The 57,671-nt window shown below is 71.0% G+C and carries 47 protein-coding genes and 4 pseudogenes (1 of these 51 running past the window's edge); 20 read left to right on the forward strand and 31 right to left on the reverse strand.

Going from position 1 to position 57,671, the window contains the following annotated elements; genetic code table 11:
- Positions 1 to 127: 127 nt before the first annotated feature.
- Positions 128 to 271, reverse strand: a complete 144-nt coding sequence (locus JHAT_RS34705) for a hypothetical protein (protein WP_171991004.1) — start codon at positions 269 to 271, stop codon at positions 128 to 130.
- A gap of 233 nt (positions 272 to 504) precedes the next feature.
- Here JHAT_RS34705 and JHAT_RS22305 point away from each other — a divergent pair, with 233 nt between their 5' ends.
- Both JHAT_RS22305 and JHAT_RS22310 read left to right on the forward strand, forming a co-directional pair.
- On the forward strand, positions 505 to 1,362 hold the full coding sequence (locus JHAT_RS22305) for a caspase family protein (protein ID WP_077800026.1): 858 nt from the start codon (positions 505 to 507) through the stop codon (positions 1,360 to 1,362).
- A 572-nt stretch (positions 1,363 to 1,934) separates the two neighbouring features.
- Positions 1,935 to 2,282: a DUF1036 domain-containing protein gene (locus JHAT_RS22310; protein WP_077800027.1), complete on the forward strand. Its 348-nt coding sequence runs from the start codon at positions 1,935 to 1,937 to the stop codon at positions 2,280 to 2,282.
- Between the two features lie 453 nt (positions 2,283 to 2,735).
- Here JHAT_RS22310 and JHAT_RS22315 read toward each other — a convergent pair whose 3' ends face one another.
- The 4 genes from JHAT_RS22315 to JHAT_RS22330 form a co-directional block, all read right to left on the reverse strand.
- Positions 2,736 to 3,812, reverse strand: a complete 1,077-nt coding sequence (locus tag JHAT_RS22315; RefSeq protein ID WP_077800028.1) for an NAD(P)/FAD-dependent oxidoreductase — start codon at positions 3,810 to 3,812, stop codon at positions 2,736 to 2,738.
- 60 nt (positions 3,813 to 3,872) lie between these two features.
- Positions 3,873 to 5,489 carry a LodA/GoxA family CTQ-dependent oxidase gene (locus JHAT_RS22320; RefSeq protein ID WP_077800029.1) on the reverse strand — a complete coding sequence of 539 codons (1,617 nt, stop codon included), beginning with the start codon at positions 5,487 to 5,489 and terminating at the stop codon, positions 3,873 to 3,875.
- A 95-nt stretch (positions 5,490 to 5,584) separates the two neighbouring features.
- Complete coding sequence (locus tag JHAT_RS22325; RefSeq protein ID WP_107481989.1) at positions 5,585 to 6,331, reverse strand: hypothetical protein; 747 nt, start codon at positions 6,329 to 6,331, stop codon at positions 5,585 to 5,587.
- Positions 6,332 to 6,996: 665 nt separating this feature from the next.
- A complete protein-coding gene (locus tag JHAT_RS22330) occupies positions 6,997 to 7,827 on the reverse strand; it encodes an alpha/beta fold hydrolase (protein ID WP_077800031.1) in 831 nt (276 codons plus the stop codon).
- Positions 7,828 to 8,079: 252 nt separating this feature from the next.
- On the opposite strand from JHAT_RS22330, the pseudogene JHAT_RS35405 reads away from it, so the two are divergent.
- Positions 8,080 to 8,310 (forward strand): annotated as a pseudogene (locus JHAT_RS35405) (hypothetical protein); the annotation flags it as partial.
- Positions 8,311 to 8,387: 77 nt separating this feature from the next.
- On the opposite strand, the gene JHAT_RS22340 reads toward JHAT_RS35405, so the two are convergent.
- Positions 8,388 to 8,960 carry a GH25 family lysozyme gene (locus JHAT_RS22340; RefSeq protein ID WP_077800032.1) on the reverse strand — a complete coding sequence of 191 codons (573 nt, stop codon included), beginning with the start codon at positions 8,958 to 8,960 and terminating at the stop codon, positions 8,388 to 8,390.
- Positions 8,957 to 9,115 (reverse strand): hypothetical protein, encoded by a 159-nt coding sequence (locus JHAT_RS34710; protein ID WP_171991005.1) that lies wholly within the window; start codon positions 9,113 to 9,115, stop codon positions 8,957 to 8,959. Before JHAT_RS34710 ends, JHAT_RS22340 begins: the two co-directional genes overlap by 4 nt.
- A gap of 938 nt (positions 9,116 to 10,053) precedes the next feature.
- On the opposite strand from JHAT_RS34710, the gene JHAT_RS22345 reads away from it, so the two are divergent.
- From JHAT_RS22345 to JHAT_RS22360, 4 genes are all read left to right on the forward strand, one after another.
- A complete protein-coding gene (locus JHAT_RS22345) occupies positions 10,054 to 11,250 on the forward strand; it encodes a M4 family metallopeptidase (RefSeq protein WP_077800033.1) in 1,197 nt (398 codons plus the stop codon).
- A gap of 68 nt (positions 11,251 to 11,318) precedes the next feature.
- On the forward strand, positions 11,319 to 11,615 hold the full coding sequence (locus JHAT_RS22350) for a protealysin inhibitor emfourin (protein ID WP_253195571.1): 297 nt from the start codon (positions 11,319 to 11,321) through the stop codon (positions 11,613 to 11,615).
- Positions 11,616 to 11,720: 105 nt separating this feature from the next.
- The gene (locus JHAT_RS22355; protein WP_077800035.1) at positions 11,721 to 12,680 is read left to right on the forward strand and encodes an endonuclease/exonuclease/phosphatase family protein; all 960 of its coding nucleotides are present in this window, start codon (positions 11,721 to 11,723) and stop codon (positions 12,678 to 12,680) included.
- Between the two features lie 73 nt (positions 12,681 to 12,753).
- Positions 12,754 to 13,761, forward strand: a complete 1,008-nt coding sequence (locus JHAT_RS22360; protein ID WP_077800069.1) for a DUF2278 family protein — start codon at positions 12,754 to 12,756, stop codon at positions 13,759 to 13,761.
- A 388-nt stretch (positions 13,762 to 14,149) separates the two neighbouring features.
- Here JHAT_RS22360 and JHAT_RS22370 read toward each other — a convergent pair.
- Positions 14,150 to 14,541, reverse strand: a pseudogene (locus JHAT_RS22370) (hypothetical protein); the annotation flags it as partial.
- Between the two features lie 101 nt (positions 14,542 to 14,642).
- Positions 14,643 to 15,359, reverse strand: coding sequence for a hypothetical protein (locus JHAT_RS22375; RefSeq protein WP_077800036.1), 717 nt, complete (start codon positions 15,357 to 15,359; stop codon positions 14,643 to 14,645).
- Between the two features lie 215 nt (positions 15,360 to 15,574).
- Here JHAT_RS22375 and JHAT_RS22380 point away from each other — a divergent pair, with 215 nt between their 5' ends.
- The gene (locus JHAT_RS22380) at positions 15,575 to 16,498 is read left to right on the forward strand and encodes an immunity 49 family protein (protein WP_171991006.1); all 924 of its coding nucleotides are present in this window, start codon (positions 15,575 to 15,577) and stop codon (positions 16,496 to 16,498) included.
- A gap of 368 nt (positions 16,499 to 16,866) precedes the next feature.
- Here JHAT_RS22380 and JHAT_RS22385 read toward each other — a convergent pair whose 3' ends face one another.
- The 7 genes from JHAT_RS22385 to JHAT_RS22420 form a co-directional block, all read right to left on the reverse strand.
- Entirely contained in the window at positions 16,867 to 20,958 is a 4,092-nt protein-coding gene (locus tag JHAT_RS22385; RefSeq protein WP_077800037.1) for a hypothetical protein, read from the reverse strand.
- A gap of 324 nt (positions 20,959 to 21,282) precedes the next feature.
- The gene (locus JHAT_RS22390; protein ID WP_077800038.1) at positions 21,283 to 21,816 is read right to left on the reverse strand and encodes a TetR/AcrR family transcriptional regulator; all 534 of its coding nucleotides are present in this window, start codon (positions 21,814 to 21,816) and stop codon (positions 21,283 to 21,285) included.
- A 22-nt stretch (positions 21,817 to 21,838) separates the two neighbouring features.
- Positions 21,839 to 22,675 carry an alpha/beta fold hydrolase gene (locus JHAT_RS22395; protein WP_077800039.1) on the reverse strand — a complete coding sequence of 279 codons (837 nt, stop codon included), beginning with the start codon at positions 22,673 to 22,675 and terminating at the stop codon, positions 21,839 to 21,841.
- Positions 22,676 to 23,130: 455 nt separating this feature from the next.
- Positions 23,131 to 23,589, reverse strand: coding sequence for a MaoC family dehydratase (locus tag JHAT_RS22405; protein ID WP_077800040.1), 459 nt, complete (start codon positions 23,587 to 23,589; stop codon positions 23,131 to 23,133).
- Between the two features lie 32 nt (positions 23,590 to 23,621).
- Positions 23,622 to 24,968, reverse strand: coding sequence for an MFS transporter (locus tag JHAT_RS22410; RefSeq protein WP_077800041.1), 1,347 nt, complete (start codon positions 24,966 to 24,968; stop codon positions 23,622 to 23,624).
- 133 nt (positions 24,969 to 25,101) lie between these two features.
- Positions 25,102 to 26,328: an acetyl-CoA C-acetyltransferase gene (locus JHAT_RS22415; protein WP_077800042.1), complete on the reverse strand. Its 1,227-nt coding sequence runs from the start codon at positions 26,326 to 26,328 to the stop codon at positions 25,102 to 25,104.
- Between the two features lie 104 nt (positions 26,329 to 26,432).
- Positions 26,433 to 27,335, reverse strand: coding sequence for a LysR family transcriptional regulator (locus tag JHAT_RS22420; RefSeq protein ID WP_077800043.1), 903 nt, complete (start codon positions 27,333 to 27,335; stop codon positions 26,433 to 26,435).
- 153 nt (positions 27,336 to 27,488) lie between these two features.
- Here JHAT_RS22420 and JHAT_RS22425 point away from each other — a divergent pair, with 153 nt between their 5' ends.
- From JHAT_RS22425 to JHAT_RS22435, 3 genes are all read left to right on the forward strand, one after another.
- The gene (locus JHAT_RS22425; protein ID WP_077800071.1) at positions 27,489 to 28,406 is read left to right on the forward strand and encodes a CoA transferase subunit A; all 918 of its coding nucleotides are present in this window, start codon (positions 27,489 to 27,491) and stop codon (positions 28,404 to 28,406) included.
- Between the two features lie 26 nt (positions 28,407 to 28,432).
- Entirely contained in the window at positions 28,433 to 29,209 is a 777-nt protein-coding gene (locus JHAT_RS22430; protein ID WP_107481990.1) for a CoA-transferase subunit beta, read from the forward strand.
- Positions 29,210 to 29,315: 106 nt separating this feature from the next.
- Entirely contained in the window at positions 29,316 to 30,857 is a 1,542-nt protein-coding gene (locus JHAT_RS22435; RefSeq protein WP_077800045.1) for a 3-hydroxyacyl-CoA dehydrogenase, read from the forward strand.
- 205 nt (positions 30,858 to 31,062) lie between these two features.
- On the opposite strand, the gene JHAT_RS22445 is transcribed toward JHAT_RS22435, so the two are convergent.
- Positions 31,063 to 31,593, reverse strand: a complete 531-nt coding sequence (locus JHAT_RS22445) for an NUDIX domain-containing protein (RefSeq protein WP_143660477.1) — start codon at positions 31,591 to 31,593, stop codon at positions 31,063 to 31,065.
- A gap of 61 nt (positions 31,594 to 31,654) precedes the next feature.
- Entirely contained in the window at positions 31,655 to 32,377 is a 723-nt protein-coding gene (locus tag JHAT_RS22450) for a hypothetical protein (protein WP_077800048.1), read from the reverse strand.
- A gap of 566 nt (positions 32,378 to 32,943) precedes the next feature.
- On the opposite strand from JHAT_RS22450, the gene JHAT_RS22455 reads away from it, so the two are divergent.
- Together JHAT_RS22455 and JHAT_RS22460 are read left to right on the forward strand one after the other, a co-directional pair.
- On the forward strand, positions 32,944 to 33,414 hold the full coding sequence (locus tag JHAT_RS22455; protein WP_077800049.1) for a hypothetical protein: 471 nt from the start codon (positions 32,944 to 32,946) through the stop codon (positions 33,412 to 33,414).
- Complete coding sequence (locus JHAT_RS22460; protein WP_077800050.1) at positions 33,414 to 36,209, forward strand: TIR domain-containing protein; 2,796 nt, start codon at positions 33,414 to 33,416, stop codon at positions 36,207 to 36,209. The genes JHAT_RS22455 and JHAT_RS22460 overlap by 1 nt, the downstream gene beginning before the upstream one ends.
- 341 nt (positions 36,210 to 36,550) lie before the next feature.
- On the opposite strand, the gene JHAT_RS22465 is transcribed toward JHAT_RS22460, so the two are convergent.
- The gene (locus JHAT_RS22465; protein WP_077800051.1) at positions 36,551 to 37,090 is read right to left on the reverse strand and encodes a GNAT family N-acetyltransferase; all 540 of its coding nucleotides are present in this window, start codon (positions 37,088 to 37,090) and stop codon (positions 36,551 to 36,553) included.
- Between the two features lie 81 nt (positions 37,091 to 37,171).
- Positions 37,172 to 37,303: pseudogene (locus JHAT_RS35985) on the reverse strand (IS110 family transposase); the annotation flags it as partial.
- Positions 37,304 to 37,362: 59 nt separating this feature from the next.
- On the opposite strand from JHAT_RS35985, the pseudogene JHAT_RS35410 reads away from it, so the two are divergent.
- A pseudogene (locus JHAT_RS35410) lies at positions 37,363 to 37,500 on the forward strand (AraC family transcriptional regulator); the annotation flags it as partial.
- 105 nt (positions 37,501 to 37,605) lie between these two features.
- Here JHAT_RS35410 and JHAT_RS22470 read toward each other — a convergent pair.
- The gene (locus JHAT_RS22470) at positions 37,606 to 39,111 is read right to left on the reverse strand and encodes a SulP family inorganic anion transporter (protein WP_077800072.1); all 1,506 of its coding nucleotides are present in this window, start codon (positions 39,109 to 39,111) and stop codon (positions 37,606 to 37,608) included.
- A 404-nt stretch (positions 39,112 to 39,515) separates the two neighbouring features.
- Between JHAT_RS22470 and JHAT_RS22475 the strand changes: the two genes are divergently transcribed.
- The gene (locus JHAT_RS22475; protein WP_171991007.1) at positions 39,516 to 39,935 is read left to right on the forward strand and encodes a MerR family transcriptional regulator; all 420 of its coding nucleotides are present in this window, start codon (positions 39,516 to 39,518) and stop codon (positions 39,933 to 39,935) included.
- Between the two features lie 159 nt (positions 39,936 to 40,094).
- Positions 40,095 to 41,414, forward strand: coding sequence for a hypothetical protein (locus JHAT_RS22480; RefSeq protein ID WP_077800074.1), 1,320 nt, complete (start codon positions 40,095 to 40,097; stop codon positions 41,412 to 41,414).
- A gap of 358 nt (positions 41,415 to 41,772) precedes the next feature.
- Here the strand turns inward: JHAT_RS22480 and JHAT_RS22485 are convergent, their stop codons facing one another.
- The 4 genes from JHAT_RS22485 to JHAT_RS22505 all read right to left on the reverse strand — a co-directional run bounded on the left by JHAT_RS22485 (position 41,773) and on the right by JHAT_RS22505 (position 47,490).
- Positions 41,773 to 42,513 (reverse strand): hypothetical protein, encoded by a 741-nt coding sequence (locus tag JHAT_RS22485; protein WP_253195572.1) that lies wholly within the window; start codon positions 42,511 to 42,513, stop codon positions 41,773 to 41,775.
- Positions 42,514 to 42,638: 125 nt separating this feature from the next.
- On the reverse strand, positions 42,639 to 43,439 hold the full coding sequence (locus tag JHAT_RS22490) for a MerR family transcriptional regulator (protein ID WP_077800053.1): 801 nt from the start codon (positions 43,437 to 43,439) through the stop codon (positions 42,639 to 42,641).
- Positions 43,440 to 43,995: 556 nt separating this feature from the next.
- Complete coding sequence (locus tag JHAT_RS22500) at positions 43,996 to 45,192, reverse strand: glycoside hydrolase family 64 protein (protein WP_077800054.1); 1,197 nt, start codon at positions 45,190 to 45,192, stop codon at positions 43,996 to 43,998.
- 180 nt (positions 45,193 to 45,372) lie between these two features.
- Positions 45,373 to 47,490 carry an FUSC family protein gene (locus tag JHAT_RS22505; RefSeq protein ID WP_077800055.1) on the reverse strand — a complete coding sequence of 706 codons (2,118 nt, stop codon included), beginning with the start codon at positions 47,488 to 47,490 and terminating at the stop codon, positions 45,373 to 45,375.
- A 970-nt stretch (positions 47,491 to 48,460) separates the two neighbouring features.
- On the opposite strand from JHAT_RS22505, the gene JHAT_RS22510 reads away from it, so the two are divergent.
- Together JHAT_RS22510 and JHAT_RS22515 are read left to right on the forward strand one after the other, a co-directional pair.
- Positions 48,461 to 49,591 (forward strand): class I SAM-dependent methyltransferase, encoded by a 1,131-nt coding sequence (locus JHAT_RS22510; protein ID WP_077800056.1) that lies wholly within the window; start codon positions 48,461 to 48,463, stop codon positions 49,589 to 49,591.
- 113 nt (positions 49,592 to 49,704) lie between these two features.
- Positions 49,705 to 50,130: an HIT family protein gene (locus tag JHAT_RS22515; RefSeq protein ID WP_077800057.1), complete on the forward strand. Its 426-nt coding sequence runs from the start codon at positions 49,705 to 49,707 to the stop codon at positions 50,128 to 50,130.
- 20 nt (positions 50,131 to 50,150) lie between these two features.
- Here the strand turns inward: JHAT_RS22515 and JHAT_RS22520 are convergent, their stop codons facing one another.
- A complete protein-coding gene (locus JHAT_RS22520; protein WP_253195573.1) occupies positions 50,151 to 50,660 on the reverse strand; it encodes a MarR family winged helix-turn-helix transcriptional regulator in 510 nt (169 codons plus the stop codon).
- Positions 50,661 to 50,751: 91 nt separating this feature from the next.
- On the opposite strand from JHAT_RS22520, the gene JHAT_RS22525 reads away from it, so the two are divergent.
- Positions 50,752 to 51,204, forward strand: a complete 453-nt coding sequence (locus JHAT_RS22525; protein ID WP_077800058.1) for an SgcJ/EcaC family oxidoreductase — start codon at positions 50,752 to 50,754, stop codon at positions 51,202 to 51,204.
- 207 nt (positions 51,205 to 51,411) lie between these two features.
- Here JHAT_RS22525 and JHAT_RS35770 read toward each other — a convergent pair whose 3' ends face one another.
- From JHAT_RS35770 to JHAT_RS22540, 3 genes are all read right to left on the reverse strand, one after another.
- Positions 51,412 to 51,546: a hypothetical protein gene (locus JHAT_RS35770; protein ID WP_290439811.1), complete on the reverse strand. Its 135-nt coding sequence runs from the start codon at positions 51,544 to 51,546 to the stop codon at positions 51,412 to 51,414.
- A gap of 368 nt (positions 51,547 to 51,914) precedes the next feature.
- Positions 51,915 to 52,850: an ADP-ribosylglycohydrolase family protein gene (locus JHAT_RS22535; protein ID WP_077800059.1), complete on the reverse strand. Its 936-nt coding sequence runs from the start codon at positions 52,848 to 52,850 to the stop codon at positions 51,915 to 51,917.
- 356 nt (positions 52,851 to 53,206) lie between these two features.
- Complete coding sequence (locus tag JHAT_RS22540; RefSeq protein WP_077800060.1) at positions 53,207 to 53,986, reverse strand: HAD family phosphatase; 780 nt, start codon at positions 53,984 to 53,986, stop codon at positions 53,207 to 53,209.
- A 532-nt stretch (positions 53,987 to 54,518) separates the two neighbouring features.
- Here JHAT_RS22540 and JHAT_RS22545 point away from each other — a divergent pair.
- Positions 54,519 to 55,154 (forward strand): ScbR family autoregulator-binding transcription factor, encoded by a 636-nt coding sequence (locus JHAT_RS22545; RefSeq protein WP_077800061.1) that lies wholly within the window; start codon positions 54,519 to 54,521, stop codon positions 55,152 to 55,154.
- Between the two features lie 196 nt (positions 55,155 to 55,350).
- Here the strand turns inward: JHAT_RS22545 and JHAT_RS22550 are convergent, their stop codons facing one another.
- Together JHAT_RS22550 and JHAT_RS22555 are read right to left on the reverse strand one after the other, a co-directional pair.
- Entirely contained in the window at positions 55,351 to 56,955 is a 1,605-nt protein-coding gene (locus JHAT_RS22550) for a glycoside hydrolase family 13 protein (protein ID WP_077800062.1), read from the reverse strand.
- A gap of 112 nt (positions 56,956 to 57,067) precedes the next feature.
- Positions 57,068 to 57,671 carry the 3' portion of a carbohydrate ABC transporter permease gene (locus JHAT_RS22555; protein ID WP_077800063.1) on the reverse strand. Its footprint extends 272 nt past the window's final position, so 604 of the gene's 876 nt are visible here — the last part of the coding sequence; its start codon lies off the right edge, out of view; the stop codon is at positions 57,068 to 57,070.

A 57,671-nucleotide genomic window follows, 5' to 3' on the forward strand; every position in this document is an offset into this window, starting at 1 on the left:
GTCTGCCCTGCCGACTCGACCCGTCACCTTGACCGCCAGATGCCCTCGCGTCCGGAAGCGATCGACGTAGTACCGGCGTAGCCTGGTAGGGGCACATCATCAGCCTCGGACCATCTCGTGTTCTGCTTCAGGGCCGGTGCCGGGCGAGGCGGCGGGGGCACGGCAGCACCACCGTCCCGATGACCGGGTCGCTGGGCACGGGCGGCGGCACGACCGGGTCGGGGAACCGCTCGTCGTGGCCCTTGCGGTTCGCCGAGGATGCATGGCTCATGGTTTCGTTACCTGATGCCGGATCAGGCGAAGGCACCATACCTCTCTCGCTACCGCACGGCGCGATCCGCATGGGTCAAATTAACCCGAATGACCCAATCGTTCCGCCCGTCCCCACTCAGTTGCTTAGTCTCAAGATCGGGAGATCAGGCATGAGCGGCCCTTCACACCAGACGGCGTTGCCGGGACCTGCGCTGCCTCATGTCCCCCTCCATGGCAAGGAAGGAAGCCCTCATGGCTCGCGGCATCTCACTCCACATCGGGCTCAACCGCGTCGACCCCAATGAATACAACGGTTGGGACGGCAAGCTCATTGCCTGCGAGAACGACGCGCGCGACATGGACCACCTCGCCGGCAAGGCCGGGATCCAGGATCGTACGACGCTGCTTACCGCGGACGCCACGGTCGACAACGTCACTCAGGCACTGCGCGAGGCCGCACAGACACTCACGACTGGCGACCTGTTCTTCTTCACCTACTCGGGCCACGGCGGACAGATCCCCGACCTCAACGGCCCCGAGGACGAGCCGGACCGGCTCGACGAGACCATGTGTCTCTACGACCGGGAGTACATCGACGACGAGCTCTACCAGGAGTTCGAGGGATTCGCCGAGGGCGTCCGGATCTTCTGCCTCCTTGACTGTTGCCACAGTGGCTCCGGCATCAAGGCAGTGCGTGAAGTCCTCACCTCGGAAGCTCTCGAGGGTCAGTTCCAGACGGCCAGCCCCGACGACATCGAGACGACGTCCCGGATCATGCCTCTGGACAAGCAGCACGAGGTGTACGAACGGGACAAGGAGCGCTATGACGCGATCCAGCGCAAGCTGAATGCCAAGGACAACCGTGACCTCGGCGCAACAGCCCTGCTCATTTCGGCCTGTCAGGACAACCAGCTCGCAGCCGACGGTCTGCGCAACGGCCTGTTCACCGCAACGTTGCTCCAGGTCTGGAACGGCGGCGAGTTCACGGGCGGGTACAAGGCGTTCCACCGCGAGATCCTCAAGCAGATGCCGGCCAACCAAAGCCCGAACTTCTTCGTGACCGGCCGGGCCAACGACCTGTTCATCCGGCAGCGGCCCCTCACGGTCTGACGGAGTCGGCGTGGCTCCGTTTCACGGTGCTCGTGTTTCTCACGTGGGCGAAGCCGTGCTCGACCGGGACGCGTGCAGCAGCCAGGATGCGGGCGGCTTCCTTCTGTCCGACCGGGCGAGCCTGGTCGTCGGCGCGCCGGCGATGGCCGTCGGCCGCGGCCGGCTCCGGTCCGGCTGCATCGCGCACGCCGACCGCGGGTCGACCGGCTACGACAACTGCCCCGACGTCGTCGAGCTGGGCGGCAGCAGGCTTCTTCACCTGATCGGGGCCTGCTTCGAGGCCCCATATGGGGCACCTACCCGCCCGCTGCGGTACGCCTCATCTTCTTCCGGGGACTCCTCCTCCGCACCTGACCGACGGAGACAGGAGATCCCATGTCGCAGGAGGCTACCGAGGCGGTCGATCCGAAGACCGATGCGGACGAAGAGGCACTGGAGCGTGCCATCGCAGCGGGCCGGGCCGGCGCTCGCCCCGGCGGGACGGACGATGCGAACCCCCAAAACGCTCCGACCCGGTCCGATGGAAGCTCGGCTGCCCGCAGGCAGCCGAGCGGTGAGTAGGAGGGCGCGCCGTGGCGCTGAGGTTCAAGAACAACTACTCGCGCGAAATCTGGACGATGGTCGAGCGGTACCAGCCCAACTGCTCGCCCGGCAGCAACTGGCGGAAGGAGGGCTGGTGGAGGATCGGCCCCGGGGACACCACCGTCGTCTACGGCGGTGACGCGAAGGCCGTCAACCCGATCTGGTACTGCTACGCCTACGCGGGCGACGGCACCGAATGGCGGGACAAATTCCAGGAGACGGTCCCGCACACTGTCTTCGAGTGGTGCTCGAACGTTTCGGACGCGAACTCGCGGACGATCCTCATGCTGGAGTTCACCGTGACCACCCCGAACTTCACGTTCAACTTCAACCCGTAGCCGGCAGGCCCGGGCGACCGGCCGATCCGGGCCTGCCGGCCCCGCTCCGGCGGGGCCGGCGGACAGTCCGGTCGGGCTTCCCGTCCGGGGTGCCGTGCGGGCGAAGGAAGCGGAGGCACTGCGGGACGACGATGACACCCATGCCCCCGTTCGTTCCTGAGCTGCAGTCATCAGCTTGCCGACTTCGCCTGCGACGCCCGCCGCGCACACGACGACGTAGGCCCGCGGGGCCCGAAGGCCGCGCCCGGTCCTGCCCGCTCGACCGGGCACGGTGACGTCCGGTTTCGTCGGCGGGCGGTGTCCGCGCGAGCGACACGGCTCCCGCGCACGGTCTCGGCCACCGACATCCGCGTGGGAGCCCGGGGCGGCGCACCACGGGCCCGGCGCGTCCGAAAGCGCTTCAGGCGCCGGAGGATCCCCGGCGGCCGGAGACATGGTTCGCCCCAGAGGGCTTCAGCGCCGTCGGCGCCAGAACGGAGTGTCCCAGCGTTGTTCGCGTCGGTACTGGGCGGCCTGTGCGGCGAGATACTCGGCGTGTACGGCTGCGATGCGCCGGGCGTAGGCGTCCAGAGCGCCGGTCTCGCCGCCCCGGTCAGCCAGAACGGCCCGTGCCGCGGCCAGGCCGGTGGCCAGCGCGGTGACGATCCCTCGAGCGGCCAGCGGGTCGGTCGCGGTGGCGGCGTCGCCGACGGCTGCCCAGCCCGGTCCGGCCGCCGGCCTTGTGCAGGAGGAACCGGCGGCCAGCACTCGTAGCTTCCGGGGTGGCCCCTCCCAACGGGCGGTGCGGTCCCGGACGTGACCGGCGAGCCGTACTCGAGCCCACCACTCGTCCGGTTCGAGCAGACGAAGGTCGACGACGAGGTCGGTATCGGTCACGGCCATCACGATCCGCTCACCACCGAGCAGGGGGGCGGTGTACCACCAGCCCCAGGGGGTGGACTCCACCAGCGAGGTCCGTTCCGGCTCCGCTGCCCCCGTCGTCGGCGGCCCCAACAGCCCGACGACCGCGACCAGACGGTCGGAGCGGATCAGCGTCGCTCCGACCCGGCGGGCCAGCCTCGCCGTCCGACCGGTGGCGTCGACGAGATGGTCGGCCAGCAGCACGCTGCCGTCCCCCATGACGACCTGCCAATGGTCCCGCTCCCGTTGGGCACTGCGGACGCGCCCGGCACGCAGGCGGGCACCACCGGCCCGGGCCGTCTGCAGGAGGGTGGCGTCGAACCGGGCTCGTTCCAGGTGCCAGCCATCACCGTACGGTCCGAACGCATACCCCGCGACACTGAGCGCATCCTCGCCCCAAGCGGCCAGGTTGCCATGGCTGGGAGCGTGCCCGTCGGCGGCGATGCGGTCGAGTACGCCCAGTCGTTCCAGCAGCGGGCGGGCAGCGGGAGCAAGGTTCTCCCCGACCTTCCAGGCGGGTTCGATCGCCGGTGCGACGATGACGACCCGCGCCCCGGCCCGGGCGAGGCTCAGCGCGGCCGCGCACCCGGCGGGACCGCCACCGGCTACCAGAACGTCGCAGCGCCGCATCCTCGTACCGCCCGTTCGTCTCGCTGCTGCTCGACCGCGCTGCTCCGGTCTCCGCCCGGCCTACTCCGGGTCCGGAGCGGTCCGTTCTGTCTCGACCATGATCGTGCGGCCGTCCGGGCCGGTCCGGGCGACGACGAATCCGAGAGTGCTCCACTTCTCGACCATCTCGTCGGTGTCGCCGACTCCGCGGTCCCACTCCTTGAACGCCCCGGTCGCGCCCTGGACCAGCACGTCGTGCTCCGGCTCGGGAAGGACTTCGTCGGGGCGGGACGCCGGCCACCAGTGGGTGTGACACGCGTGGAAGTCGGCTTGCCAGGGCACGGCCATGTACTTGGTGACATCACCGGCGAGCAGGTCTTCGCGCAACCGGAAGGGTGCGGCCCAGGTGGCCGGGTTGTCAGCGATGTACGTCATCTCGATGCCCGGGAAGAACCCTCCGCCGCTGCAGGCCTCCAGCGCAGCCCGTACCAGGGCGTGCGGCTGGTCCCCGGGTGCGAGGTCCTCCAGCGGGACCGCGGGCGCGGGCGTGCCCGGCCAGTCGGGCAGGAAGTCGCCGACGGCCCAGCGCCGCATCCGTTCGTACTGGCCCGGCAGGAGTGTCAGCCAGGTGTACGGCTGCTCGGGATCCCGGTCGCCGGCGTCGCCGGCGAGGATGGGCATGAACCCGTCGTTGGCCTGGCCGACGTCCAGAAGTCCGGGCTTCGGCGTACGCAAGCGGCCGAAGACGGCCTGACGGTGCGCGGCGTCGGCGTCGGCGTTCGAGGCCAGCTTGGCGAGGCGGGCAGGGGCGAGGAAGTTCCGCCCGGCGCCGTGCCCTGTGCGCGCGACCGTGTTGACCCATGCGTATCCGACCGGTCGGGCGAGCAACGGGTAGATGTCCCGGGTGAAGGAGACCTCCGGTGGTACGGGCAGTCTGCCCACCGCGCGGGCGGCCTCCACGGCGACGTCGTACAGCGTGACCAGACTTGTCGTGTGGGGTGCGTAATCGGGAGGGGCCGCCACGACCCAGGCGGGGGTCACCGGTACCGGGCGACCCTGCGGGCCCAGGCGCACGGTTGCGCCGACCGGACCGTCGGAAATGTCGTCGTACCAGAAGTCGTTGTTGGCGAAGTGGCTGATCGGGTGGGCTGCCTTGACCGAGGCGGACTTCCCGAAGCCGCCGAGGACGAGCAGTCGGCCGGCCTCGTCGGTGCGCAGTTCACCCAGCGGAACCGGGGTGTCCAGGAAGGTTCCGGTGTCGAACCGGGCACCGGTGCCGTCCTGGGACGGACCGGTCACGCTGCGGGGGCCGGGCCGGACGACCAGTCGTGCGCGGGCGGAGGGGTCATTCGGGTCGATGTGCTGGTTACGGCGGTTGGCGTTCGCCGCGGACTCCTGGAAGCGCCCTGCGAACTTGAACCACTCGCCCTTGGCGTTGGCCAGCTCGACGGTCCAGGTGATGTCCGCGTCGGTCGAGGTGAGCTCGCCCAGGACGGTGCCTGTCCGGTCATAGGCGTACAGGCGGAACCGGGCGGCCTGGCGTTTCATCCGCCCGGCGGTGTCCCTGAAGCCGCCCTCGGGCCGTGGCGGCAGACCGGGGGCTTCCGGACCGATGAAGAAACCGTCGGGGCTGTCCCCCAGCCTGGTGATGCCGACCGTGGGATGGATTTCGCAGTGGAAGATGTCGTCGAGGTTCACGTCCGCTCCCGGTGGGAGGACCGGAGGTCAGCAGGCGGTACGGGCCGTCCGCCGAGGACGGTGACCAGCCGTGGATCCCACTGACCGTACGGGAATCAGTGGGAGTGCATGTCGGTGGCCAGATCTCCTTCTTCTTCATAGAACTCCCGCCCCACCAGGAGCCGCAGATCGACGTCGTCCGGTCCGCCGTCCAGGAATTTCGCGGTCACCTGGTCGCTCTCGTGGAGTCTGTCGTCCGGGCGGTCGGCCCTTCCGGAGATCTCCAACCGTGGGCCCTTCCGCAGGATGTCATCGGTGAGCACGGCGTCGGCTCCCCCCGGGACGTGCCGGACCGCAATGTGCTGATCGAAGTCCGGGGGCTTGGTGATCCGATGCGCGAAGAAAAGCTCGTCCCCCTTCCCGAAGGCCAGGTAGTTGAGGGCTTCGGGCCGGGAGGCGTGGTGATCAAAGCGCCGGAAATGGACGACGCGTTGCACTTCGACGGTCACCGGGTCGATAATTTCAGTGCCGCCCCGTTCGAAATGGCCTCGGAACAGTGTCCCGGTGAACGAGGTGAGTTCGGGGCGTTGCCCCTCCGGGGCGACGAGGTCAGAGATGCGAAACGGTTCAGGGGCCAGCGTGTAGACGGCAGTCCCCGTCCTTCGGCGGTCATCGACATAGCGCTGCCGCGCATCGCCTGTCTCGCTCCGCAGAACAACTTCGAGAAGATACTGGACAGCGTGGGGTTCCATGAACATGGGCATGTGGGACAGATAGACCGTCTCCTCCCCCACCACCACCATTCCGTGGGTGGCTTTCGGCTCGACGCTCGACACCAAGATCGCCTCCGTTGCGAAACTCATCCATGGTTTCCAGTGATCGCGTTTCCCCCGGCACGCCCCGGACTTGATGCAACCCTGAAGACTTTCATTCCGGATCAGCAGACGCATACTGGAGTGATTCACACGCCGCTCTGGCAGTCGTCCAGAAGGGCCGATACGACAGCGGGCGTGAACCCGGGAACCTGCCCATGGACAACTACTTCTCGGTGTCATCCGGGAGTTGGGCCCGACCGGGGAATCGTCGACAGGACCGGGCCTGAAAGGATTGATGAGCAAAATATCCTTTCACATACCCCCGCCTGCCGTTCACCTGAGCCGATGTGATCACTCACGCACCGCTCTCGATGCAGGCCTCTCAAGAACATGGTGAGCCAGCGACGTAGCCGCTGCAACCGGGGGAAAGCCCAGGCCGACCGATGCCCTCGTTCCGTCCGTGTGGTCGGTGACATGCGAACGAGGGCCTGGTCAGGGTGGTTTGGCCGGTGCGGGTGCATGGAAGAACGGCCTCCTGGCAAACCCGGCAAGAGCGCCGGAGACCACCACCATCGGGCCCGCACCGACCGTTGCACGTCCCACCCCCTCGGCCAATTCTTCCGCACAGCGACAGCGGATTTCCGCAATACGATGTCCGCTGTCGGATGCGATGAGGGGCCCGGACAGGTGGAAGCACCGGCGTGGCGCGGCCGCTAGGACTTCACGAATGCCAGGAGGTCGGGGTTGAGGACCTCCGGGTGCGTCGCGAGCATCCCGTGGGGCAGACCCTCGTACGACTTCAGGGTGCTGTCGCGCAGCAGCTCGGCGGACAGCGGCGCCGAGTCCGAGTAGGGCACGACCTGGTCGTCCGTCCCGTGTGCGACGAGGACCGGTACGTCGATCTGCTTCAGGTCGTCGGTGAAGTCGGTCTCGGAGAACGCGGCGATGCACTCGTAGTGGGCGTTGGCCGCACCCGTCATCCCCTGTCGCCACCAGTTGTCGATCAGGCCCTGGGACACCTTCGCACCGTCCCGGTTGAACCCGTAGAAGGGGCCGGACGGTACGTCGATGTAGAACTGCGACCGGTTGGCGGCGAGAGCCGCGCGGAACTCGTCGAAGACCTCCCTGGGCGTACCACCGGGGTTGGTGTCGGACTTGATCATCACCGGTGGGACCGCCCCGACGAGCACGGCCTTCGCGACCCGTCCGGGCTTGGCGCGGGCCACGTAGCGGGCGGCCTCGCCGCCACCGGTCGAGTGCCCGATGTGCACGGCGCCCTCGAGGCCGAGGGCGTCGGTCACCGCCGCGACGTCGGCGGCGTAGGTGTCCATGTCGTGGCCCGTGGAGGGCTGGCCGGACCGGCCGTGCCCGCGCCGGTCGTGGGCGATGACGCGATAGCCGTGGGACAGGAAGAACAGCATCTGGTTGTCCCAGTCGTCGGCGGTCAGCGGCCACCCGTGGTGGAAGACGATCGGCCTGCCGTCCCGCGGTCCCCAGTCCTTGTAGAAGATGTTCGTGCCGTCGGAGGTCGTGACTGTGCCCATCGTTGGGTGATCCTTCCGCTTGACTCGGCGAAGCGGCCGGGTGCCGGGAGTCGCTCAAGCGCTGGGCGCGAGCGAGTGGACCCACGGTCCCGGACAGAGCGACGCGGCCGCGTACCTCGGCCGGCCGCACACGACGAGCCTACGCCGGTGTCCGTCGCGGTTCCTGTCCACGAGCTGCCACCCCGGCGTCCGCCACGGGTGGCATCGAGAGCGCCCGCGCATCAGTACGGACCACTGCGCCCCGGCGAGTAGGAGGACACCGACGCCTGGTTCCTCACGACCTGGGACGTCATGAACGGGCTGTGGGTCGCGGAGCGGCTCATTCGCATCCGGTTCCCCCTTCCCGTGCACGACGCGGCACGTGCGTACTTCCTCGACCTCAACGGGGCGGTGGGGGAAGGCTTGCCCGACGGCGAGAGTGTGCGGGGCCCCCTGGAGGACAACCGGCCGGCGTTTCTGGACGCGGCCCGCGCGGTCATGGGGTGGCGCGACTCCCCGGATGGTGCCTCATGCCGTCCTGCCGCGTCGCACAGGTCGAAGCCGGGCTCCGGGGCCGTCGTCTACGCGGGAGCGAGTTGCTTGGTGGCCCACGCCTTCAGTGCGGCCTTGTCCTCGAACCGGCCCACCGAGGTGTCGATGGGTTTCGACGTGTACTGGTGGAAGAGCCAGTCCGCCTGAATGTGGGGCTTCCCCGCGCCGACGCCGTACTCGGCGATCCACAGGCCGTCCCCGCAGTACGAGGTCGTGTCCCGAGTCTTCCAGTACGAAGTCGAGCAGTACAGGATCACCCGGTGGTCGGGGCGGAGCCGCTTGACCGCCTTCATGAAGGCGTCCTTCTCTTCGCAGAGGGCGCTGCCCGTGCTGGTGGACTCCCAGTCGCAGGCCAGGATGTCGCCTGCCTGCGAGGCGCACTTGGCCACGAAGTGTTCGGCCTGCGCCTGGATGTCCCCCGGGTGGAGGAAGTGGTAGAAGCCCAGAATCAGTCCGGCCTCCCGACCGTGTCTCGCTTGAGGCACCTGCTTCGGATTGACGTAGGTCCTCCCCTCGGTGGCCTTGACGAAGACGAAGTCCATGCCGGAAGTCGCATACGTCTCGCGCTGGTGGCTCGAGACGTCGATGCCCATGACGGTCATCCATCCTCCTCGGCGCAGTGCACGGACACGGACCCGGCACCGGAGGCGGAGTCGGTGCGAACACCCTCGCCGCCGAGATTCGCCGCCTCACACGTGCCGGTCGGTGATTCGCCGTAACGCGGCTTTTCCTTCACGGTGTTGTCGGTGACCGTCATGAGGACACCTCCTCGAACTGGGCTGTTGTCGTCCCTTGGAGACCAACCGATCCTCACCTGCAGCGCGTCGGTCCGGACGCCCTCGTCAGCAGCCACTCTCGAGCGGGATCACAACTGCCCCACCCCATAAGAACGCTTGGCATGGCGCCACGTCTCCCCTGCACCTGACATCTCCACTGTCCCGCCGATGACAGGCCCCCCGCAACACGACAGGCGTACGCACCCCTCCTTCCCATCGACACCCTCGAGTCCGTTCGCGCGGTTCACCGCCTGACGGAGACCTCGGAATCGTTCAGGTGCCGTTCGGTCACCCGGCCGCCGGCACCGACGCCGGTGGGACAGGTGACGGCGTCCAGCCTCCCTGCCCGCGCGGTCCGGTGCGGGTGGTGGTCGCGGCGATCGATTCGAGGATGACTTCGTGGCTGGTCAGCGGCCGGCCGCGCCGGTTCATGGTGAGCGGAACAGCACCGCGAATTTCACAGAAATTTGATCACGAGTCTCGTCCAGGATGCGCATACGGCATCAACGAGGCCCTCCTCCGAAAACAAACCCTCGACAGTCGACCGCCCTTGGTCACACATAAAGACACCCGAGGGCCGGTGGCGACGCCCGACCCTTGAAACGACACCCGCAACCACCCGAAGAAGCGGATTGAATGCAAGGAGTTATGTGAAACCGAAAATTTGACATCCCTTCTGCGATCGGTCGATAAAATGTGGCACCGTACCCCGAAACCTGCAATCCTGGTACGGAGAGAACTTACAAGGTGACGCATGAGACGTGGCCAGCGGTCCGACTGCTTTGATCGACCAGTCTCACAGCCCAGTCCACCTGGACGCTCTTGCACGGCCAACCATCATCTCGCCATGGGCGGTCCCGGTGGACGACGATGGGCGAATCAGCAACAAACCCTCGTCTCCGGACCACGGAGCCTCCCCATGGCAAGCGAACTTCGAGTGAACTGCGCGATCCCCCCTTACATACTCGAGGAACTTCTGGAAAGCGATGACAGCGAGGTGCGGCAGGCGGCCCTGAACACCCTGCTCACCACTGCCCGCCTGAGGGGCGAGCGGACGGTTCTGGCGGCCTTCCCCGGCGCCACCACGCCCGGAAACGGGCGCAGGACGGTCTTCGACTGCCGAAGCGGCACGAATCTCGCCCTCGCGGTACTGGCCCAGTCCGAGGACGGCCAGCCGTCCTCGGACAGCGCCGCCAACCGGGCGTTCGACGCCCTCGGCAAGACTCGGGATTTCTTCCAGCAAATCTTCGCCCGGAACTCCATCGATGGTCAAGGAATGCGCCTGGACGGCTACATCCACTACGGCGAGAAATACAACAACGCCTTCTGGGACGGGCGTGAAATGTGCTTCGGAGACGGTGACGGAATCGTTTTCTCCGACCTCACGGGCTCGATTTCCGTGATCGCCCACGAATTGGCACACGGAGTTACCGAGCACACTGCGGGACTCGCCTACCACGACCAGTCCGGGGCTCTGAACGAGTCCGTTTCCGACGTGTTCGGGACGCTGGTCGAGCAATGGACGCTGAACCAGACGGTCGAGCAGGCGGACTGGTTGATCGGCCGTGAGGTCTTTACACCCAAGGTCCAGAAGGACGCTCTTCGGTCGATGAAGGCCCCGGGGCACGCCTGGGAACGGGACCCTCAGCCTGACCACATGTCGAATTACATCCACATGTCAGGGGACCACGGCGGAGTGCACTACAATTCCGGAATCCCGAACAAGGCCTTCTACCTGACGGCGACCGCCATCGGCGGACACGCGTGGGAGGCCCCGGGAATGATCTGGTACGAATCCCTCAAAGCGTCCAACAGCGAGACGCGGTTCCAGGAATTCGCCGACACCACCTGCCGGAAGGCGGAGGATCTCTACGGAACCGGCAGCGCCCAGCAACAGGCCGTACTGGGCGCGTGGCAGCAGGTGGGCATCACCATCACCGGGGCCGCAGCCGGGGCCGAGAGGGAACAGGGCCGCATGGTCGACAAGAGCAGTGACGCGGGCCGGCAGGATTCCGTGGCGGCAGTGGCCAGGCAGGTCCAGACGCTGATGGGCCAGGTGCAGGAACTGAGCAACGACGTGGCCATGCTGAAGGGACGTGTGGCCAGCGGCCGTTGACCACCGCGCCCTCCGTCGTTCCGGCGGAGGGCACAGGTCGGCTGTGAGACGCCATGAGAATCACCTTGGTGACAGACGGCGGGCTGGCCGCCACAGTCCTCGCCGGCCTTCCGCCTCAGGTCCTGGACACGGACACCCTGTCCGAAGAAGCCGCTGCCGAGCTGCACCGACTGGTGTCCGCAGCTGCCCGGTCGGTGGCGAAAGGCACCGAGGAGCCCACCGGCCTCGCGAGGGACGCCATGACCTACTCGATCACGGTCGAGGAGGGCGATCACGCGTCCGTCCTGGTCCAGTCGGACACGACCATGTCCCCGGAGTTCGCGGCGTTGCTGCGACGGCTCAAGGAACACACCGCGCGGCAGTGAGGGCCGACGCCGTGAAGACAGGCGGCCTGCGTCATGGTTCGGCGCATCTCACCCGACAACCGCATCGGTGGAACAGCACCGGGGTGAAAGCACGAGGACAGGAACATGGCAGTCATCGGCACATGGAACCTGGAGAACCTGTACCGGTCCGGCGGACAGTTCGGGCCCCGAGATCGCGCCGCATACGAGGCGAAGCTGAAGTCCCTGGCCGATACCGTCGGCCGGCTCGGCCCCGACCTGCTCGGAGTGCAGGAGGTCGGCGACCCGCTGGCGCTCGGCGACCTGACCGATGCCCTCGACGGCGAATGGCACGTCGCTCTGTCGAAGCATGCGGACGGGCGCGGAATCCGGGTGGGTTTCCTCAGCCGGTCACCCTTGACACCCGTCGCGGACATCAACGAGTTTCCTTCGCAGGTCGCCCCGCTCCAAAGCGGCGACGGCGGAGAGCCCAGCCACCGGACAGGCCGTGGAGCGCTCGCCGTGAGCGTCTCGCCGGCCCCGGGCAGCGAACTGCACGCGGTCGTCTGCCATCTGAAGTCCAAGCTGCTGACGTTCCCGGGGCACCGGTTCGCCCCCCGGGACGAGGGCGAACGGGCCCGCTACGCCGCCTACGCCCTGTTCCGGCGCGGCGCCGAGGCCGTGACCGTTCGCTCCGTGGCAGACCGCCTGCTCGACGGGGACGGCGGTACGCGCATGGTCGCCGTCATGGGGGACTTCAACGACGAGCCGACCGCAGCCACCACGCAGATCCTCCTCGGCCCACCCGGCTCCCAGATCGGAACCCCCGGCTTCGAGCACCCCGATCGGGGGGACGAGGCGCGGCTGTGGAACCTCTGCCCCCTCATTCCCGAGGACCAGCGTTACTCCCGCGTCCAGGACGGACGGCCCGAGCTGATCGACCACATCCTCGTCAGCCGCGCCCTGCTGGACCGGGTCGAACGCGTCTTCACCGGCAACGAGCACCCCGAACAGCCACTGCCCTCGGTCGGCGAAGACCCCTCGGAACGGCGGGACGCGCCCGCCTCCGACCATGCTCCGATCCTCGCCGTACTGCGCCTCCCCTGACGTTTCGCCCCGCACCGTCGGAGTGCCGACCCCGGACCCTCCGGGTCGGCCGGAGGAAAGAAGGGTGATCCACATGCCACTGAAGAAGTACGGAGTGCTGGCCGCCCGCGTTGTCGACAGGCTCCGGGAAGGGCACAGCGACACTCCGCACTACCAGATCCACCTTGTCGACGACTCGGACACGCACTACCGCGCCGCTGTCAACGTGCTGTCACAACAGGCCCCTTCGGAGCTGTTGTACCTGGCCGACGACGGCTTCCGCCATCCGCTCACCGACATGCTCCCGGTCGCCGGCAGCGGCTGGACCGGCCTGCGGTCCCGACCAGGAGCGGCAGGCCTCGACTTCGTCCGCGGCAACTTGTTCGACCCCGCCAAGATGCGGTTGCTGCCTCCGGACCTGCCGGGTCCTGACAACGACCTCGCCGACCTGCTGGACCACTACATCCAGCGAGCGATCAACGACCCCGCCATCTGCCTGTACGCCTTCGGTCAGCGTTGGGGCCGCGAAGAGGGCAAGCCCGACAAGATCTTCGGGTTCAAGCCCGGCAACGGCGTCCACGACATCCACATGAACCAGGGCAACAGCGGCCGGTTCCGCGGCGACGACGGGGTCTGGCAGGACGGCGGACTCCTGCTGCACCTGACCGGGGAGTCCCGTTGGATCGGGATCTTCCTGGCCTTCCAGTCCCAGGCGTGGCACACGGACGACACCACCGGTCATGCCATCGAGACCGCCACCCGCCGCACCGACGAAGGACGAGGCCCCGTGCGGATCGTGGCCGCCCTGACAGATCCCCTCGGTCCTGAGCAGGAGAGCGAAACCGTCACCCTGATCAACACCTCCCGCACCCCCGTCAGTCTCACGGACTGGCAACTCGCGGATCAGGAGAAGCGCAAGCTCCCCCTGCCCGATGTCAGCCTTCAACCCGGCGGGACACTGACCGTCCCCGGCGCCGGCGACTTCCACCTGGGCGACCGCGGAGGGGCCATCACCCTCCTCGGCCCTGACGGCCTCAAGGTCCACGGCGTTTCCTACACCGCCCGGCAGGCCGAACCGAAGGGCGAGACGGTCACCTTCTGACGGGACCTTCTGACGGGGGACGGCGGCCGCTGCGCACGGCCGGACCGGCCGACCGCGCGGTCACCGCGTGCCGGTGGCGAACCGGACAACGGGGTCGGGGCGGGCAGTCGGAGGCGTACTGTCACCGGACGACACTGGACGCGATCCGCTGTCTCGTGGACAACAGGATCAAGTGGCGGACGATGCCGGCCGACTTCCCGCCGCGGGACCGGCTCCGCGCGTTCTTCCGCCGCCGGTGCAACCATGTGCTGGTCAGGGGGCTCCACGAACGGCTGCGCGACCGGGTCCGCCAGAAGGCGGGGCGGGATGCGAAGCCGCCGCCTGGTGCGCGACTTCGAGCGCCGCGCCTCCAGCGCCGAGGCGACGGCCTACTGGTCGATGACCACGATCATGGCTCGCCGTCTGGCCCGGTCACATTCTGCGCGAGCGTGAAGCGACCCGGCCGCCGCCCGGCCGGCCCCGTGCGACCAGCCTCTTCGCCTTCGACCACAGCGCCTCCACCCTCGCCGGCACCGCGTCCAGACCGGGCAGGACGGCCATCTCCTGGCACGTCAACGGCCCTTGCCGGAGGCGATGCCGGTCCGCGAGGGCCTGCAGGATGCGCTGGTGGTCCATCGACAGCACCGACGCCTCCAGCCCCTCGCGCCACATGGGCACCGGCGACTTCGGCTTCGCAGCCGTCACCGCCGATGACACCTGTCCCTGAGCAGGCATCGTCTGGGCAAGATCTTCGGTCTCGTCCACCGGCCCCGGCACCTCGCCGACCCGTGAGCGGGCGATGACAGGACAGGCCACTGCTCCCACGAGACCGCCGAACCTATGCCTGACCGGCGAAAACGCCGCCCTCGGGTCCGGTACGACAACAGCCGCTCAGGTCTGGGTCATCTCGCCTTTGGGTCCATGCGCGCCATGTGCCCCCATCTGTGCTGCGCTTCACTGGGCTTCATGTCAGGGAGACTCTCGTCATTGAGGGCTCGGCTGCTGGCATCCGTGAAGCTGTCAAACGCCGCGCGGAATCGAGACGACAATCCTGCCTCCACATAGGTTCCCGACCACTCTTCCAGTCTGCGCATGGTCTCCTTCGCGATGTCGAGCATGCGTTCAGCTGGGTCAGACACCGTGCGTGGACCTTCAACCTGGACGTCCCCCAAGGCGGCCTCCATCCCCCGAGTGCCCTCCACGAGGGAACTCGCGTCAGTGACCACGATTACGCTTCCATTGATGGCGAGCACGCCCTTCACTGCGGATGCATGTCTCAAGAACGCTTTGTAGGCGTCGGCGCGGTAATCACGTCTGGACCTGACGTGATCAGCACGCGACTGGGCCTCGAACTGCCGGTACTGTTCGGCTGTCTGTGCCTCGAACTGGCGCTTGTTCTCGGCTACTTGAGCCTCGAACTGCCGACATTGCTCCGCGACCTGCCTCTCGAACTGCGCCCGCTGCGCGGCCAGCTGTTCCTGCGACTGTCTTCTGGCCATGCGGGCCGTCAAGTAGGCCGCGCACCCGGAGCCGACCGCCCCGACGACAGCTCCGAGCAGCGCCACAACAGCATCGTCCATGCCATCAAACTCCCACGCGATCCACTCATCGGGGGTCACTTTCCGGCAACCAGCTCGGTATGCCGTCGGGCACCGCCTCCCAGGAGCTGGATCCCGTCCCAGCGGCAGTACCGCATCCCGATCCCGCAGGACGGCGTTTCAGGACTGCCGGTGCAGCGGCCTTCGAAGCGACGCGGGGGCGGGCAGAGGGGCGGGACGGGGCGGGAAGGCGGACGGGACCGCGCCTGTCGGTGGGTACTGCGAGGATGGCGGGCATGACGATCAAGGAAGTGACACGTCACGCAGTCGCAGAACGGCGGATCGAGCAGGCCCTCGCCGGCATGTCGAGTCGGGCCTTCGGCCGGTGGCACGACATGCGGTACGGCGACATGCCGCTGCGGCGAGGACTCAGGGAACTCGGCGAGGAACTGGCCGACCACGTCGCCGCGCGTACCGTGTCCGACCCCGCCCTGCGGACGCCCGACTCGCGCGTCGCACTGATCACAGCCGCGGAGTGCGCCATGGGCGTGCTGAGCCTGGCGTGCTTCCCCGACGGTGACTTCCGGGTACCCCTCCCGCTCGTGACGGAGACACTCAGCAACGAGGAACTGCATTACGAGGAGAGGTGGGAGCCGACCACCCCGGTGACCTCGGCGCGAACGTGGACGGACGCATTCGCGTGGTCCGTGATCAGCGGACTGGTAGGGGACCGGGACCGGGTGATCGGTCCTCTGCTGCGCGAGGACTACGCGCCCGCCATCCGTGACGGCGTCCCGTACTCGAAGCGGGAGTCGGTGTCCGACCCGGCCGACCTGGCTGAGATGGACGCGTTGTGCGGCTACCTGACCGTCGTCCAGGGACCCCGTCCCGGCGCCCTTCCCGGCCCGACGCCGCTGAACAAACCGGACGCAGCCGAGCGGGCACGTGCTGCCGAGCAGCTGGATGCGGCCGGGACGCTGACGCCCGACCAGCAGTTGCTGCGCGTCCTTCTCGACGACGACCAGGCCGCGTTCGAGCAGGCTCTTCAGGAACGACTCGTGGCGCATCGCGCGAGCGTCGGCACCGACCCGGCTGTCCGGAGCCTGCTGCCGCTGGGAGCCGTCACGCTCGCCGCCCTCGCCTGTCTCGCGCACGGCTGGAAGTCGGACATCCGGTCCGCCTATCTGCCCGAAGCGCTGGTGAGTGCCCCCCAGCAGTAGACATCCGGCGGCCCGCACCGGCCCCGGCCTGGTGCGGCCCCGCACATTCTCGATCGCGACGCCCCTGACCGCGCAGGGCAGGCCCTCGTGGGCCGGCGCGAGCGGGAAGACCGTCCGTACCCGGTCCCCGCCGCCCGGGCGCGGGCCCCGCTCGGTGCTGCGGCTGCTGTACGCCCCGTACGCCTTCGTCGCCACCGGTCCCGGCGGCAACGAAGGACTGGACGCGCGACGTCCACGCCGTGCTGCACCGGGCGGTCACCGATCCCCTCGGCTGACTCCGGCTGGACGCGCCCCGGCGCAGCCAGGGGACGGCCGGCGAGGGCCTGCGAGGGCTGACCGCGCGCAAGGGCAAGCACCGGGGGCAGCCGTCACTCCCGTCGGGTCCCGGCGCCTTCCCACGCCCGCGTGAACAGCGCGGGCAGCGGAACGCAGGGGACGGCGGCGAGATGGGACGTCGAGCGGTGTTCCCTGGCCAGCGGCAGCAGCATGGGCTTGGACGCCTCGACGGGGAGCCGGGGCCGTTTGCGCTCCAGCCAGGCACCGGGCAGGAAGAGGGAGCGCCCCGCTCGCGGCCGCACGGTGCGCAGCACCCTGCCGGACGCGGCCAGTTCGGCTTCCGCTTCCTTGAAGCGGCCGGGCTTCCAGCCGGTCCACGTCCTGACGTTGCGGTCGGTCGGGTCCGGCAGGGCCAGCAGCATCAGGAAGAGCGACGCGGCGTCCCTGCTCAGGCCGTACGCCCTGGCGCACTCCTCGACCAGGTGCGGCACCGACCGCTCGGGATGCTGCTCCCAGCCCGCGGGGCGCTCGGTGTCGGTGCTCAGGTGCCGGCCGAGCGCGGCGAAGTCGTCGCTCAGCAGCAGCCGCAGGTCCGCGAGGGCGGGCAGGCCGGAGGGGCCGGGCAGCCACTGGGAGGGCAGTACGGAGTCGAGGTAGGCGTCCAGGGCGTCCAGCAGCGGGTCGTCGGGGCCCTTGAGCGCGGCGGGGTCGACGTGCAGGCGCCTCATGTCGTAGACCGGGTCGTCGGCCTCCGTGACCGCGGGGTGGGCGGTCAGCGCGTCCGTGGCCGGCGGCGGACCCATCAGGTGGTTGCTCTGCAGGGAGAAGAGCGTGAGCGGACCGGGGACGGCGGCCGTCTCCTCACGCAGCCGGGCGATCGTCGCGCCGACCGCGGGGCGCAGCGGGTCGCCGGCCGGGGTGCGGTAGGCGATCCAGGCGGCGATCCTCGGCAGGGCCGTCGGCTGCGGTGCTCCCTCCGGGCCATCGGCCGGGTGGGGGGCCAGGCAGTCCGCGCCGGCGGCGACGCGGGCGAGGAGGGTGGGCAGGCGCAGGCGGGGCCGGTAGCCCGGAATGCCCTGGCGCATCTGCCGTGGGAGGGCCTCTTCGCCCTGGGGAGGCAGGATCTCCTTGGCGGCCAGGGGCAGCAGTGCCATGGGTACGGGCAGCGGGGTACCCAGTTCCGCGAGCCACCACGCGGCGGCCCGGTCCACGTCCGGGCCGGTGGTCCACAGCAGTTCCGGGTCGTCGGGCAGGAGCTTGTCGTAGAGGGTGGCCACGCGCTCCGGCCCGAGCAGGTCGGTCAGCACGGCGATGGCCTGTTTCGCGTCCTCCCCGCGGATCTTCCAGGCCTTCAGGTCGGTGGAACGGAACCTGGGACGGTAGCGAAGGAGCTGGCCGGACCGGCGGGGCGTGCAGGGGACGTGGGCGGTCAGCAGCACGGTGGCCTCGGCCGGGGTCAGGCCCAGCCGCTGGGCGAAGGCCGTGGCGAGCTCCGGGCGGGCGGGTGCGTGGCCGTGCTCGCGGTACAGCTCGGCGAAGCGCGTGAACCAGGCGCCGGGACGCACCGGTTCCATGATGTGGGCGTCGGTGAGCGTGGCGCCGCCCGCCGCGAGCGGGCCGTCCTCGGGGAAGTCGCCGTCGGGCGCGTATTCCCACAGTGTCCGCCTGGGGGCCCGGCCGCCGGAGGCCATGACGTAGGCGACGGAGGTGGCCGTGCGGAACACCTCGCCCTCACGGGCGACGGCGCGGATCCCGCGGTATTCGGGGACCTCGCACCGTACGATGCGCCAGCGGCCCGGTTCGCCGGTGACGAGGGGGTGGGTCGCGTAGGCGGTCAGCGGCCCCACCGGTGACAACCAGCCGGCATGCCGGGTGGACACGGCGCACAGGGCGAGCGGGGCCGCACACACGTGGGTGTGGCGCAGCCCGTCGTTGTCGAGCAGACGGTCGTAGGTCGTCGTGGGCTTGGTGAGGTCACCGTCCCAGACGGGGGCGGTGTCGTCCTGTGCGAGCTGGATCATCGAGCGGCCGATGCGCTCGTCCGCGTTCGCCGGCTTCCGGCCGGCCGGTGTCGCCTCGTCTTCCACGGGGGTGAAGCGACGGGCCAGCTGCTCCAGTCCCGCACGGCAGTTGACGGCCATGACCAGCAAGGACGCGGCCTCGCTCCGGGCGGGATCGCCCAGTTGCGGCAGCATCTGACGGATCGGCTCGCGGTTGGGAGGCTGGACACCGTCCCGTGCGACGTAGCAGGGGGTGAGACGGCCCAGCAGCTCCTCGACCTGCGGGCGGGTGACGGTGTCGGGCAGCTTCGCCATCAGCAGCGGTACGACGTCCACCGCCGCGAACTCGGCGGCCGTGTCGGGGTCCTTCGGCAGCAGGTCGAGGGCGACGCCCGCGTGGACCAACCGGCCGAGCAGCAGGACCAGTTCGTCGAAGTCCGCCACGGTGCGCAGCTTCGCCCGCTCGCGGCCGAACCAGGCGCGGATCTCCTCGTGCCCGAGCGGGTTGTCGAAGAGCGGGGGTATGCGGTCCCAGCCCTTGGAGGACTGGTGCGGCTGGTACCAGCGATTGTCGCCCAGGTCCTTGAGGGTCATCTCCAGCTCGACGCGTGTCCGGGCGCGCAGCTCCCGGGCGAAGCGGGGGTCGGCCTGGAGGTGTGTCAGTTCGGGCCGACGGCGGAGTTCGACGTCGCTCGGCCTGCACGGGCCGAGGAGCTCCGGCGGGTCGGCGACCGGTGCGCCGTGCTCCAGCAGCAGATCGATCAGGTTCAGGGGCGTCGTGTAGTGGTAGTCCCGGTCGGTGCCGATCCGCTGGTAGCGGATGTCGACGGGTACGCCGTCCGCGCGCAGTTTCGGGGCGATCCGTTCGGCGATCTCGTGCACGGCCGGCCAGATACCGTTGCCGTCCCTGAGCGTGGCGATGCGCACGCTCAGCCAGGCCGCCGCCTCGCCGGCCTCCATCCCCGGTGCCTCACCGGTGAGCAGCGCCAGCGCGCCGGTGCGCTCCAGCAGGCTCAGCCACAGTCCGGAGCCGGCGAGGCTGCGGTGGGGCCGCTGGTCCAGCATCGTGCGGGGCGTCTCGGGAACGCGTTCGGTCAGCAGGTCCACGGCCGTGCCCGTGAGGCAATCGGCCCAGAACTTCTCGTCGTTCAGCGGGAAGTGACCGGTACGGAGGATGTCCTCGAGCAGCGTCGCGAGTTCGCTCTCCGGGTCCGCTCCGGCGGCCTTGGCGAGCTTGCGCAGGTCCTGGGCGAGCTGCGGGTACACCTCGGACGACGCCCGCATGCGGCGGGTCACGACGTCGCGGAAACGCGGGAGGTCCTCCGGCGTCGCCACGCCCTTGACGGCCAGGTCGCGCAGCCAGGCCCGCAGGGTGGTCGCGGAGAGAGCACCGGCTTCGGCGTAGGTGAGGTAGCGGCGCAGCAGCCACTCGTGGTCGACCTCGCGGGCCTGGGTCCGCTCGCAGGTGCGGGCTCGCCCGAACCACGCGGTGGCGGTGGGACGGTCCTCGTGCCGCAGGGCGAGATCGGCCATCTCGTCGAGGAGGGTGGTCAGCAGTGCGGGGGCGGTCTCCTCCAGTCCCTGGAGGACGGCGTCGATGTCCTTCTTGAAGACGTAGGCCCAGTTGTTCGTGCGCGCCCGCAGCAGGAGGATCTTCTCCGTCGCCGGCTCCTCGAGGCCGGGGTGGGCGGCGAGGACCCGTTCGGGGAAGGGCAGCTCGCCGTCGGAGGGGTCCGGTATGCCGGTGGAGAAGAAGTCCTCCGGTTCCCATCCCTGCCCGCGCATCAGCTGGTCCCGGAAGGGGATCAGTTGCTCAGGGAGCAGCTGGGTGTGGGTGCGGCCGTCGAAACCGGCGTAGGTGCGGGCCCACAGACCCCCCTCGCCCAGCTCGTCGGTGAGCTGCACACACTCGGCCTCCAGGGCCTTGCGCCACATCGGGTCGGCGTCGGCCAGCGCGCGGGGCACGACCGCCTGGACACGGGCCCACTGCTCCGCCTGCCGACGGCACTCCTCGCGGTGGTCGCGCAGACGGGTGCCCGTCTCGTGCAGGGCGCGGATCCCGGGAGCATCCGCCAGCTGGGCGGGCAGCTGCTTGAGCTTCCGCCTCTGGGGATTGCGGTAGACGATCTCCAGATCGTCCGTCAGTTCCGCGGTGTACCCGTCCTTCTCCACCTGTGTGCCCATGTGCCGGCCGCCTCCCGTTATGTCGCCCTGTTCTGTGCCGGTGCCTGGTGCCTGGTGCCGGTCACTTGTCTGTCGCACGCTACGTCGTACCACCGACAACGCCCGTCCCCGCCCCGGCACCTGTGCGGTGAACATGAGTCCGCCCCCGCTTCCCCAACCGGGCCGTGACCGACTTCCGGGTACACGCTCTCGGGCGGCCGGGGTGGCGTGATCCGGCAGTTCACCCCTCATCGACTGCCAGCGGAGCACAGCACCGTCGATCTCCGGCTCGCCTACGACCAGCAGCTCGCCGAGCTCGCCTACAACGCCACCTAGGCAGCGTTCTCAAAGAGCTCGCAGGCCCCGGTCGGCGAAGGCGATCAGCCACTCGAAGCTTTCGTCGATGTCGGCGTTCCACTGGAAGCCGTTGGCCACCTGCAGTGTGGCGAAACCGTGGAAGAGGCTGCGGAGGGTGCGCAGGGCGTGGTCCACGTCGGGCTCCGCGATCTCGTAGCCGCGCAGGATGGCGGTGAACGTGCCGAGCAGCCGCCGCCCTGCGGTGGCGAGCGGGTCGTCCGGGCCGGAGGGTTCCGCGCCGATCGTCGCGGCGTAACGGCCGGGGTGTTGCAGGACGAAGGCGCGGAAGGCGCGGGCCGCGGTCTCCAGGGCGTCGCGGCCCGCGTATCCCTGGATCGCCGCGCCGATGGCGTCGGCGGCCTCGTTCAATGCCAGGGCCGCGATGCGCCGGTTGAGGTCTTCCTGGCCGTTCACGTGCTTGTACAGGGACGGGGTGCGCACGCCCACCCGCTCGGCCAGCGACCCCATCGTCAGGTTGGCGAGGCCCACCTCGTCGGCAAGGGCGGCGCCGGCCGCGACCACGGTCGCCGGGTCCAGGCCTGCCCTAGGCACGGTCGGCCACCGATCGGAGGAAGGCGAGCGTCAGCGAGACGACCTGGTCGGGGAACTGGTCGTGCGGGTAGTGTCCGGCGCCCTCGATCATCTCGAGTCGGCCCAGGCCGGCCGGCAGGGCGTCGACGATCGCCGCCCCCTCGGCGTGCGGGTCGGCCCAGTCGGGGTCGAGCGTGCCCATCACGACCAGGACCGGGCAGCGGACGTTGCCGAGCTGTGCGCCGGCGTCGGTCGGGGCGCTGCGGCCCATGCTCTGCAGGGCCTTCATCCGGCCCGGCTCGCGCAGCAGGGAGTCGATGCGATCGAGTCGCTCGGCCCAGTCGGCCGGCTTCACGCCGGGACAGGCCACGTCGAGGTACGAGTGCCACAGCGGCACACTGCCGAACACGCCCGCGCCGAGCAGTCGCAGCATGCCCTGCCGGAAGCGCTTCACTCGCAGGTCGCCGGGGCGGATCGACTGTTTGCGGGTGAACGGCGCGAGCTCGACGACCGCGGTGACCAGCGAGGGTTCCTGCGCCGCGGCGACGGTGGCGGCGCCGCCGGAGATCGAATGACCGACGAGCACGGCCGGGCCGCCCAGGTGGCGGATCACGGCGAGCAGGTCGCCGGCGATGGCGGTGCGGCTCCAGGTCGGCCAGTCGACGCTGGACTCACCGCAGCCGCGCAGGTCGACCGCGGCGACCCGGTGCCCCGCCGCCACCAGGGCCGGGATCACGGCACGGTACGCGGCGCGGCTGTCGCCCATGCCGTGCGCGAGAACGATCAACGGACCGGAACCCGTCACCTCGTAAGCGATCGTGCCGCCGTCGACGGCAAGGTACTCGGTCATGGCATCCCCCAGATCTAGCTAACTTGATTAGCTAGAGGCTAAAGGCGTTAGCCGAGTCCGTCAACACCGGACCCCGGCACGGCCAGGAAGAACGCCGAAGTGGTTTCGACGGGCCGTTCACAGCCACTCGGCGACGGCCGCGACCAGCACTGTCGCTTCGTGGCGGACGGCGGGTTCGTCGTAGCGGGTGGCGACCGCGCGGTGACGCTCGAGGCGATGGGCCACCTGGTCGCACTTCTCCGGGATCGTGCGGCGGACACCGCGTCGGCGCAGGCAGACGCGGTTCGCGCGGGATCCGTAGGCCTTGTCCGCGCGGACCCTGTCCGGGCGAGTGCGCGGGCGTACCGGCCTGGACGTGGGTGACGGTCCTGGTTCGGGTGCCATCCCGCTGCCGGCGGAGCGCGCCCCGTGCCAGTCGGGCCGACCGGCGGACGCTGCCGGCCGACCCGGTCGGCTCAGGGGTAGAAGTGGGTCAGCGACTCCGCGACACACGCGGGTTTCTGCGATCCCTCCAGTTCGAAGGTGAAGGCCCTCTTCATCTGCACCCCGCCCCGGGCGACCTCCTTGACCTCGCCGACCGAGGCGTGCAGCCGGACGCGGCTGCCGACGGGGACGGGCGCCGGGTACCTGACGCGGTCGACGCCGTAGTTGAGTGCGCGTCCCACACCGGTCACCTGGAGCAGTTCGCCGAACATCGGGATGCCCCAGCTCAGGACCATGTAGCCGTGGGCGATGGTGCGCCCGTAGGGTCCGTCGGCGGCACGCGCCACGTCGGTGTGGATCCACTGGTGGTCCCCGGAGACGTGGGCGTAGGCGTCGATGAGTTCCTGGGTGACCTCTTTCCAGTCCGAGTGCCCGAGGTCGCGTCCGCCGAGGGCGAGGATCTCCGGGATGCCGTGCACTGTCAGGGGCATGGGCGGTACTCCGTTCCGGGCGTGCGGGGCGGTCAGGCGCTGACGGGGGCGGTGCGGGACGCGGTGACGGCGGGGCCGGCGGCCTGCTCGTCGTGGTTGGGACGCCTGAGCAGCAGGAGCATGCAGCCCAGGGTCAGCGCCACCTGGAGGACGGCGTAGGCGATGACCGCGGTGATGGAACCGGTCCGGTTGAGCAGGAACTGGCCGATGATCGGTGTCGTACCGCCCAGCAGCGTGCCGCACAGCTGGTAGCAGAGCGAGATGCCGGTGTAGCGCAGGTGAGCGGGGAAGCGGCTCGCCAGCATGCCGGCCAGCGCGGCGTAGTACAGGCAGTGCGGGATGGTGGCGACGGATACACCGAGCATCGCGAGACCGTAGTTCTCGGTACTGATGAGGAGGAACATCAGCGGCAGCAGGACGAGTTCGGGCACCAGCATCACGAGCACGGCGCGGGACCAGCTCTTCATCCTGGTGGCGATGACCGCTCCGAAGGGCTGGACGATGATCTGGGTGACGTTGGCGACCAGGATGATCGTGAGGAAGGAACTGCGGTCGAAATCGAGGGAGCTGGTGGCCCAGGACAGGGCGAACGTCGACTTGAAGTAGGTCGCCGACAGACCGATGGTGCAGGCGCCGATACCGAGGACGATCAGCATGGGGTGGCTGCGCAGGACCTCGGAGAGCGGCAGCTTGACGACCTTCTTCCTCTCGATGAGCTTGGCCATGGCCGGGGACTCGGAGACCTTCAGCCGGACCAGCAGGCCGACCATGACGAGCGCGGCCGAGGCGAGGAAGGGCACCCGCCAGCCCCAGGCGACGAAGGCGTCGTCGGGCAGTTGGCTGATGGCCAGGAAGCTCAGGGTGGAGAGGGTGTTGCCGACGGGCGAGCCCTGCTGGGCGAACGCCCCGTACAGCACCGACTTGCCCTTGGGGGCGTGTTCGGAGGCGATCAGCACGGAGCCGCCCCACTCGCCGCCGAGGCCGATGCCCTGGATCATGCGGATGAGGACCAGCAGGATCGGAGCCGCGACGCCGATCGACCCGTAGCTCGGGAGGAGGCCGATCGCCGTGGTGGAGACCCCCATCATCAGCAGGGTGATGACGAGGGTCTTCTTGCGGCCCAGGCGGTCGCCGTAGTGGCCGAAGACGATGCCTCCGATGGGGCGGGCGAGGAAGCCGACCCAGAAGGTGGCGAAGGCGACCAGGGTGCCCACGGCTCCTTGGAGTTCGGGGAAGAACACCTTGTCGAAGACGAGTGCCGCCGCGGTGCCGTAGATGTAGAAGTCGAACCACTCGATGGTCGAGCCGATGAAGGCTCCGATTCCCGCACGGTTGGCGGCTTTCGTCTTCTCGCGGGCGGTGGGGACGGACGCACTCATGGGTGGCTCCCTGTGAACATCGTGATCGAGCGGAGGGGATGACTGAGCGGGGCGTCGTCCGGATGTCCTGCGCCGCGAGAGGGGTCGGGGGACGGCGGCACGGACGGGAACGACTGCGGTGGGGGCGGCGGCCTCAGGCGGGGATGCGCTCGAAGACCGCGGCGAGGCCCTGGCCGCCGCCGATGCACATGGTCTCCAGGCCGTAGCGGGCCTGGCTGCGGTGCATCTCGTGGGCGAGGGTGGCGAGGATGCGGGCACCGGTGGCGCCGACCGGGTGGCCGAGCGAGACTCCGGAGCCGTTGACGTTGATCCGCTGCTCGTGGTCCTTCTCGCCGAGGCCGAGTTCCCGGGTGCAGGCCAGCACCTGGGCGGCGAACGCCTCGTTGATCTCGACGAGATCGATGTCGGTGAGGGTGAGCCCGGCGCGGCCGAGGGCGGCGTGGGTGGCCGGGACCGGCCCGAGGCCCATGGTCGCGGCGGGGACACCGGCCCGGGCGAAGGACACCAGCCGGACCAGCGGGGTGAGGCCGAGCCGTGCGGCGGTGGCGGCGCTGGTGACCAGGCAGGCGGCCGCCGCGTCGTTCTGACCGCTCGCGTTGCCCGCCGTCACGGTCGCCTCGGGGTCGCTCCCGCCCATGATCGGGCGCAGGGCCGCGAGTTGCTCGGCGGTCGTGTCGGGGCGGGGGTGCTCGTCGGTGGTCACCACCGTCTCGCCCTTGCCCGTGCGTACGGTGACGGGCACCGTCTCGGCGTCGAAACGTCCCTCCTTCATCGCACGGGCGGCCCGCGTCTGGGAGCGCAGGGCGAGCGCGTCCTGGTCCGCGCGGCTGATGGAGAAGGCGCGGCGCAGGTTCTCCGCGGTCTCGATCATGCCGCCGGGGACGGGGTGGCGGACGCCGCCCGCGGTGACCCGGCCGCGGGCCAGTGCGTCGTGGAGCTGGAGGCCGGGGCCCTTGATGCCCCAGCGGCCCTCGTGCGTGTAGTAGGGGGCGGCGCTCATCACGTCGACGCCGCCCGCGATGACGACGTCGCTGAAGCCTTCCCGGATCTGCATGGCGGCGTCCAGGACGGCCTGCAGTCCCGAGCCGCAGCGGCGGTCGGTCTGGAGGCCGGTGACGGTGTCGGGGAGGCCGGCGTCGAGGGCGGCGACACGGCCGATGGCCGGGGCCTCGGCCGTGGGGTAGGCGTGCCCGAGGATCACCTCGTCGACCCGGTCCGGGTCGATCCCCGTGCGGGCGACGACCTCCGTGATGACGCGTGCGGCGAGTGCGGCGGGGGTCTGCCGGGCGAAGACGCCGCCGAAACGCCCGATGGGGGTGCGCAGCGGTGCGCAGATGACGACGTCTGAACGGTCGGACACGGCGGGAGACCTTTCGGCGGCTCGGGTGTGTAGGGGGGACCTTCGCACCCGACCACTGAGTCGGTCCAATACCGAATTCGCGATCTATTGATTCCCGCTCCGTCTCAATCGACCGGCGCGGGTGTCGGCAGGGCCTCCTCGGCCACCGCGAGCACGGCCCGCAGCGCGGCGGACGGGTTGTCGGTGCGCCAGGCGAGCGCGGCCTGCCGCCGCACCGGCGGACCGGCCAGGGGCCGGTACACGAGCCCGCCCTGCTTGATGTGCCGGACGGAGGAGACGGTGAGGGTGACGCCGACGCCCGCCGCCACGAGGGCGAGGATCGTGTACGAGTCGGGGGCCTCCTGCACCACACGCGGGTTGAAGCCGGCCGACTCGCAGACCTCGACCATCGCGTCGCGCACCGTGGAACCCGCGTTCGCGGGGAAGGAGACGAAGGGTTCGTCGGCCAGGACGGCGATGGGGATGCTGTCGAGTTCGGCCAGCCTGTGGTCGGAGGGCAGGGCGCACAGCAGTTCCTCCTCGTCGATCACCCGGTAGGCCACTCCCGGCTGGGTCACCGGGAGCCGGACGAACCCGAGGTCGAGGGAGCCGTCGGCGACCCGCGACAGGGCCACGTTGGCGTACGTCTGCCCCTTCATGACCAGCTCCAGGGCGGGGTGGGCGGCCCGGACCGCCCGGGTCAGCAGGGGCAGCGTCTCGTGGCTGGAGGCACCGGCGAAGCCGATGGTGACCCGGCCGTACTCCCCCCGTCCGGCGGCCTTGGCGGTCCGGACCGCGATGTCGAGGTCCTCGAGGACGGTGCGCACGGGTTCGAGGAAGGACTCCCCCGCACTGGTGAGCCGTACCGAGCGGGTGTTGCGCTCGAAGAGCTGGACGCCGAGCTCCTTCTCCAGCTGGCGGATCTGCTGGCTGAGCGGGGGCTGGGCCATCTGCAGCCTCTTGGCGGCCCGGCCGAAGTGCAGCTCCTCGGCCACCGCGGTGAACGCCGTGAGATGACGCAGTTCCATCCGAAGACCCATTCATAGCGAGACCGTCTTGATGCCACCCTAATTTGGTATTGGACAGTACTCAATGGCCGCTGACACGGTAGGACGACCCGCACCCACTCGTCGAGGAGCACCGTGGAACGGACGGATACGGCCGACGGGGCCGGCAAGGTCATGTCGATGAGGGACGCCGTCGCCGCCTTCGTGCACGACGGCGCCACCGTCTGCCTCGAAGGCTTCACCCACCTCATCCCCACCGCCGCCGGGCACGAGATCATCCGCCAGGGCCGCCGGGACCTCACCGTCGTACGGATGACGGCGGACATCGTCGTCGACCAGATGATCGCCGCCGGCTGCGTCTCACGGCTGGTGTCCTCCTTCGTGGGCAATTCCTCGGCCGGTTCGCTCGGTGAGCTGCGGCGCAGGATCGAGCGCGCCGACCCGGCACCGCTCGCCTTCGAGGAGTACAGCCACTACGGGATGGTCTGCCGCTACCTGGCCGGTGCGCAGCGGCTCCCCTTCTACCCGCTGCGCAGTTACGGCGGCAGCGACCTGCCGGGGGTCAACGGCGACCTGCGCAAGGTGACGTCGCCCTACCCCGGGCCTGACGGCGAGCCCGAGCAGGTCTACGTCGTCCCACCGGTCAATCCCGACGTCACGATCGTCCACGCCCAGCGGGCCGATCGCCTGGGCAACACCCAGATCTGGGGGCTGACCGGCGTCCAGGCGGAGGCGGTGTACGCGGCGGACAAGGCGATCGTCGTGGTCGAGGAGGTCGTCGACGAGGAAGTGGTCCGCTCGGATCCCAACCGGACGGTGGTGCCGGCTCACGCGGTCGACGCCGTGGTCGTCTGCCCGCGCGGCGCGCACCCGTCCTTCGCGCAGGGCTACTACGACCGCGACAACGACTTCTACCGCGCCTGGTCGCACATCAGCGCGGATCCGCAACGGCTGCGGGAGTGGCTGGACGAGTGGGTGTACGGAACGGCCGACCACGCCGAGTACGCCGCGAAGCTGGGCGAGACGTTCTGGGCGGGACTCTCGGTCGGCGAGGCGCTCAGCGAGCCGGTGAACTACGGGCGGCGGCTGTGACCGCGCCGCAGGAAAGGAAAGAGACCGTGACGCTCACCGCACCCGGGGCGGTCACCTCCTCGGAGCTGCTCGCCGTCGTCGCCTCCCGTGAACTGGCCTGTCGGCGCACGGTGTTCGCCGGTATCGGACTGCCGACGCTCGCCACCGAACTGGCCCATCTGACGGTCGCACCGCAGATCGAGGTGGTGTACGAGTCCGGCGTCTGCGGCGCGCACCCGTCGCACCTGCCGGAGACCATCGCCGACGCCGTGCTCATCTCGGGTGCGGAGGCGGTGCTGTCCATGCCGGCGCTGTTCGGGTACGTCCTGCAGGGCGGCCACATCGACGTCGGCTTCCTGGGTGCCGCCCAGATCGACCGGTGGGGCAACCTCAACACCTCCGTGATCGGGGACTGGGAGCGCCCGCAGGTACGACTGCCGGGCTCCGGCGGCGCCGTCGAGGTGATGGCCAACTCCCGCGAGGTGTTCGTGGTGATGCGCCGGCACACTCCGCGCTCCTTCACCGAGACCCTGGACTTCTGCACCACCCCCGGCCCGGACCGGGCACTGGCGCAGGGCATCCGCCCGCTGGGCGTCGGCGTCACCCGGGTCATCACCGAACTGGGCATCCTGGCCCGTGAGGGAGTCGGCGAGGAGCTGCGACTGGTGGCCGTCCATCCCGGTGTGACGGTCGGTCAGGTCCGCGAGGCCACCGGCTGGGACCTCGAGGTGGCCGACTCGGTGGAGACCGTGGAGCCGCCGACCGCGGCGGAGCTGCGGCTGCTGAGGGAGGACGTGGACCCCGGCCGCGTGTACCTCCGCTGAGCCGGATCGCGCCCCCTGCCGAGCCGGCTCGTCGCCCGTGTTCCGCGCGTTCTCGCGCAGTCCCGCAGTCCCGCAGTCCCGCACCTACGGAAGGACCGTTTTCGCCATGCGCATCAGGATCGTCGGTGCCGGAGCCATGGGCCGCGGCATCGCCCAGTGGGCTGCGTCCGCCGGACACACCGTGGAGCTGTGCGACGTACGGCGGGAGGCCGTGACGGCGGCCGTCGACTTCGTACGGTCGATGCTCGAACGGGCCGTCGACAAGGGCCGGATGTCCGCCGCGGACAGTGCCTCGGCCCTGGAGCGGCTCGTCGCGCTGGACGACCCGTGGGCCGCCGGCCCGGACGTCGGGCTGGTCGTCGAAGCCGTACGGGAGGACCTGGACACCAAGGCCGAGGTGTTCGGGAAGCTGGAACAGGTCCTGCCCGCCTCCACCGTCTTCGCCACCAACACCTCGTCCCTGTCCGTCACCCGGCTCGCCGCCACCCTGGCGGACCCGAGCCGGCTCGTGGGGCTGCACTTCTTCAATCCCGTACCGCTGATGAAGATCGTCGAGGTGGTGCCGGGTGCGGCGACCCGGCCGGACATCCCGCCGGCCCTCACCGCGCTGGTGGAGGGGTGCGGCCACCGTGCGGTCACGGTCGCGGACACGCCGGGTTTCCTCGTCAACCATGCCGGCCGGGGCCTGGTCACCGAGGCGCTGGCGCTGCTGGAGGAGTCGGTCGCCGGGCCGTCGGACATCGACCGGATCGCCCGGGACGTGCTGGGGCTGCGCATGGGTCCGTTCGAACTGATGGACCTCACGGGGCTGGACGTCACGGCCGCGGTGATCGACTCGATCTGGGAGGGCTTCCGCCACGAGGACCGCCTGCGCCCCTCCTACCTCACTCCGCACCGCGTGACCGCCGGGTTGCACGGTCGCAAGACGGGCCGGGGCTGGTACGCCTACGGGTCCGACGCCCCCGCGTCCGAAGCCGAGCCGCCGGTGACGGGTGACGCGGACCGGCCGGTGTTCGTGGCGCAGACGGCTTCCCCGTCCGCGGCCGCGCTCAGGGAGGCGCTGGTCGCCGCCGGGGCGGCGGTGGAGACCGGCTCCGAGCCGTCCGGCGACTCGGTGGTGCTGGCTCCGGTGTGGGGCACCACGGTGGCCTCCGCCGTGGCCGCGCTGGGCCTGCCCGCCGGACGCACCTTCGGGGTGGACCCGCTGCCCGCGGCGGGCCGGCGCAGGGTGCTCGCGGTGACGCCCGCGGCGGACCCGCCCGCCGCGCGGGACGCGCGTGCGGTCCTGGCCCGCGCGGCGGACGGTGAGGAGCGGTACGCCGTGTCGGTGGTACGGGACACGGCCGGCTCGGTGGCCCAGCGGCTGCTGGCCTCCGTGGTGTCGGTGGCCTCCGCGATGGCGGAGCGCTCGCTCGCCTCCCCGGCGGACATCGACCTGGCCGTGCGGATCGGTCTCGGCTACCCCGTGGGGCCCCTGAGTTGGGGCGACCGCGTGGGCGCCGCGCGGATGCTGGAGCTCCAGCGAGCTCTGTACGCCACGACCGGCGACCCGAGGTACCGCCCGACCCGCTGGCTCACCGAACGCGGCCAGCTGGGCCTCCCCCTGACGGCACCGGGCACGTCACCCGCCGACTGCACCGGCCGGTGAGGACGGCGGCTTCGTGCCGCAACCGGTCGACGGCGGCAGGCCGGGCCGGGTCCTCACTGCGGCCGGCGGCCTCCGTCCCGGCGGAGGCCTCGTCCCGGGTGGACCCGGCCGTCCAGCCCTGCCGGGGCCTTTCGCGCGCCGGCGGGGGCCGCGGTGGGCCGTGCCGGGGCCCTGGAGCCGGGTCCGTGCCGGTGGACGGCCCGGCTCAGCCCGTGAGGGACAGGACCAGTGCGGCACTGGGAGCGCAGCGGAGCCGGCCCTCGCGTATGGCGGCGACAGCTTCCGGCAGGGGGACGCGAAGGGTCCTCAGGTCCGCCTCGGAGGGCTCCGTGGCGGCCGGACCGGATGTCGGCTGGTCGACGCGCCACAGGTGGACCCGGCAGTCGGTGAGGCCTGGCAGGGGGTGGAGGGAGCCGTGCCCCGTCCAGGTGCCGCCGCGGTACCCCGTCTCCTCGGCCAGCTCGCGCCGTGCCGCGGTCAACGTGTCGTCGTCGTCCGGGTCGACGGACCCGCCGGGCAGCTGCCACAGGGCACCGGCGAGGTAGTGATACTGCTCGACCAAGAGAATCTGCCCGTCGACGAGAGCGGCCACCCGGACCTGGTCGGGTGCCTGGACCCAGTCGTAGTCGCCGCGTCGTCCGTCGGGCCCGGTGACCTCATCACGGTGCACCTGGAAATGGGGGGTGTGGTACGGCATCGTGCCGCCGTGCCGGGTCCAGGGTCCTCGCTGCTCCACGTGAGCACCGTACCGGCCCGGCCGGCGGGCCGGTACGGGGCGGGTCGGGACCGGGCGGCTGTCAGCTGCCCACGGGTCCGCGAGGCGGTGCCACGGCACGGGGGCGGTGGGCCAGAGGTGCGTCGATCATCGCTTCGGCGTCCCGGACACCGGCAAGTCGTGCGAACGCCAGCAGGTAGCTGCGGGCATTGCCCTGGAGCAGTCGCAGTTCGGCACGGCAGTCCGCGGCGAGGGGCCACTCCGTTTCGGGGCGCCCCGGTGACGCCTCCTCGAAGGCCCGCAGGCGCGGGTGCCACCGGGACAGGAACGGACGCAGTTCGAGGTTGAGGAAGTTCACGGCCAGGCACTCCACGGTCATCCCGACGCTCACATGAGTGGAGGGGCGACTGACCTTCAGCGTTTCCCGGGTGGTCGCGAACAGCCCGTACAGGGAGGTCAGTGCCTCCCGCAGCAGGCCGTCCTCGTCGTCGAGTCGCTGCACCGACACGCGCGTCACCGACTCGACGAAAAGCTGCCAGGCGACCTGCCGGGAGTCGTTGTTCACCACGAAGGTGAGTTCACTGAGCTGCGGCACGGTCACCTTCACCTCCGTGAGGCGGGCGGAGCGCCGGTAGGCGTCGAGGCCGACGGCGACCAGGGCACCCGCCAGGGCGCCGGTGATCGCGAAGAGGAAGAAGCCGCTGGTGTGGCCGACGGCACGGACGCCGAGCCCGACCACCGCCCCCGCGATCACGGACAGTCCGATGCGTGTCGTACGACCGGCCTGCCTGCCGAGTCGGTTCATGTGCGTCCCCCCGCGATTCCTCGTTCCCGTTCCCACCCGCCAGGATCCGGCCCCGGCCCGATGACGGACCCTACCCGCAGCCGCGTGGGAACAACTGCCCCTGCGCGTGGGCCCGTCCGCGGTGAGAGGGCCGACGACGATCACTTCCCCGCACCGCGCACGGCAGCCTCTGCCCGGTGTGCGCGCCATCGCACCGGTCACCGCCGCGCACAGCCGCGTGACGACGGCCGGCAGGCGACCGGGCTTCGTCCAAGTCCCCCCGGCAGCACGTCTGCTCGGTAGAGTCGGGGGTGTCCGACCCGGCTGATCGGTCCTACTTCGGGCACAGGGGGATTGTCATGCCTTCCAGCACATCCTTGTGTTCACGTCGGCGCTGCTTCCGGCGCCCGCTCCGCTCGACTGCGGCTCGGACCGTGCTGCCGGTCCTGGCCCTGGCGGGGATGTTCGCCGGCGGATGCGCCGACACGAGCGGGCCGCCCCGGGCGACGCCCTCGTCTCCGGGCCGGGCGATGCCTCCGGCCTCGTTTCCGCCCGCTCCACCGGCTGCCGCACGGTGTGACGGTGCGGTGCTCGACCACCGGGACATCCGTCATCCCGAGCTCGGGGCGGTCCGCGTGTTCCTGGTCCGGCGTTCCACCTTCCTCGATTCCACGGGGTGCGTCGCAGCCGTCACCGGCAGCGGGCGCGCACTGGCCTCCGTCGACGTGGACATCTACGAGAACGAGCTGCGCTTCGCCGCCCCCGCGACCGACGCCACGGGGAACACCTTCGTGATCTACAACCCTGGTCGCTATGACGGAGTGCTGGTGCTCGTACCCGACGCGGACGGGTTCGAGGACATCGACTGGAGCGACACCAGGGAACACTATTCGGGCGGCCGGTTCGCCTACTACCACGCACGGCTCGCCGGCCCCGGCGAGGACGGCCGCTACACGATCGTCCAGTCCGAGAACTCGTGCACACCCAGCTGCGCCCAAGGCGCCACCACACAGGTGACGTTGCGTTGGAACGGGCACGACTACCTGCCGGTCGGATAATGCCGAAGGGTTCGTCGGCACGGGTGCGCGGGCTCGGTACGGTGTCCGCGGGGCTGCGATCCTCCCTGGCCCGCCGTGGCCGGGTCAGGGCCGAGATCGGGTACGGCGTCTTCCTCTCCTACAGCGGTGACCGCGACCGACAGTGGCTGCCGCACCTGCAACGCGCGATCGAGAAGCAGTCCCGCCCCTGGTACGAGCCACCGCGCATCAGGGTCTTCCTCGACCACAGCGGTGTGTCGATCGGCCCTCGGTTGTGGGCCAAGATCGAGGCCGGTCTCGCCCGCTCGGACTGGCTCGTGGTTCTGGCGTCGCCGGAGGCCAGAGCCTCGGTGTGGGTGGACCGGGAAATCGAGTGGTGGCTGGAGCACAGGTCGGTCGACACCGTCCTGCTCGTCGTCACCGCCGGGCAGCTGGTGTGGGACGAACGGCGGGGCGACTGGGACCCGGAACTGTCGACAGCGCTGCCCGCCCGGTTGGCGGGACGATTCGAGCAGCAACCGGTCTGGAAGTCCGTGGATCCTCGCCGCCTCGGCGGTGACACCGGTTACCTGCCCGATGTCGACGGTGTCGCGTTCGGGATCGCGTCCGTCGTTCGCGGCCTTCCCGAGGACGAACTCAGGTCGGAAGGTCTCCGCGACACCAGACGCAACCTGCGGACGGCCAGGATCACCGCGGCCGTGCTGGGCTTCCTGTTCCTGGTCGCGAGCACGGTGTCGGTGATCGCTGTGGTCGAGCGGGAGGAGGCCGACCGCCAGCGTGATCATGCCGTTGCGCAGCAACTGATCACCCAGAGCTCCCTGCTCGCCACCCGGGACCCCTTCAGCGCCCGGTTGAAGGCGTTGGCGGCGTGGCGTATCGACCCCTCTCCGGAAACCCGTCTCGCGGTTCTCCAGTCCGCCGTCAACGCGGAGTCCGGCCTGTTCCCCCACTCCTGGCCGGTGCGCTCGGTGGCGTTCAGCCCCGACGGCAGGATGGTCGCCTCCGGCGGGGGTGACGGTGTGGTGCGGTTCTGGGACACGGCGACACAGCGGAAGGCGGGGAATCCGCTTGTCGGGCACCACCGGGGCGTCACGTCCATGGTGTTCGGGCCGGGCGGCAGGACGCTGGCCAGTGCGAGCTTCGACGGCACCGTGCGGCTCTGGGACGTCGCCGGCCGCAGGCAGATCGGTGCCCCGTTCAACGCCCACGCAGGGGCTGTCAACGCGGTGGCCCTCAGCCCCGACGGCAAGACCCTCGTCACCGCCGACGACAACGTACGGATGTGGGACGTGGCAACCCACCGTCAGATCGGCGGGCCGCTCGGCGATCGCGCCTCCGGTGCTGCCGCGGTGGCCTTCAGTCCCGACGGCAGGACCCTCGCTACGGCCGGCAGTGGTGTGCAGCTCTGGAACACCGGCACCCGCGCACCGATCGGCAGAACGCTGAGGGGGGACGACGCTCTCGTCAGGTCGGTCGCCTTCAGCCCCGACGGCAGGACCCTCGCGTCCGCCGGCGTCGACGGCGGTGTGCAGCTCCTGGACGTCAGCACCCGGAGCCCGATCGGGAAGCCGCTGGGCCCCCCTGACATGTGGACCGAGTCGGTGGCCTTCAGCCCCGACGGCGCGGTGCTCGCCGCCGGGTACGAAGACGGCAGTGTGCGGCTCTGGGACGTCGTACGGCACACCCAGACGGGGGCGCCCTTCACCGGCCACACCGGTACGGTCAGGGCCGTCGCCTTCAGCCCGGACGGGGCGGTCCTGGCCACTTCGAGTGACGACACCACCGTCCGCCTCCGGGACGTCCGCACGCAGCGGCAGGTCGGCGCACCGCTCGGGATCGGGGAGCACGAGGCGGCAGCACTCAGCCCGGACGGCCGGACCCTGGCCGTCGCGGGCCCCCGTTCCACCGTGCGCTTCTGGGACATCGCCACACGCCGCCAGACCGGTGATCCCCTGCTCCACGGTGATGAGGGCATGTCCTTCACCCTGTCCTTCAGCCCCGACGACGCCGTACTCGCCATCGCCTCCCACGGTGTGCGGCTGTGGGACGTGGCGACCCACCGCTCCGTCGGCGAGCCACTGCCCGCCACGCACGGCGTCACGAACTTCGTCACCTCGGTGGCGTTCAGCCCGGAGGGCAGGACCCTCGCCAGCGCCCGCGCGGATTCTGTGCACCTGTGGAATCTGGCGGCACACCGTTCGACCGGCAGAGCCCTCGACGTCAGCGCGACAAGCGTCGCGTTCAGCCCCGACGGCCGCACCCTGGCCACCGACACGGAGAACGACACCGTGGCGCTCTGGGACGTCGCCACGCACCGCCGGGTCGGTGAGACCCCGGCTCGTCACACCGCGCAGATCACCGCGGTGGCGTTCAGCCCAGACGGCCGGACGTTCGCGACCGCAAGCCGTGACAACACCGTCCGCCTGTGGGACGCGGCCACACGCGAGCAGATCGGAGATGCGCTGACCGGCCATCGTAACGGCGTCACATCTGTTGCGTTCAACCCTGACGGGACGACCCTGGCCACCGGCAGCATGGACCGCACAGTCAGGCTCTGGGATGTCGCCACCGGGCGCGAGATCGGCGATCCGCTCGACGGACACGGTGCCGACGTCACCGGTGTGGCCTTCAGCTCCGGCGGCAGCACGGTGGTCAGCTGGGGCAGCGACGACACGGCACGGGTGTGGAACGTCGAGACGACGGTGGACCCGGTGCGCTCACTCTGCAGATGGGCCAGGGGCGCCTTCACCGCCGACCGGTGGCGTGACGACGTGCCGCCGGGCCCCGCCCCCCGCGCACTCTGCCCGGCGTCCTGAGCAGGTCTTGCCCGCCCGCGCAGGCGGCCCGCCCGCGCTTCTGGGCGACAGCACCCGGTCGGCGAAGACCAGGTCGTACTTCGGGCCGGCACCGGCCGCCCGCCGCCGCGCAGCACCTCGCCGCTCACGCAGTGCCAATTCGCACCGCGACAGCCACGGGTCTGCCAACTCCCCGATCAAATCGCCGAGATGTGCACGGGAGACGCCGCAGAAGGCAGGATGGGACGAGGCCGCACGGGCCCACTTCTTGGTCACACTGGAAGAACCCGTGCGGCCGCTGTCACGTCACGGCCGTAGAAGGCAGCTCGGCGGCCGAGGCGGGGCCCTCGCACCGTCGCAGGTCAGGCTTTCGCAGGAGTGCTCGCCATCGCCCCCGGCGGGCGCATCATGAAGACGTCGATCGGGTCCTGGGCTTCCACGACGAATCCGTGGCGCTCGTAGAGTCGACGGGCAGCACTGCCCTGCAAGACGTTCAAGCCCACGGTCATGCCCTGCGCGTCCGTTCGCTCCAGTACCGTGCGCAACACAGCGGATCCGAGCCCTCGACCCTGACAGTGCGGAGCAAGGTAGAAGTGCTCCAGCCACAGCCTGCCTTCGACGGGCCGGACCGTGACGCATCCTGCGAGCTCACGGTCGATCATGATGATCGACGTGTGCTGCGGGGAGAAGGAGTCCCGCAGCCGCTGCCGTACCCGGTGCTCGTCGTAGCGCCCAAGGCGTTCCAAGTCCGCACGCATGACGGTGGCCCGCAACTCCGCGATCACCTCGATGTCCGCTGCCACCGCAGAACGCAGCACCCAGCCCGTGGCGTGCGTCGACGTGGTCCGTGAAGGCACTGCCCCGTCCGATCGCGTCCCGCTCCCCATCACCCCAGCATCCATGGCCGGAGTATCTCAGTCCACCTGCCCTGAACAGGCACATGGGCATCTCAACCCGAACTACCCAATCTCTCCGCGACCTCAATTGCGGACCGGGTCGTTAGCCTCGCCGGGGTAGAGGTCGGCGATCCGTCGCATCGCCAGTCCGGGCAGGTAGGCGACCTGGCGGCCGGCGTCCCGGGCGACGGTCGGTGGGAGGGCGCCGATGGATGCGGGCAGGCCGGGAGGGACCGTGGCGCGCGACGCACCCGGAGGAGGTGGGGACGGCTGGTCACGACGTGCGCGTCGACCTCGTCGCCCACCGCGCCGGGTTCGGTGCCGGCGTCTCCCAGCGCCGGCACCTCCACGCCGCTGTCGGCGTCACTCCTCAGGCGTACCGCCGCACCTTCGGCAGAAGGTGTCCGCGCAGGTGAACCGGCGGGTCCGCAGGCGCAGCACCACACGCGTTCCGACGCTGGACGCGAGGGACCCCGGCCGGTGGGGCCGGGGTCCCGTGCTGGGGGCGGGCGGCGCGGGGGTCAGTGGCTGCCGGTGAGTTCGCCGGTGAGCTTGCCGTGGAGGTCGGCGCTGGGGTCGTTCAGCCCGGTGATCTCGACGGTCTTGCCGCGCTGCTTGTACTTGGTCTCGATCGCGTCCAGGGCGGCCACGGAGGAGGCGTCCCAGATGTGGGCGGCCGAGAGGTCGATGACGACCTTCTCCGGGTCGCCGGCGTAGTCGAACCGGCCGACGAGGTCGTTGGAGGAGGCGAAGAACAGCTCGCCGGTGACGGAGTAGACGACCGTGCTGCGGTCGGGGTCGGTGACGGCGGTGACCTGGGCGAGGTGGGCGACGCGCTTGGCGAAGACGACCATGGCGGTGATGGTGCCGACGACGACGCCGATGGCGAGGTTGTGGGTGGCGACCACCACGATCACGGTGATGACCATGACGGCGATCTCCCCGGCGGGCATCCGCTTGAGGGTCGCGGGTGCGAGGGAGTGCCAGTCGAAGGTGCCGAAGGCGACCATGACCATGACAGCGACCAGGGCGGCCATGGGGATGTCGGAGACGACCGGGCCGAAGGCGATGCACAGCACCATGAGGAAGGCGCCGGCGAGGAAGGTGGAGACGCGGGTGCGGGCGCCGGAGACCTTCACGTTGATCATGGTCTGACCGATCATGGCGCAGCCGCCCATGCCGCCGAAGAAGCCGGTGACGATGTTGGCGACGCCCTGGCCGATGGACTCGCGGGTCTTGGAGGAGTGGGTGTCGGTGATGTCGTCGACGAGCTTGGCGGTCATCAGCGATTCCATCAGGCCGACCAGCGCCATGGCGAGGGCGTAGGGGGCGATGGTGGTGAGAGTGTCCAGGGTGAAGGGCACGTCCGGCAGGCCGGGCACCGGCAGGGACGACGGCAGGGCGCCCTTGTCGCCGACGGTGGGCACCGCGATCCCGGCGCCGACGGTGATCACGGTGAGGATGACGATGGACACCAGCGGTGCCGGGATCACCTTGGTGACCTTCGGGAAGAACACCATCAGTACCAGCCCGCCGGCGATCAGCGGATAGACGGCCCAGGGCACGTCGTGCATCTCGGGCACCTGCGCCATGAAGATCATGATGGCGAGGGCGTTGACGAAGCCGGTCATCACCGACCGGGGTACGAAGCGCATGAGCCTGGCCACGCCGACCGCGCCGAGGATCACCTGGAAGACGCCGGCCAGGATGACGGTCGCGACCAGGTGGCCCATGCCGTGCTCGCGGTTCACGGGCGCGATGACGAGGGCGACCGCGCCAGTGGCGGCGGAGATCATCGCGCGGCGTCCGCCGACGACGGAGATCGTCACGGCCATGGTGAAGGAGGCGAACAGCCCGATGGCCGGGTCGACACCGGCGATGATCGAGAAGGAGATCGCCTCGGGGATCAGTGCCAGGGCGACGACCAGGCCGGCCAGGATCTCGGTGCGCCAGACCTTCGGGTCGTTCAGCCAGTCCGGCCTGAGGCCGCGCAGCCGCGCGGCGGGAGTCACAGCAGCAGAAGACAAGAGGATGCTCACCTGTCGTGCTCGGGCACACCTCGTCGGCAGGCCGGGGTGTGCGGGAAGGACGCGCGGGAGCCGGGCGGCCTCCCGCGGACGGCCCGCAGGGCGGGCCGGAAGGCGGAGGAAGGTGTGCGAGGCGGGCGACGCGAACGGGCGGCCGGGCGGCTCACATCCGGGGGCGAGGGGTCACGGCGGGCAGGCGGCGGCGATCGGCGTCATGGGCTCGCGCACGCTCTCTCCTGCAAGGATCGGATCTTCGCCGGGGGGCGTCATCGGCCCCGGAACGGCAGCAGCGGGGGCGGCCGGGCCGCCTTCACCTCCGTCAACTCTACCCTAACGTTAGGGTAGAGGTCGGTGGGGTCGTACGGGGCGCGGCCCGTCGCGACGCGAAGAGCCAGGAGAACGGCGTGGACGACAAGCACATGCAGATCGGCGAGGTCGCCGCGCGGACGGAGTTGTCCCTGCGCACCATCCGACACTACGAAGAGACCGGTCTGGTCATCCCCTCCGCCCGGTCCCGAGGTGGCTTCCGGCTCTATACGGAATCCGATGTGCAGCGGCTCATGGTCATCCGCAGGATGAAGCCGCTCGGCTTCACCCTGGACCAGATGCGCGATCTCCTTGACGCCACCGACCGTCTCGACGATGCGGAGCCGGCCGACGGCACCGAACGCGAGGCACTCCTGGAGCGGGTGAAGAGCTACGAGCAGGACGCCGGCCGCAAGATCGACGAGCTGCGCATCCAGCTGGCCCGCGCAGAAGATTTCGCCGCCACTCTCCGCGCCCGCCTCGATGCCGCTTCGCCCGAGCGGGGCGTCTCTGCCTGATCCGCCCTCATCGGCCGGCACCGCACGCCCGCACCTCCGCGCCGGGGCGAGCGGGCTCCGGCCTTCTCGCGGACCGCGGTGGGCTTCGTTCTGACGGACTGTTTCCTGCCTGCGTAATTCGGTTGAGCGGGACGGGGACCGCCGGTGAAGATCCTCGGCATGTTCTCGCGCAGGAATCGCCGCCCGAAGACCCCCGAACTCCTTCAGGCCTGGCAGGCCCTCGACGAGGGGGACGTTCCGGGGGCCCTGCGCCAGTTGCGGCACGGCGCCGACGACCTGCCGTTCGACGAGCTCGCCCTCGTGGTCGCCCGGGCTGCCGGGAGCGCCGGTTTCGACGATCTACGCACCGCCGCCGGCGCCCTGACCTCCCGTCCCGGAAATGTTCGCGCGCTCTATGACTTCGGGTACGCGTGCATCGAGCGTGGCGTGCCCCACCTGGCGATACCCGCCCTGCGCGAGGCGCTGCGGCAGGCGCCGGACTCCGTGGGGATCCTGCGGGAACTTGTCTCGGCGTACGAGCGCGAGGGCCGGCACCGCGAGGCCGTCGACGTGCTCACCGTGCACGAGAGCGGGCTGGTCGACTGGCCGGACCGCTACCTGCTGGTCTTCAACGCCGTCATGGCCGGCGACCTCGCCCTGGCCCGCCGTCATCACGCCCGGCTGCCCGAACCGCAGGACGCGATGTGGCTGCCCGCGCGCGTCCGCCAGCGCGCGATGCTGGAGCGGGCCGCCGGGGCCGGACCGGTGAGCCCGCTGGACGACACCGATCTGCGGGGCTGGCAGTACGTCATCGGTGGCACCGTGCTCACCACCTTGTCCCCCTACGGGTTCGACGCGGGGATGACCGGACGGTTCGCCTGGCTGCAGGACACCCACGACCAGTGCCTGCGTGGGCTGGTGCGGCTGAAGGCGGTCCTCGGCGCCGCCGGGGTACGTCCCACGTCGGTGTCCCTGCTGCCCGACCGGGGCAGCCACATCCTCGGTCTGGCGGCGGCCCGACTGCTGGAACTGCCGGCGGAGCCCTTCGCGCCCGACCGCGAGGACACGGTCGTCGTCGCGTACGACCTGAACGAGGTGGCCGGCACCGAGCAGGGCCCTGAGGTCCTCGGGCGGCTCTTCGAGCGGGCGCCGAACCAGGTCCTGCACGAACACGCGAGCAACTGGACCGATCCGCCCGTGGTCACCGCCGACAGCGTCACCCTGCTGCACCAGTCGGTGACAGCGCCCTGGGAGGAGCGCCTGCGCGTCGGCGAGGACGGCGACGTGGAGCGCTGCGCGCCCGACAGCAGACCTGAGGAAGAGATCGCTGCGGACATCCTGGCTGCCGACGCCACGCCCGACGAGGGGGACGGTGCGACGCCCGCCGACCCGGTCGAGAGGCTCACCGACTTCGTGTCGGCTGTCCGCGACACCTGGCTGCGGGGTGACCGGGCGGGTCTGTCGTCCGCTGGACCGGTGTCCAGCTCCCGCTTTCTCTGACGCCTCACCGGCAAGGGGCCACGTGGCGGCGACCGCGGTCCGTCCGCTGTCGTCATCCCGCCCCGCGTCGACGAAGCCGTCGCCCACATCGCCGGCTTCCGTGCTCTTTCAATCGCCGGCGGTGCTCCGGGGCGCGGCCGGCCGACCGGGACGTGTCGCGTCAGCTCGCCGACACTCCTTTCGCTGGCGTTGACCACGTCTGCTCCGCCAGGTCGAGCGTGCTCGTCGAAAGGGTTGCGTCGGCAGGCGGTGAGGGACGTCGGCGCTGCTGACGTCTCCGCCGCGGAGCCGCTGCCGGTGGTACGGCCGCTGTGTCCTGACCGAGCGCCTGCTTCGGACGTGCTCCGGACGCTGTCGACTACGGGCCCGGAGGAGTGCGGGAGCCGGGGGAAGACCTGCCACCTGCTCGCAGGGCTGCGACCGCGGTCACGGGGTCGTCCGCGTAGAAGCGGAAGACACGGGCCTCGGCATGCTTGCCGAGGACGCGGACGTACCGCACCGGCTCGGTCAGCTCGACGGTGACCGTCGTCAGACCGGCCACAGCCATGTCGGCCACGCCGCTCTCGTCCGGGGCGGCCGGTCCGCCGTTCGGACATGCCCGTTCCGGACGGACAGAGGCTATGCGGTGGGCTGGGATGCGGATGTCCAGCAGGGCGCCGTAGCGCAGGCGCAGCGAGCCGTCGGCTCCGATCACGTGCGGGCGTACCACACATGAGGCGTGCAGGGCGAGAAGGAAGTAACAGCCCCAGATGTCGAGGACGAGGGTGGTGGCGTGCACCACCGGCCAGGGGATCAGGTGGGCGAGGGCGACGGTCTCGACGATACAGACGAAGAGCAGACCGTACATGGTCGCGGTCTGGGCCGACGCGTACGGAACAGCGTGGTCGCCGCCGCGTACGCCGTGCGGGCCGCGGCGGGTCGCCCAGCGCAGGAAGCTGGCCGCGAGGGTGATCTCGTGGCTGATCAGCTTGCGCACGGACGCCGGAACGCTGTCAGCGATCACGGCCAGGAACGCGGAGTGACGGTGGAGGTCCTCTCGGCGGTGCCGCCGGTAGTCGGAGAAAAGCAGTGCGGTCGCCCCGGTCATGAGCGCAAGCACTGCCAGCTCCGTCGCCAGCCATACGACCGGTGCTACTCGCACGCCGCCGACCGCGCACACGAGGATCGCGAGTTCACACGGCGCGATTCCGGCAAAGCCCCAGCGCACAGCCTTTCTCAACGCCTTCACCCGGAACGCTCCTTGAGCAGTTCGACGGCTCGACGCACGGCTGCCGCCTGAGCGGGAGTGAGTTCCGCGATGAGCGCGTCCGCGAAACCACCCTCCTTGCTCGACCCGCCCTCGGTCTCCGCCGCGGTCATCGCCTGCGCCGCCTCGTCCGGGATGCCCTCGACGATGGCCCGGGCGGTCTCCTCCACCTGTGGGTCGTCCTCGGCCGTCTCCGCCAGTGCGTCCATCCGGGCGTATACCGCATAGGCGCGCCGCATGGCCTCGGCGTCGGCACTCAGGCTCTGCCTCATGGCGTGGAGCCAGCCGTGGTCGTCGCCCGGCGAACCGGTCTCCAGCAGGGCCAGCAGTTCCCGCTCCCGGGCCGCCATCGCGGGTTCCGGCCCGGGCAACCGCGCCGAGGCACGGGCCATGTCATCGAAGAAGGCGGCGAGTTCGGGGGAGACCGGTGCTTCGTGGGGCAGTTGGCCGGTCCGCTCGGCCTGTGCGAGAAGCCGGCCCAGGCGGACGCGACGCTGCCGGATCTCCTCCTCCTGGCGGGCCAGGTCCGCGTCCAGCTCGGCGAGGATCTGGACGAGATCCTTGCCCACGTCGTCCGCCAGGACGTCCTTCACTTCGTCCAGGCTCAGTCCGAGCTCGGTCAGACGGCGGATGCGGGCCAGTTCGATGGCGTCGCGCAGCGTGTACTCACGGTATCCGTTGGACTGGCGAGGGGGTTCGGCCAGCAGCCCGATGCGGTGGTAGTGCCGCACTGCCCGGGTGGTGATACCGACGGCTCCCGCGAGCTCTCCGATTCGCATGGCACCAGTAGAAACGTTGTCGCTGCGACAAGGTCAAGCGCTTCCGCTTCGCGGCGGTCGGGACTGCTGCAGGATTCGGTGACACCTGATCTGGCCTGCCGAGAGGCGGGCTGGAAGGGTGGTGCGGTGCCCGAGCCGTGTCCGACGGTGTTCCGCGGGGGCGTCGTGCGGGTCGCGCGCAGCCGCGAGGCCGGCGTCACGCCGGAACAGATCGCCGCCGGCTTCGGCGTCCATCCGGTCACGCTGTCGAAGTGGCCGTGCCGTGCCGGGACCGGTGAGGGCGCCGGGCCCGCGACGACGTCGGGTGAACCGGCCGGACTGTGCGGGGCCCGCAAGCGGATCCGGGGGTCGGAGCAGGAGGACGAGGTGCTCGGTAGGGCTGCGGCGTGTCCGGCGCAGGCCCGCCTGCCGACGAGTCCGTCGGCAGGCGGGCCTGCGGTCCGGGCGCCGCTGCGTTCGCCCGGCCGTCAGGCGGTGACGTTCATACCGGTCAGGATGCGGACCTCGCCCCTTCCGGCACGGGAATCTCCCGCGGGGAACCGGTGGAGCGTGCGGATCAGTCGAACGGTGCGAGGGTCAGCCGGGCCTGCGCGGGATTGCCGTCGTGCACCAGCGACTCGTGGTTGCCCACGTCGTCGAAGGCGAAGGCGTACGCCTTTCCGTCGGTGGTCCGCTCGTGGATGATCCGCGCGTAGTGGTTGGTCACCGGGTCCTGGTAGAAGCCGGACGCCGAGGTGTCCGGCTGGTTCGGGTTGGTCAGCAGCGTGGAGCGGTTGAACCCGGCGCACAGCGTCCGCGAGATGGGGCCGCGGACCGCGTCGTTGGGGGCGTCCAGGAGCCGGTGGCAGCCGAAGACGCTGGACGCGTCGGGCTTCTGGAAGCTCGTCACGACCGCCCCGGCGCCGTTCGTGAAGTTCATGACGCCGCCGGAGACGCGTCCGAAGTACTTGGTGCCCGGCTGGTCGCCGAACGGGGTCACCGTCAGGGTGGTCGTCGTGTACTTGCGCCAGACGCGGTCGATGTAGTCGTTCAGGACGGAGGCGGGCAACGCCCCGGTCTCCAGGCCGTACAGGGGCGACAGTGCCCGCAGGACGGTGCCGTCGGACCGCTTCTGGATCAGGCCCGACCAGCCGGGCTGCGCGCGCAGCGCGTCGAACACCCCGCGGTAGCCGCCCGGCTTGAGCTTGCCGGTGGTGAGCACACCGCCGTCGGAGCGCTGCACGCCGACGGAGTACGGGGCTGAGAACATGTCGACCTGCGTGCTGTTGAGCCACAGGCCCGAGTCGTTGAGTGTGTACTCGGACCAGTTGAACAGGATGTCGCGGTTCGGGTCGCTCGGGTTCTGCACGGCCGGCTGCACCAGGCCGCCCGTGGTCAGCCGGAAGTCGAGCTTGCGGCCGTAGGAGAAGTAGATGCGTCCCGACAGCTTGGGGATGCGGATGGTCCTGGTCTGCCCGGCGGCCGGCCCCGGGATGGAGGCGTCCGGTGCGGGTGTCGGGGGGTTGCCGCCGGCGGGCCAGGCGTGGAAGGTCCCGGCGGCGTCCGCCCAGCCCTGCTGTCCCGTGGTCAGGGACGTGCCGAGGGTGTAGACGTAGACGGCGTCGCCGCGGCCCGAGTCGTTGGTGATCGTCAGAGGGATGGTGTCGGGGACCGCGGCGCTCGCGGGCGGTGCGGGGGCGGCCGTGAGCAGGGCGCCGGTGAGTCCGGCGATGCCGGCCGCGGCGAGCAGTCCGCGGGTGAGGGACGACAGCACTCTCCACCTCCGTGCGGGTGTGGGGGATGGTCCGTACCAATGCGTGAGAGCGCTCTCAGCGTCTCGCTGAGACGCGTACATGTCAATGTCTGCAGAGTGTGCTCGCGGCGCGGCGGGCAACGGATCCTGCCCGGACGCAGCCGGGTGGCCCCACCGCGCGTCACCGACGGAACCGCGCCGTCAGGGCCGGTCCGCCCACGCCGTCTCCCGTGCGCCGGTGGCGGTGGCGAGGTCCGCGGCGAGGGCGTGCAGCCACACCTCCACGTCGACCAGGACCGACAGGGCGTCCGGCGCCGTTCCCGGCAGGGCCGCGGCCGGCAGCGGGGCGACGCGGACCCGGACGCCGCCCTCCGGCAGGTCTGCCGCCGCGAGACTCGCGGATGACACGTCGTCCGCCGCCTCCTCGACCCAGCGCAGGAGAACCGGTGGAAGGTCCGGGGTGCCCTCGGGCGAGGGCAGCCAGTAGGCACCGACCAGCACGCGGGAGCCGTAGTCGAGGCCGGCGAGCCAGTCGGGACCACCGTCGCCCGCGCCGGGAGCGGACTCCGTGCGGTACTGCGCGTAAGCGGCCTCGGCGATGCGCAGCCGATGCAGCACGGGCCAGAAGGGGCCGAGGGTGTCCGACGGGCGGGAGGCGGCGGTCCGGCCGGTCGCGGCCCGAGCGGTGGCCCGCACCAGGGGCGCGGCGGCCCGGAACAGTTGCCCGGCACTGCGCCGCATCTCCGACCGGGCACCGGCGGGCCAGGCCAGCAGGCCGCACACCAGCCCGACCGCGCTGCCGGTCAGCACGTCGACGAGCCGGGCCTCCTCCAGCCGCCAGGTCACCGGGGAGATCTGGGCGAACGCCGTGGAGACGACCAGGGTGAACAGACCCTGCGCCCAGGCCGGACCGCCGACGGGCCCCACCGAGAAGGCCACCACCATCGTCGGCACCAGCAGACACTCGTACACCAGGGTGGCGTCGCCCGCGCCGATGAGGAGCGCGCCGGCGACGACCGCGCCGACCAGGGTGCCGACGGCGGCCGACCGCACAGTGGACCAGGTGGCACCCGCAGTGGTGCGGGCCAGGGTGAGCACGCTCAGCAGGACCCAGAAACCGTGGGACAGATCGAGCGCCCCCGCGACCAGACGGGCGAGGGCGAGCCCCAGCGCCGCACGGACCGCGTTCTGGAAGACGACGGAGCGCGGGGTGAGGTTCCCCCGGATCCGGACCAGCCACAGACGCGGTACCGGGAGCCCGGCGTACCAGAACTGCTCGCGGACCGGCCCCGGCACCGAGCGGCGGGTGCCGGCCGCCAGCGCGGCGGCGGTGCGCGCGGTCACGGCCGACATCGCCACGGTGAGCAGGGTCGAGCGGCGCCGTAGCAGGGCGTGCACGGGGCCGGCGTCCCGCTCCGGGGGCTGCCCGCGTTCGGCCAGGAACTGGGCGGTCATCTCCTCGACCAGCTCCGGACCGGCGGCGGGAGGTTCCCCACGCAGTTCGGCCGCGGTGTCGGCGCAGGCCGCCGCGATCCCGCGCAGCAGGGTCAGCGACGCCGTGTCGGCAGGGCACGAGGGCAGCCGGGCGAGTACGGCGAGCTGGTCGAGCAGGCGACGCGTCGCCGAAGCCGCCTGGGCCAGCGCCCGGTCCCTCGGGCCCGCCCCGGTGGGCCTGGTGCCCGGCGACTGCCGGGAGAAGCGCAGATCCCGGCCCGTCGCGCTCAGCCGCGCGGCCAGACCCGGGGGCAGGCGGTCCGCCCGGGCGAGCAGGCTTGCGGCACGGGCCGCCAGGTCGAGGGCGTCGGCGGTCCGCCCGCGGTAGGGCCGGTGCCGCGGCTGCGCGAACAGCAGCAGTTCGCACAGGGCCAGCGCGGCCGCGCCGAGCGCCAGTCCCGCCAACCGCTCGGGGAGGGTGCCCGGGGCGTAGGGAGGGAAGCAGGCCAGGATGTAGCAGAGCTGGAGCCCGGGCACGACACCCGCGAGCCGGGGGGCGCAGGACGCCGAGAGCACCAGCGCGAACCCGACCAGGAACATGCCGGCGGCGGACGTCCAGGCCGCGCCCGCGAGGGCGGTGCCGAGGCAGACCAGGGCGGCGGCCCCCGGAGCCACCCGCGACACGGTCCCCGCGCGATGGCGGCCCCCGCCGGGCAGGGGCGACAGGATGCCGAAGGCGATCGGTGTGAACAGGCCGTAGAGCGCGACGACGGGCTGGTCCAGCAGATGTGCCGCGGGATAGAACGCGGCGGCCGCCGCGACGGTGACGCGCACCGCGCGCCGTCCCGCGCCGAACGATGCGGCCGGCGACGGCAGTTTCCCCATGGGCGTCCCTCCTCGAGGGCCAGAGCGGGCGCCGGCCCGCCGGTGCGCGGTCCGCACGGCGACACATCATGCCGAGGCGCGGCCGCCCGGACCGGCCGCCGCACAGGCGTCCCTGCCGGTCTCGCCCGACCGGCGCAGCGGCGGCGCCCCGGCGTGCGGTACGGCGGACCGTGCGGTAAGGCGGACCGTGCGGCCGCGCGCGGAACGAAGGGTGCGCGGCCGTCGCCCCGTGTGCGGCCGGTACGTCTCCACCCGCGGTCCCGAGGACCTCGCCCGGCGGTTCCGGATCACCGACCGGGGCGTCGGCGGCACGCCGGCACCGAGCTGCCGGCAGCCGGCGCGCCGGATCCCACCGCCGCGACCGCCTGCCCGACACCTGCCGCGCCGTCGTCGGCCTCGTGTCCGGCCGCACCCAGTTGCCGGAGGCCCGCACTTCACCACGCGGACCCGCTCGTGCCCTCATCCTCCGTCGAAGCGGCGCCCGGTCAAGGGCCCGACGGGCACACCCCGACGGTCGGGCCGATGACGAGTCACCTCCCGCGCACGCCCTCGTACCGTGGCCCGACCGACCTGCTGCAACGCACCACGGCCCGAGGAGGCGTCCCCGTCTCCGGCCCCACCTGGACCGGGCACTTGTCACCACGGTGGCCGGGTCCCTCACCCGCGAGAACCCGCGGACCGGCCGGTGGACGAGGCAGCCGGCTCGGTGACCTGGCCCGGCCTGGCCGCCTCAACAGGTGTGTTGTGCAGCCGAGCAGCACCTGTGCGATCCTTCTGCCACTCCTCCGAAAGGTCTGACCCGATGCTCGGCATGGTTGTCTGGGACGTCCGCTCCCGCGCTTCGACGCGCGAGCGGTAACGGCCACCTGCCTCAACGCACGCGCCTGTCCGCCGGGCAGGCGTGGGTTCGGTCTGCTCCTCGTCGAAGTGCTCTTCGTGCCCCTGCACGTTCGACCACGAGGAGTACCTGGTGTCCACCATCCACTGGACCGAGAACCACACCCGCCGGTCCGCCCGCTGGCATTCCGAGAACGCCTCCCCTCTCCCCCGGCGGATCGTCGTCGCCGACGACCGGACGAAGGCGAACGACGCCTACCGGCAGGCGTGCGAGGGAACGGCTCTGCTCTGGCAGGGCGACTTCCACAACGCCCGGCAGCTCCTGCGGGCGATGGGCCGCCGCCTCGACCGCAGAGCACCCGGCCCCGGCACTTCCCCGAGCGAGACCTTCCGCCTGCACCGGCGTACCACCGGTCACCGCGCCCGTGTCCTCGGAAAGCTCCTGGTGCTGCTGGAGGACGACTACAGGCCGGCGTTGCGCCGGGCTCCTGACGTCCGTCAGGCGTGCCTGGAGGCCTACGGCCCCTCGAAGGGCCCCGTCGCGGTCTCCCTGCGCGAACTGCTGGGAGTGATCGGCGCTCACCAGTGGCGCCTGAAAGGGGTCGACGTGCCGGCGCTCGGCGCCCGCGTCCATCCCCACTATGGGGTGTTCGCGCCCGTCAGAGGCGAGTACGTCGACCTGGTCGCCCGCGCGCCGCTCCCTCCGGCGATCCGGCACCGTCCCGCCACCGGCACGGCATTCGACCTGGGCACGGGAACCGGTGTCCTCGCCGCGGTCCTGGCCCACCGCGGCGTCCGGCATGTCGTGGCCACCGACATCAGCCCACGCGCCCTGGCCTGCGCCAGGGAAAACGTCCACCGGCTCGCGTTGACCGACCGTGTCGAGGTGTCGGGGCCCGGCCTGTTCCCCGAGGGCCGCGCCGACCTCGTCGTGTGCAACCCGCCCTGGCTGCCCGCCCGACCGACCGGTCCCCTCGAGCAAGGCGTCTACGACCCGGACGGCACCATGCTCCACGGCTTCCTCGCCGGGCTGTCCGCCCACCTCCGGCCGGGCGGCGAGGGCTGGCTCGTCCTGTCCGATCTGGCGGAACACCTCGGCCTCCGGACACGTCGGCACCTGCTCGACGCCGTCCGGGCGGCGCACCTCCGCGTCGTGGACAGGATCGACACGAGGCCCCGGCACCCGCGCGCCAAGGACGCCACCGACCCGCTCCACACGGCACGAAGCGCGGAAGTCACGTCCCTCTGGCGCCTGACGGCATGACCGGTACCGGAAAGCCGCGCAACGGCATCCCGCTTCTCCGTCGGCCGGCTCTCCGTCGACCAGGTGAGTGCATCCCGTGGGCGACCGAGGTGCCTGTGGCAAGCTCGGGCCGCATGGACTGCACTTTCTGCCGGCTCATCCGAGAAGACGGCGCGCGGTGGGTGGCCCGTGCTTCCCAGGCCTGCGCGTTCTCCCCCTTGGACCCTTTGGCGCCCGGCCACACACTGGTGGTTCCGACACGGCACTACGCGGACGTCTTCGACACTCCGCACGACGTGCTCGCCGCGACCACAGCACTGGTGAAGCGGGTGGCCTGGGCGCTGAAGACCGCCTTGGAGGCTTCGGGCGTGAACATCTTGAACGCCAGCGGTCCCGGCTCGGAACAGTCCGTGCCGCACCTTCACTTCCACGTCGTCCCACGGTGGGTGGACGACGGGATCTCGACCTGGCCGTCCGGGCGGTCCGGGCACCGGGTGGTGGGTGACCCCGGTGCGAGGCTCGCCGAACTGCTGGCAGGAGGGCAGCACCAGGAAGGGTGACCCGGCCCCGGAAGCCGCGCTCACGTCTCCGACGGCGCCGCTTTCCGGGTCTGTCCTCGTCGGCCGCCGGTGGCGTTCGCCCGGATCTCCTCGGTGGCCGCGCGGAAGGCGGGTGCGGCGCGGGCGAAGTAGTCGAAGAGGATCGCGCGCTGTTCGGGGGTGTAGTGGGCGAGGACTTCGGCCACGTGGCGGCGGGCGGGGCCGACCACGTCCTCGATGCGTTCCAGGGCGCCGGGGACCGGTTCGACGATCACGCGCCTGCGGTCGTCGGGGTCTGCCGTCCGGCGGGCGAAGCCGGCCTTTTCCAGGCGGTCGATCAGGCGGGTGGTGGCGCCGGTGGTCAGCCCGGTGCGGGTGGCGAGCTCTCCCGAGGAGAGTGTGCCGTGGAAGGTGACGAGGCTCAGCGCGTACCACTCCGAGGTGTGCAGACCTGCGGCTTCCGCGCTGGCCAGGCCTTGCAGCCCCACCGCGTCCAGGTACTGACGGAAGATCACGTGCTCACTGCTTCCGTCGGCTGTGATTGCGCTCACCGGGATCACCCCTTACATTTATCTGCACATGAGCAGATTCTTATCGCGTGCAGTTTCTGTTCGATCCTAACGAATGAGGGAGTGATCCACCATGCAGGGTCAGCAGCAGGAGACGGCCGAGGTGAAGGCGGTACTGGACGGCCTGGTCGCCGCCTGGGACCGCAACGACGCGGAGGCGTACGGCGCGCTGTTCACCGAGGACGCCAGCTACCTCACCTTCACCGGCACCGTGTACCGGGGCCGGCGCGACATCGTGGAGAGCCACCGCGCGCTGTTCGCCGCGTTCCTCAAGGGCACGAAGCTCGCCGACGAGGTCCTCGACATCCGCTTCTACGGACCGGATGCGGCCGTCGTCAACGGCCGGGGCGACACCTACAAGGGCAAGCGGCCGCACAGGCTCGGCAAGGTGCAGACGTACACGCTGATCCGGGACACCGACGGCCGGTGGCGCGTCGCCGCCTTCCAGAACACCCGGCGCAAGCCGGTCATGGAGAGGATCACGTTCACCTTCTCCCCCGGCACCGCCCCCCTGGCGCGGGAGTAAGGGCCCGAAGCGCGCCTCGACCGGGTTCGTCCAGAACGCGTGCGTCGGGTGAAGCACGGCCCGACCTCGTTCCGGGCTGTGCCGCGCGGGATGTGTCGCCGACATCCGCCGCCCGCTCACCCGCCCGCCTCGGTCACCTGCAGACGAAGCGGACGCGGTGAGCCTTTCCCACCCGGCCCGTGCGGTTCGGGCACACCGTCACGGAGCTCATGCCTTTCTGAGGGTGATCGCCTGCGTGATGGCCGCGCCGGTCGCCAGGAGGCCTGCGGCGACGGCGAGCAGGACCCCCGTGGGCACCAGGGCATCCGTCGAGTCCGGGGCGTTCTGCAGGTGGGTGAGCATGATGTTGACCGGGGAGACGCCTTTGCCCAGCAGCGCGGCCAGCAGGAGTGCCAGGGCGAGGGCGGCATCGACGAAGTACTGCTCGTCGGCGCCGTGGACGAGGCCGAGGACGACGCCCTGGCCGAGGCCGACGGACAGCGCCCTGAGAGCGGTGGCCAGGCGCTGTGCCTGATGCGGCGTGACAGTGCCCTCGTTGTGGGACCTGCCGGTGAACAGCGCGATCGGGCGACGTTCTTGTGCCTGTACTCGGGGTCCGGCCGTGGGGCGGCTCGACGCCTTCGTCTGGGGCGCCTCACGGACGCCACTTCATGGCAGGCGAGCGGCGGCGCGAGAGGGGAGGCCGTCGGCGTGCGGTCGCTCCCGTCCCGTCAGGAGCCCCGTTCGAGGCGGTGTGCGAGGTGGAGCAGGTCCGCCAGGTGCAGCACCCGTCGGCCGAAGCCGGGGAGGGGAACGTGGAGCGGCTGGGTCCAGCGTGGGGGTATGGCGTCCAGGCCGTAGGAGGCGCCCGCGAGACCGCCGGTCACCGCGGCGACGGTGTCGGTGTCGCCGCCGAGGTCGATCGCCGCGCGTATCGCGTCCTCGAAGCCGTTGGTGGTGCGCAGGGCCCAGACGGCGGAGCCCAGGCAGGGCCAGACGGCGCCGTTGAACTCGGTCGCCTGCCCGGGATGCCAGTCGGGCGCGAGGACGGTGGCGTAGCGGGCGCGGTGGTCGGGGTGGACGGCGGCGAGAGTGTGCGGGAGCGCGGCGAGGGGGTCGGTGCCCTCGAGGGCGAGGCGGATGAGTTCGTGGAAGATCGCGGTGCCTTCCCAGGCCGCGCGGTCGCCGTGGGTGAGGGCCGCGATGCGGCGGGCCGCGTCCATGGTGGCCTCATGGCCGGCGGCGGCGAAGTAGACCGCGGAGGTCGAGGCCCGCATCAACGAGCCGTTCCCCGCTGCTCGCCGGTTGACCTGGAAGTGGACCGCTGCGGCGAGGTCCCAGGGCATGCCGTTGGTCAGGACGTCCTCGGTCTGCAGGCCGATGTCCTTCGGTTCCGCTGCCGCCCACCGCTGGAAGCGGGCGAAGACGTCCGGCAGATCCAGTCCGCCCCGCTCCAGCAACGACTCCGCCACCAGGACGGCCATCTGCGTGTCGTCCGTGGCCTCGCCGGGATCCCAGCCGCCGCCTCCGCACATCTCGCCCCCGACGCCCGGCACGGGGAACCGCGCCGAGAACGCGCCTTCGGGACCGAACTCGAAAGGGCCGCCCAGGGCGTCACCCACCGCCGCGCCGACGACCGCGCCGACGGCCCGCTGGGTTCGCTTCATCCGCGCAGGCTATCCATGCCGCGCCGCACCGCGTGGCCCCCGGGTGCGGTTGAAGTCCGCGTGTTCCTGCCCGGCAGCGGCTGTCGGGACGGATCCCCGCACGGGCCCGCGCTACCGCGGCCGCCGCCCCGACGGGCGGGGCCGACGACGGCGAGGTTCCCGATGTCTCGCCCGGCCAAGGACCACACGCCCTCGGTCGGGTCGAGGCCGGGCGCGTGGGCGGGCGGCTGGGCGACGGTGGGCCATGCGGCGTTCGCGTCCATGAACTCGCGCAGGGGCTTCGTCGGGTGCAGCCGGGCGCTGTCCCGGACCGGCACGATCGGCCCGCGCCCCTGCGCGTGTCCCACAGACCGGGGTTACCGGGATGACGGCGTCGGACGGGCCGGGCCGGCCGAGGCCCCCTTCCGTGCCCACGTCAGCACCTCCTCGGCGTCCAGCCCCGTGACCCAGACGTCGGCGTGGCCGGTGTCACCGTCGTTCGGCAGCGGTCCCACCCCGATCACCCGCAGACCCGCGCGCCACGCCGACTCGATCCCGGTGAGGGAGTCCTCGACGGCCAGGGCGGCCGCCGGAGGGACGCCGCACAGGCGCGCCGCCGTGCTGTAGACGTCGGGCCACGGTTTGGGCCGCACCAGCCGACCCTCCTCGTCCTGCGCCGCCGCCCTCACCACCTCCTCCGCGCCGGGCTCGCCCGGCATCACCGTGGGCACGACGACGTGGCGGAAGTACCGGCGCAGTCCGGCGCGGCCGAGGCTCTCGTCCACCACCTCCAGCGGGCAGTTGCTGGCCACCGCCAGCGGAACCCGGCGAGCGCACAGCCGTACGAACTCGGCGGCGCCCGGCATGGTCAGCGGGTCCTCCGCGACGAGGGACAGGAAGTGGCCGAGGAGCGCCGCCGTCAGCTCCGCGGCCAGTTCGGGCTTGTTCGTCTCCCGGGCCATGAGGCGCCCGCAGTCGACGTAGTGCACGCCCTTGGCGCGTTCCGCGAAGCCCGGCGGCGGCAGCAGTCCGAACTCGCGGAAGGCGCGGTTGCGGGCGTCCTGCCAGTGGCGTTCGGTGTCCATCAGGGTTCCGTCGCAGTCGAAGACGACGGCCTCGGGGAACCAGTTCGGCAGAAAACGTGACGTCGGTGCCACGGGGGCCTCCTGGGGGCGAGCGGTCACGCGCGTCGCGGGACCGCGGAGCGAAGTGCTGCGGCCTCCCGGGGCGGGCCTCCAGGGCCGTCGCCGTTCCGTCGTCGGTCCCTTCGACCGGAACGATTCGCATGTCGGGGCATCAGCCGCAAAAGGAAAACATTGCGACGACTACGTTATTTCGGCCTCGAAAGGCAGCGCAATCACTACTTCGAGTGCTCGACCGCGACACGGAAAAGGTGTATGCGACCTTTGGCGACGAGTCCGGATCCGCGTTTCCGGATTCGCCAACGCGTCTCGGAAAAAAGGGACTTGATGCGGTCTCCTGTGGCGCGCGCACTCCGCCGACGTGCGACGATGACGTCGACCGACAGGGCGGGAATCAACCCTGAGGAGTCACTTGCCACTCGCGCGCGTGCACATTCGAAAAAATGCGCAATAACAACGTGTGGTTGACGCCTGTTTGCTCCAGGCGTACGCGGGCGCACTACATTTTCCGTCGTTCATCCCACAACGAGCCGAGGGGCACGGGACCGTGCAGGAACGGGCCAGAGAAACCCGCAGATCACTCATGGAGGCGGCCGCCTACCTCTTCGCTCGGCAGGGGTACGCGGGAACCAGCGTCAACGAGATATGCGCCCGGTCCGGGCGGACCAGCGGCTCGGTCTACTTCCACTACACCAACAAGGAAGGCATCGCCCTCGCCGTCGTCCGCGACGGCTTCGCCACCTGGCCCGGCCTCGCCGCGCGGTACGACGACCGGACCGTGCCGCCGCTCGACCGCCTCGTCGCCCTGAGCTACGCGATCGCCCACGCCCTCGCCGAGGACCCTCTGACGCGCGCGGGCGCCCGTCTGTGGGCGGAGCGCGACACCATCAACGCGCGGCTTCCCGACCCCTTCGTCCTCTGGACGGCCGCGGCCACGCGGTTGCTCGCCCAGGCCCGCACCGAGGGTCACCTGGCCGCCCACGTCCGTCCGGCCTCCACCGCCCGCACGCTGGTCCGCGCCTTCTTCGGCTTCTGCGCCCTCACCGAGGCGCTGGAAGGGCCGGACGTCCTCACCGGCCGCCTCGCCGACTGGTGGCACCTGACCCTTCCCTCGCTCCAGCGGGACCCGCGCCCGGCGCGCGTCCCGGTGCCGCACCGCACGGGGAGCGGGTCCCGCCCGTGAGGCGCCGGCCCGGTGCCGTCCGGCCGGTCGCGCTGCGGCCCGGCGACCTCGTGGCGGGACATGCTCGTGGCGGGACGTGCCGGGGCCGGTGGCCGAGGCGGGCGTGCGCCGGGACCGCGAGGCCGAACCCCCGCGGTGTGGACCCGCGGGTGTCGGGCTCGCGGTCCCGGTGACGAGGCCGACGGCGTGCGCGGCGTCAGGTGCGCAGCCACACCGCCGTGTCGCACGGCAGTGTGCCGTCGGGTTCGAGCGGGCCGCTGGACAGCAGGACCTGCTCGTGCGGCGGCAGGTCGGCCGGTGCGTCGGACAGGTTGACCACGCACACCAGGCCGTCCGTCCGGCTGAAGGCCAGAACGCCCTCCGCGGCGGGCAGCCAGGTCATGGGGCCGTCGCCGAAGCCCCCGCCCGCCCGGCGCAGCGCCAGGGCCTCCCGGTACAGCGTGAGCATCGACCCCGGGTCGCCGAGCTGCCGGTCGACGGCGTAGCGGGCCCAGTCGGCGGGCTGCGGCAGCCACGGCTCCGTCGCCGAGCCGAAGCCCCACCAGGGGGCCGTGGCCGTCCACGGCAGCGGTACCCGGCAGCCGTCGCGTCCCGGGTCGGTGCCGCCGGAGCGGAAGTGCATCGGGTCCTGGATGCGGTCCAGGGGGATGTCGGCTTCCGGCAGCCCCAGTTCCTCGCCCTGGTAGAGGTAGACCGAGCCGGGCAGGGCCAACGTCAGCAGGGCGGCGGCGCGTGCCCTGCGCGTGCCGAGCGCCAGGTCGGTCGGGGTGCCGAACGCCTTGGTGGCGAAGTCGAAGCCGGTGTCGGCGCGGCCGTAGCGGGTGACGGTCCGGGTGACGTCGTGGTTGGCGAGGACCCAGGTGGCGGGGGCGCCGACGGGAGCGTGCTCGGCGAGGGTCGCGTCGATGGCGGCGCGCAGGCGGTCCGGTTCCCAGGGGCAGCTGAGGAAGGCGAAGTTGAAGGCGGTGTGCAGTTCGTCGGGACGCAGGTAGCGGGCGAAGCGTTCCGCGTCGGGCAGCCAGACCTCGCCGACGAACACGCCGCCGTACTCGTCGGCGATCGACCGCCAAGAGCGGTAGATGTCGTGGATCTCGTCCTGGTCGATGTACGGGTGGGGGTCGACTCCCTCCTCGAAGTCGGCGAGCGCCGGGTCCTTGACGAGCAGGGCCGCGGAGTCGATGCGCACGCCGGCGACACCCCGGTCGAACCAGAAGCGGAGGATGTCCTCGTGTTCGCGGCGGACGTCGGGGTGGGACCAGTTGAGGTCCGGCTGCTCGGGGGTGAACAGGTGCAGGTACCACTCGCCGTCCGGCACCCGCGTCCAGGTGGTCCCGGAGAACTGCGAGGGCCAGTCGTTGGGCGGGAGTTCGCCGTTCGCGCCCCGGCCGGGCCGGAAGTGGAAGCGCTCCCGCTCCGGGCTGCCGGGGCCGGCGGCGAGGGCGGCGCGGAACCAGGCGTGCTGGTCGGAGACGTGGTTGGGGACGATGTCGACGATGACCCGGATGCCGAGTTCGGCGGCGTCGGCGATCAGCTTCTCGGCGTCGTCCAGGGTGCCGAACGCGGGGTCGATGGTGCGGTAGTCGGCCACGTCGTAGCCGCCGTCGACCAGGGGGGAGGCGTACCAGGGGGTGAACCAGACGGCGTCGATGCCGAGCCCGGCGAGGTAGGGCAGTCTCGCCCGGACGCCCGCGAGGTCCCCGGTGCCGTCGCCGTCGCCGTCGGCGAAACTGCGTGGGTAGACCTGGTAGATGACGGCGTGACGCCACCAGTCGTCGGTGCGGGGCGGAAGAGGGGCTGCCACGGGTGCGGTCCTTTCGGGCAGAGTGGGACTTCGCCGCCGGCCCGGAGGCGGGGCGTCGGACGGGCCGGCGGCGAAGGCTTGGGAGGGGGCGGGGAGCGGGACTGCGGAAGGATCAGCCCTTGAGCCCGCCGGCGGTGAGGCCGCTCATGATGTTGCGCTGGAAGATCAGGAAGATCAGCAGCGTCGGTAGTGAGGCGATGGTGAGCGCGGCGATCAGCACGTTCACCGGTACGCCGTTGGAGAGCGAGTAGATGCCGACGTTCAGGGTCTGCAGGGCCGGGTCGGGCAGGGTGAGCATCGGCCAGAGGAAGTCCTTCCAGACCCCGACGATCGCGAAGATGGAGACCACGCCGAGGATCGGGCGGGAGATCGGCAGCACGATCGACCACAGGGTGCGCATCGGGCTCGCGCCGTCCATCGCGGCGGCGTCCAGCAGTTCCTTGGGGATCGAGTCGAAGAACCGCTTCAGCAGGAAGATGTTGAACGCGTTCGTCACCGACGGCAGCCAGATGGCCCAGGGGGTGTTGAGAAGGTTGCGTTCGACGACGGGCACGTCGAGCACGGTGAGGTACTGGGGGACGACGAGGACGGTCGCGGGGATCATCAGCGTCGCCAGCATCGCGCCGAGGACGGCCTTGCCGAAGACGGGGCGGAGCTTGGACAGGGAGTACGCCGCGGCGACGTCCAGGACGAGCTGGAAGGCCAGGGCGCCGAAC

Origin of the sequence: Streptomyces sp. JHA26 (genome assembly GCF_002005565.1) — a bacterium.
Classification (GTDB): domain Bacteria; phylum Actinomycetota; class Actinomycetes; order Streptomycetales; family Streptomycetaceae; genus Streptomyces.

Coding starts and splice junctions, on each gene's coding strand:
- JHAT_RS34705 (WP_171991004.1), bottom strand. CDS start 271: ATGAGCCATGCATCCTCGGCGAACCGCAAGGGCCACGACGAGCGGTTC.
- JHAT_RS22305 (WP_077800026.1), top strand. CDS start 505: ATGGCTCGCGGCATCTCACTCCACATCGGGCTCAACCGCGTCGACCCC.
- JHAT_RS22315 (WP_077800028.1), bottom strand. CDS start 3,812: ATGCGGCGCTGCGACGTTCTGGTAGCCGGTGGCGGTCCCGCCGGGTGC.
- JHAT_RS22325 (WP_107481989.1), bottom strand. CDS start 6,331: ATGAGTTTCGCAACGGAGGCGATCTTGGTGTCGAGCGTCGAGCCGAAA.
- JHAT_RS22330 (WP_077800031.1), bottom strand. CDS start 7,827: ATGGGCACAGTCACGACCTCCGACGGCACGAACATCTTCTACAAGGAC.
- JHAT_RS22340 (WP_077800032.1), bottom strand. CDS start 8,960: ATGACCGTCATGGGCATCGACGTCTCGAGCCACCAGCGCGAGACGTAT.
- JHAT_RS34710 (WP_171991005.1), bottom strand. CDS start 9,115: ATGACGGTCACCGACAACACCGTGAAGGAAAAGCCGCGTTACGGCGAA.
- JHAT_RS22345 (WP_077800033.1), top strand. CDS start 10,054: ATGGCAAGCGAACTTCGAGTGAACTGCGCGATCCCCCCTTACATACTC.
- JHAT_RS22355 (WP_077800035.1), top strand. CDS start 11,721: ATGGCAGTCATCGGCACATGGAACCTGGAGAACCTGTACCGGTCCGGC.
- JHAT_RS22360 (WP_077800069.1), top strand. CDS start 12,754: ATGCCACTGAAGAAGTACGGAGTGCTGGCCGCCCGCGTTGTCGACAGG.
- JHAT_RS22380 (WP_171991006.1), top strand. CDS start 15,575: ATGACGATCAAGGAAGTGACACGTCACGCAGTCGCAGAACGGCGGATC.
- JHAT_RS22385 (WP_077800037.1), bottom strand. CDS start 20,958: ATGGGCACACAGGTGGAGAAGGACGGGTACACCGCGGAACTGACGGAC.
- JHAT_RS22395 (WP_077800039.1), bottom strand. CDS start 22,675: ATGACCGAGTACCTTGCCGTCGACGGCGGCACGATCGCTTACGAGGTG.
- JHAT_RS22405 (WP_077800040.1), bottom strand. CDS start 23,589: ATGCCCCTGACAGTGCACGGCATCCCGGAGATCCTCGCCCTCGGCGGA.
- JHAT_RS22410 (WP_077800041.1), bottom strand. CDS start 24,968: ATGAGTGCGTCCGTCCCCACCGCCCGCGAGAAGACGAAAGCCGCCAAC.
- JHAT_RS22420 (WP_077800043.1), bottom strand. CDS start 27,335: ATGGAACTGCGTCATCTCACGGCGTTCACCGCGGTGGCCGAGGAGCTG.
- JHAT_RS22425 (WP_077800071.1), top strand. CDS start 27,489: ATGTCGATGAGGGACGCCGTCGCCGCCTTCGTGCACGACGGCGCCACC.
- JHAT_RS22435 (WP_077800045.1), top strand. CDS start 29,316: ATGCGCATCAGGATCGTCGGTGCCGGAGCCATGGGCCGCGGCATCGCC.
- JHAT_RS22450 (WP_077800048.1), bottom strand. CDS start 32,377: ATGAACCGACTCGGCAGGCAGGCCGGTCGTACGACACGCATCGGACTG.
- JHAT_RS22460 (WP_077800050.1), top strand. CDS start 33,414: ATGCCGAAGGGTTCGTCGGCACGGGTGCGCGGGCTCGGTACGGTGTCC.
- JHAT_RS22465 (WP_077800051.1), bottom strand. CDS start 37,090: ATGGATGCTGGGGTGATGGGGAGCGGGACGCGATCGGACGGGGCAGTG.
- JHAT_RS22480 (WP_077800074.1), top strand. CDS start 40,095: ATGTTCTCGCGCAGGAATCGCCGCCCGAAGACCCCCGAACTCCTTCAG.
- JHAT_RS22490 (WP_077800053.1), bottom strand. CDS start 43,439: ATGCGAATCGGAGAGCTCGCGGGAGCCGTCGGTATCACCACCCGGGCA.
- JHAT_RS22505 (WP_077800055.1), bottom strand. CDS start 47,490: ATGGGGAAACTGCCGTCGCCGGCCGCATCGTTCGGCGCGGGACGGCGC.
- JHAT_RS22515 (WP_077800057.1), top strand. CDS start 49,705: ATGGACTGCACTTTCTGCCGGCTCATCCGAGAAGACGGCGCGCGGTGG.
- JHAT_RS22525 (WP_077800058.1), top strand. CDS start 50,752: ATGCAGGGTCAGCAGCAGGAGACGGCCGAGGTGAAGGCGGTACTGGAC.
- JHAT_RS35770 (WP_290439811.1), bottom strand. CDS start 51,546: ATGCTCACCCACCTGCAGAACGCCCCGGACTCGACGGATGCCCTGGTG.
- JHAT_RS22535 (WP_077800059.1), bottom strand. CDS start 52,850: ATGAAGCGAACCCAGCGGGCCGTCGGCGCGGTCGTCGGCGCGGCGGTG.